We start from the raw sequence: 57,098 nt of genomic DNA on the forward strand, positions 1-57,098 counted from the left end.
AGAATTGCCGCTTAAGTCGAACTCACGTTATTTAGGTTATAGAACTTACGAAACTTGAGTTAATTAGTATCAATGCGAATCAATTAAAAATTAATCATTAATCATTATTGACATTAAACATTAATTTCGTACTTTTGCAGCATTATTTAGAAATGCTATGCAAAAGCCCTTAATTCTTATCACCAATGACGATGGTATCACCGCCCCTGGTATCCGAACCCTTATCCAAGTGATGCTCCCCTTAGGAGAGGTCGTGGTGGTAGCGCCCGATTCGCCCCAAAGTGGGATGGGGCATGCTATTACCACTACGGCTGCTCTATTCTGCGAACAGGTACATACCCAAAGTGGTGCTCCATTAGAATACCGCTGTAGTGGTACCCCGGTGGATTGTGTGAAGATTGCCAAGCATGAACTGCTGAAGCGTACCCCCGACCTATGCGTTAGTGGCATCAACCATGGGGCAAACTCCTCCGTCAATGTTATCTACTCCGGTACGATGAGTGCTGCCATAGAGGCCGGTATAGGAGGTATTCCCGCCATAGGCTTCTCCCTATTGGATATGAATTGGAATGCTGATTTTTCGCAATGCACTGATTTTGTTCGTGATATTACCCTTCATGTTCTAAAACACGGCTTGCCCCGCGGGGTAGTGCTCAATGTGAATATCCCGAAGCTCAAGCGCGAGGAGATCAAAGGCATAAAAGTATGTAGGCAAGCGCGTGCCCACTGGGAAGAGCGCTTCGACCATCGTGTTAGTCCGCATGGGCGCAATTATTATTGGCTTACCGGCCGGTTTGTTTGTGAAGATGAAGGCACTGATACCGATGTATGGGCGCTAGATCATGGCTATATCTCGGTGGTACCTACCCATGCAGACCTTACCCATTACCCAAGTATAGAACCCCTTAACAGTTGGAAACTCGATGAAATATCATAGAAGCCAAAAAGATGTCCTTATCGGTATCGCCGTAGGACTTATTGTCAATGTCTTAGGAATGCTCCTTTGGTGGGTGCTCTTCTCCAAGTCCGACCTGGAGAGCACCTTTGTCTATGCCTACCAAGAAGGCATGTTGGGAGCTATCATAGGCTTAGGAGCTATCCTAAACCTCTTGGCTTTCTTTGCCTTTATCCGCCTAAGATACGATTCGCGTGCTAAAGGTGTGCTCATCGCGACCTTTATCAGCGCCTTTGTGATCCTCTTTTTGAAGTTTTGGTAAGGGAATATAAAAAAATAGAAAATGGAAAATTTTAAACTCCCTCTCCTACCACCTCCTCCTGAAATAGAAACAACAGAGGTTTTACGACAGTTAAGCAAATCACATAGACACTTAGCGGAACTCAAAGGAATTGTAAAAACTATCCCGAACGAAGAAATCCTCATCAATACCCTTTCACTGCAAGAGGCAAAAAGTAGTAGTGAAATTGAGAATATAGTAACCACACATGATGATTTGTACAAGCAAAACATCATGATAGAAACCCAAAACCCCGCCAGTAAGGAGGTTGTCAATTATGCTCAAGGGCTTAAATTAGGCTTCTATATTGTTCGAAATGAAAAACTTTTGCTCAATAGGGATATTATCAAGATACAAGAACAATTAGAGCAAAACAAAGCTGGATTCCGAACCCAAGCGGGCACCAAATTGGTAAACGCTCAAAAGGAAGTAGTCTATACCCCTCCACAAGATAAGGACGAAATACTGAATCTTATGGCCAATTTAGAGAAATTTATCAATGATCCTGATTTTTCTCCACTTGACCCTCTTACCAAAATGGCTATTATTCATTACCAATTTGAAAGTATTCACCCTTTCTATGACGGTAATGGTCGTACGGGACGTATTATCAATATTTTGTATTTGGTATTGCAAAAACTATTAGACCTACCTGTGCTCTATCTCAGTCACTATATTATCCAAAACAAAACAGATTACTATAAGGCACTGCAAGGAGTAAGAACGGATAATGATTGGCAAACACTCATACTCTATCTCCTCAAAGGAATAGAAGTTACTGCTATAGAAACGATTGAACTTGTAGAAGATATCAAAGCTCTCATGCAACAGACCAAACAGCGCTTACGCAATGAGTTGCCCAAAATATATAGTCAGGACTTACTCAATAACCTCTTCAAAAATCCATATACCAAAATAGAATTTTTGGAAAGAGATTTGAATATTAGCAAGCGTACCGCACAGAATTATTTAGACTTGATTTCTTCAATAGGCCTCTTAGACAAAATTAAAGTAGGAAAAAGCAACTATTACACTAATGAAAATCTAATAAAGGTACTAAAGAGAGAAAAAAACTAACGTGGAAAAAAAACGCGTTTTTTTTCCACGTCCATCCTAACGTGGAAAAAAATGGCGTTTTTTTTCCACGTTAAAAATGAGTCGTCAGTGGTTAATACTCACTGACGACTCATCTATATAAAGGCGAATTGTCTCTTCTACTCCGCTTTCGCGGATTTTACTAATTCACAGTCTTATCCTTAGGATATTTTAGCTTGTAGCTGATACGGAAGGTCTTGGTCTCATTGGGCTTGAGGGTGAGTTCCCAGGTGAGGATATGAGTTTGCTCGTCCTGGGAGGCACGGGTGCTCTCTAAGAGCTCGACCTCTATGTCTTTTTCAGTAGAGACAGGGTATTGGTCTTTGAGTACTAAGGATATTGGTTCCTTCTTATTATTGCGCAATAGGATGTCGTAAGTGAAGGTCTGTTCCTTATAGCTTGAGATAAACTTGGTTTGGGATTTATCAGCTATTTTTTCGCGTTTGACACTCACTTTTTTATCATTACCCATGGTAATGGTTAGCTTATCATCGGTTTGGTTGGGGTCTATATAGGTTTTTCCTACATATAAGCCTTCAAAAACGATATTGGCTTCACCTGGAAGGAGGTTATACTTGGAGTAATCCTCAATTGCAGCTACTAAATAGACTTGCTTGTCCACTCGTGGTGCGGCATAGTACCTATACTCAGCCTTGAGGTTGAGCTCTTGTAGGGAGATGCTATGTGCTTTTCCATTGGAAAGAATATCATAAGGGATGTCTATATCAAAGGATAATGAGAGTTGGTTTTCAGAGAGTTCTGTATAGTTGCCCATGGTTACTTCCTCCAAGGATTCATCCTTAGCTATTTTCTTTCGGGATAAATCGCCCATAGGCGCTACGTTGGAACGTAGTGCCATTTTAGCATTCTCAAAGTTGTAAGGGGTTCCAAGGCGGACAAACCAGGTTTTCAGCACAGGATATTGGTTGCTTTGGTTAGGGTTCCCACTGGAGAGTGAGAGACGTATTCCTTTCCAGTCCACCCCGGTATTTTGGGTAATCTGCGCTTTATATAGCAGGTGAATAGGATCGGAGAGCTTATCGGCACGCAGCTCATAGAAAGGATACCAAGTAGCTCGCTTAGTGAGGTAGCTTAGCTGGAAATCAGCCTTTTGTGCTATGGGAGACATCAGCTGTAGGATGATCTTCCCATTGGATAGGTTTTCGTGCTTGGAGGCAGAGACATCCAGCTTGGCATTGAGCTTGGTGATAGCCGAGGTGAGCTGCTCCTCTTTTTCCTTAAGCCCATCTATACTATTGAGCAGTTCTATACGCTTGGCGGTATAGTAGTCCATGACTTTGGGGATGTCGGCCAAGACCAAACCATCTTGATTCCCCTGAAGGGTATTATTACCGTCCAGAAAAGCAACCGTCTTTTCCTTGGAATAGCGTTCGTTGCGGTATTTTTTGAGTTGGCTATCCAAGAGAGCGAGGCTATCTTGTACACGCTTGAGGGCAGGAGTATGTCTTTCGGCTTCGTATTCCTCCATATACTGGTTGGTAAATTGTGCCGAAAGTACCGTCACATTGGAGGGAGCCAGCACCCGGATAGTCTCTTCGGAGAGGATATTAGCCACATTTTTGATCACCAACTCGCTCGTACCCTTAGGAATATTTGCCGAAGCGGTATGGGTAAGCTCGGCACCGGTAAAGTACACGGTGGCCTGCTTGATCTTAGCTTGGGTAAAAATAGGCTTCTCCTGAGCTATTATAGGCAAAGAAAGGGCTATTACAGCCATGAATAATCTTTTCATCTGTTATTTTGTTTCGTTATCTGCTGTTTAACGGCATTTATCTTTATTGTTTTTTAATCATCTTTACGACTTCCTCGCCTTGTTTGTTGAGCAACGATAGGGAGTTTTCCTGTATTTTATAGGTAGCTACTTCTTGTAATGCGTAGTCAGTGGTCAGGAACTGACCATTGACTGCTATTATTGTCTTATTCCTTTGCTAAAGGACATTATCTTTTCACCTTTTTTGTCAAACAAATGCAGTTGCTTCTTATCCAATTGGTAAGAAGCCACTTCTCGGAGGGCCGTTTGGAACGCCTGTTGGTACTCAATCTCAGGGCAGTACCTAAGGGTAGAGGCCATCTCACCAAAGACGATTTCCTTATTGGTAAGGGTAAGTATAGGAGCTGTAATACTATTACAGCTATCATTTCCGGAGAGGGATTGTTTTTCCAAGTCAATATCAATATAGACACTCTGGGTATCCTTTATAAGATTCACGCCTTTGATATAGTCCGCTTTCCAGTTTCCGTCAAGCTCTGGGGAAGGGGTAGGTTGCTGAGAGGCAGGAGCCTGCTCGGCTGGTGTTTCTTGATTGTTTTGATTGTTGGGGTTACCTCCACAGGCAGTCATTATGGCAGCCATCATGAGTAATACTAATCTTTTTTTATTCATATGTTTAAATTTATTTCTTCCATTTTTTAGCATCAATCGTCTCAATGAGCTGCTTATAACCATCGGCTATATCAAATTCTGTGCCAATTGCATCGAAGATAGCGTCTTGAGTGAGTACCCATTGGGGTACCTCATCAGGGATTTTACCATCATTGCTATCGAAGTAGTCGTCTCGCCACTGGGGACTATCATAGTAGGCCACCAAGGTATTGAAATCGTCCTGTAGCCCCTTCCATTCCTCTAAGAGCGCTTCGGCCTTGGTAAGGGTTTGCTCCACACGGCTGAGTATCTCTCCCATACGGCGAATATTTTCGTATCGCTCCTCTGGGTGTTGCTTATAATAAGTTGCTAAATCCATGTTGTCATTTGTTAATTGTTAGTTTTCTCTAACAATCCAATTTTCAGTAATTAGTCCTTCTATAAATCTGAAATCTTTAAGATTATCTGTAACTAAGGTCATTCTATTTTGTAAGGCTGTTACTCCAATCATTAGATCAAACTCATCATGCATTGGAGTTCCATTTTTTCTAAGTTTTACCTTTATCTCTGCATATTTGTCTGCTATTTCTGATATAGGGATAATAGAAAATCTCTTGATAAATTCATTGACAACCCAATGAGATTTTATAGGATCAGAACTGTTCTCTGCTCCAAATTTTAGTTCAAATACTGTAAGTTCCGATATAGAACAATTTTCTATACCTTTTTCTCTAAATATAGTGTATAGATTATATTTCCCTCTAATAAAAAATACACAGATATTGGTATCGAGCAAATACTTCATTGTCAAATTGTTAAATCCTTTTCTCTAAATTGCCTACTACTTTTTATCTCTGTAACTATTTCTTCTGCAGTTTTATCATCAGGAAAAGCACCAAAGAGATTAAAGAAATCCGTGTCTTCTTTTACCTTTTTATCTTCTTTATGTGCTCTATCTTCCTCTTTAAGAGATAAGGTAATTCGCTCAATAAGTTCTAATCGGGCAAACTTACTGAGATTCTCAAACAAACGAGCATAGGTATTTACTATATTTTGTTCTACAGCTGTCATTTTTCAATAGTGATTATTATTCGTATCTTAGTGCGGTAATTGGTTCCAAATCAGAGGCTTTGCGGGCTGGATACCAACCAAAGAATACTCCTGTAATAGTACAAACCAAAAAGGAGAGCACTATGGAGTAAAAGGTGATGCTTACCGGCCAGCCGATAAAGGCTTTCACTACATAGGTAGCCAAAAGGCCTAATACGACCCCTACCACGCCTCCTGTGATACTGATTAAAACAGATTCTATCAAGAATTGCGCTAAGATATCCTTACCCTTGGCGCCTATGGCCATACGCAAACCTATTTCCTTGGTGCGTTCCTTGACCGATACATACATGATATTCATGATTCCTATCCCTCCTACTATCAGGGAGATACTCGCTATGGCTACCAAAAGTATGGTGAGCATCTCGGAAGTAGAGGAAAAAGTAGAAATCAGCTCCTGTTGGGAGAATACATTGAAGTTGTTCTCCTGGTCTGGGGCAATATTATGGGTGTGCTCCAAGATTGTTTTTACTTGATTGACAGCATTCTCTGCTTCTTCTTCGGTAATGGCTGAGGCTACAATGGATTGCAAATAGGTCTGTGCCAAGACACGTTTCTGCACGGTGGTATAGGGGGCGATGATGATATCGTCTTGGTCTTGCCCAAAGTTACTTTCCCCTTTGGCCGCCAATATCCCTATGATCTTAAAGGGAATATTCTTAAAACGGATTGTCTGTCCGATGGGCGAATCTCCATCGGGGAAGAGGTTTTTCTGAATCGTGCGGCCTATGACAGCTACTTTGGAGAGCTTGTCTATCTCATCTTGGCCAAACATAGCCCCCTGCTCCACCGCCCATTCGCGGATAGGGAGGTATTCGGTATTGACCCCATAGATGGAGGTAGGCCAGTTATTCGCCCCTACGATGGCTTGGCCATTGCCACTGACCACCGGAGTGATATACTTGAGTAGTGTGGCTTCGTTCTTGAGGGCTAAGTAGTCGGTCATCTTGAGCGACTGCATGTCGGTATTGTTGCGCACCCCTCCAAACATACTGGCGCCGGGGCGGATGTTGAGCATATTGGTACCCATCTTGGAGATATTCTCCTTGATGCTCTTCTTTGACCCCTCTCCTATGGCCAACATGGTAATGACCGAGCCTACCCCGATGATGATCCCCAACATGGTCAGTAGGGTACGGGTCTTGTTCAGCAAGATAGCTCGCCAAGCAATACGGAATAAATTGTTCAGATTCATGCTAAAAATTCTTTGAGGGTTTCGATCACATAATCCACTTCCTTCTTCGTATTATAGATGGAGAAGGAGAAGCGTATATGCGCCTCCGGCCACTGCGCATCGGGGAGTATCGCCCTTAGGACATGAGAGCCTTTGGCACTTCCACTCTGGCAAGCACTGCCTTGGCTACAAGCGATGCCACGCATATCCAAGAAGAGCATCAGCACTTCTGTCTTCTTCAGCTCTATAGGAAGGGATATATTTACTATCGTATAAGAACTTTCTTGAAAATTGGCACAAAGACCATTGAAATGCACTTGGGGAATCTCTTGGGTGATTTTCTGAATAAAATACTTTTTAATTCCCTCTATATGCGCACGTTCTTTGTCCATATTTTGGTAAGCCATCAGGAAGGCCTCCTCCATTCCCACTATATTATGGACGGACTCGGTACCGGCACGCCGGCCACGCTCTTGCTCGCCCCCGAAGAGTAAAGAATTCACATTCACTCCCTTGCGGATAAAAGCGAAGCCCACCCCCTTCGGCCCGTAGAACTTATGTGCAGAAGCCGAAATAAAGTCAATCGGAAGGCTGGAGAGGTCTACAGGAAAATGCCCTACTGCCTGTACCGTGTCACAATGTAGGTAAGCCTTGTACTTCTTGCATATCTCAGCCACCTTGGCCACGGGGAGTATATTGCCGATCTCATTATTGACAAGCATAAGCGAGACTAAGACCTTTTCATCGGAAAGGAACTGCGAAAGGAGCTTGTTCAGGTCTTCTATATCGGGGGTACCATTGGGTTCGAGCTTGACCATGGTCGCCTGGATACCGTATTCATTTTCGATGGCTTGTATGGTATGCAATACGGCATGGTGTTCGGTAGGAGAGGTAATAATTTGGGTAATGCCCAAGTCCCTCACTGCCCCCTTGAGTACCATATTGATAGCCTCTGTTCCTCCTGAAGTAAAGAAGATCTCCGAGGCTGATACGCCCAATTCCTTAGCTATATTTTTACGTGCTTTTTCGATAAGAACCTTACTGGCACGGCCAAAACTATGAATAGAGGATGGATTTCCGAAAGTATCAAGCGCCTCTATCATAGCCTTTTTGACCTCTGCTCGCAAAGGAGTAGTCGCTGCATTGTCAAAATAGACTTTTTTTTCCCCACTCATACTACTATATTTTTAAGTGCAAATGTACGAATTAATTTTTTATTAGACCGAAAATATTCGGATTTGATGAGAAAAAAATCATTATTTATTTGTACCTTTGCCGCATATTTAGTGAAGCTATGCGTAGTTATTTGTTATTTATAAGTCTCTGTATGAGCTTGTTAATGGCTTGCAATGATGGAGATTTTACAGTGGAGCGTATCACCTTCAGTGGTACGGAAGCCTACTCCTGCACTCGGGATACCACCACCACCTTTCTCTACAAGACACAAGGCAAAGAAGCCCTCATTCTACAATTCAGAGCAGGAATTCTCAAGAATAGGACGGATTCGATTGTAGGAAATATAGGCAATGGCTATACCCTACTGTATCGCACCTTCGATAGTGCTCCTACCTCCAGCTACTTCTGTACCTCTCCCCCCCAAACGACCCCGAAGGTAACCTCCGAGATACAAGCCCAAGGGGGCAAGGTGATCATCACCACGCGTGAGATCCGAGATACCATCGCAGGGACTGTCAAATACAATCACCTGATCCGTATCCGCGACCTGCTGCTTACCAATGCAGATGGAGAACGTTTGGTGGATCAGAACTTTAACTTCGGTACTTACCAAACCACTCGCTAAGGATGCAGCGCCTGGGGAGCTGCTTGCTGTAGCTCCAAGGTTACCTTCCATTTTCCACCTATTTGGCGCACCTTGAGCTGCTTGTAAGTCTCTGTAGCGGAGATGCTATAGGTAACAATGGCCGTATGCTCGTCAAGCGGTGTTACTTCTCTCACCTTGAAGTCTATTTTAGGGTTTTGCGGTACTTCCCCCTTGTACTGCTTGAGCATCTGCTCTATTTGGGTCATTCGGACAACAACTGTGCTATCACCATAGTGCTTAGCCTTGGCAAAGTCATTCTGATTAACCGCTGTGATAAAGCCTTCTACCGCCGCCTCTGGCGTATTTTGGTTCTTGGATGTACAGCCTATAAGGAAGCAAACAAGTCCTACGGCTGTATACAGATGATATTTCATAGTGTTAATTTGTTAATTTGTCAATTAGTTAATTAGCTGATTAATTTTGCAAAAATACGACATTTTTAAAGCAATGTCAAGGATCATTCATTAAAAGATAAAAAAAATCTCTTCTCCCTTTTTTACTCTTCTCTTTTTTATATCTTTGCACCCTTAATATAACTATTTACTTAATGAAAAAACATCTCCTATTGCTCCTATGTATGTTATCCCTATCTTCATTGTGGGCGCAACGCAAATACACCCTCAGCGGTACGGTCACCGATCGCGCCAGTGGAGAGAAACTCCTCGGGGTAGACCTGATTATAAAGGGTACCCATATGGGAGCTACTACCAACGCCTATGGCTTCTACTCGCTGACCCTTCCCGAAGGAGCCTATACGCTACAGATAGTCTCCTTAGGCTACCAAACGATAGAGGAACCCCTACAGCTGAGGAAAAATGAGCACCGCAACTACCAACTCTCCCAAGAAGATATTGCCTTGGAAGGCATAGAGGTTACCGCTCAAAGTGCCCCAAAAGTAGATGTACGCACCCCACAGATGAGTGTGGCCAGTATCCCGATCCAAACCATCAAGAAGCTGCCTGTGCTGATGGGCGAGGTGGATATCATCAAGTCCCTACAACAACTCCCTGGAGTGAGCAATGCAGGGGAAGCCTCCTCAGGCTTCAATGTACGTGGAGGAGCTGCCGACCAAAACCTCATCCTGCTGGATCAGGCTACCATCTTCAACGCCTCTCACCTATTTGGCTTTCTAAGCATCTACAATGCCGATGCCATTCGCGACATGAAGCTCTACAAGGGCGGAATGCCTGCTCGCTATGGAGGGCGTATTTCCTCCGTTTTGGACGTCTATCAAAAAGATGGGAACAATACCCAATACCATGGCACAGGGGGCATAGGCTCGCTCTCTTCTCGCTTTCTGTTGGAGGGGCCTATCGTGAAGGACAAGTCCTCCTTTCTCATTGGTGGGCGTGCCTCCTATGCCCATCTGTTCCTAAAACTAACCGATAATGACAATTCTGCTTATTTCTATGATCTGAACATGAAGCTCCATACCCAAGTCGATGAGCAAAACAGCCTTTACCTTTCAGGCTATTTTGGCCGCGATGTCTTCGATCTATCACAAGCCTTCAGCAATAGTTATGGCAATACCTTGGTAAATCTTAGGTGGAACCATCTCTTTTCGGATCAACTCTTCTCAAACCTATCCTTAGTCTATAGTGATTATTATTATGGCATGAAGATAGACCTCTCTGGCTTCAAGTGGGATTCGTGGATCAGAAATGCGAATCTGTTATATGATTTCAAGCACTATCTCTCTGACAACTTCAAACTTGGTTATGGACTACAAGGCACCTACTATGACTTCGCCCCAGGGGTGATCACTCCCTTTGGCACATCTACCATTAATTACAAGGCACTGCCTCACAAATATGCCTTGGAATTAGGCCTATATGCGGAGGCAGAACACAAGCTCAGTGAGTCCCTGACTCTCTCCTACGGGCTTCGCTGGAGCAGCTTCTATCACTTAGGCAAGCGCAGCATGCCGCAATACCTAAGAGATCAAGCCGTACTCTTCCACCCCTTACAACGCATCTATCAGCGCGGCATCCCCATAGGGGAGCGCCACTACAAGGCAGGAGAACTCATTGATGTATATGCCCACTGGGAGCCACGGCTAAGCCTCTCCTATGCCTTCGATGACCATCGCTCCCTTAAGGCCAGCTATGCTCGTATGGCTCAGTACCTCCACCTGATTTCGAACACCTCCTCCCCTACCCCCTTGGATGTATGGACACCCAGCGACCGCTACCTCAAGCCCCAATATTCCGACCAAGTCGCTTTGGGCTATGCTACCAATCTCAAGGAAGGAGCCTACAGCCTCGAGACTGAAGTATTCTACAAGACGGTACAAAACCGCTTGGATTATATAGATGGTGCCAACCTCACCGCCAATGAGTTCATAGAGCGAGAAGTACTCCCAGGACATACCCGTGCCTATGGCTGGGAGGTACTACTAAGAAAAAATACCGGAACACTTACTGGCTGGCTCTCCTATACCTATTCCAAATCCCAGCAACAGACCCCAGGGAGAACCTCCTACGAGAGTGGTATCAATAATGGGGAGTGGTATGCTTCCGCCTATGACAAGCCCCATAACCTATCGCTTACCGGCACCTATACCTTTAGCAAAAAGTGGAATGCCAGCGCTGTATTCACCCTCCAATCCGGAATTCCTGGCAACTTCCCTGTAGGCAAATATCGCTATTTTGGCGTGTCCATTGCCAACTATAGTGCTCGTAATGCCTATCGCCTGCCCCTATACCATCGGTTGGATGTATCCCTCTCCTATACGCCCCATCCGGAAAGAAAATGGAAATCCGAATGGGTATTCGGGGTCTATAACCTATATAACCGCTACAATGCCGCCTCTATCTACTTCAGGAGCAACCGCGAAACCCAACAAAGTGAAGCCGTTAAGCTCTCTATCTTCGGCATTGTTCCAAGTATCACCTATAATTTCTCTTTTTGATCATGAAAACAACAAATATACCCTACCCCATAGGATTTCTTATGATGCTACTCCCCCTTTTCTCTGCTTGTGAGAAGGTGATAGAACTGGACTTGGATACCCAAGCGAAGGAATTGGTCATAGATGCTGCTATTGATTGGGAAAAAGGCACCTCTGGAGCCGTACAGACAATACAACTAAGCTATACCCAACCCTATTATAGCCAAGAAGCCCCCGAAGGAGCTTCGGGAGCTACTATACTGGTCGGCGATGACCAAGGAAATCTTTTTCCCTTTACAGAGACCCAACCTGGCAGCTACCAAAACAGCGATTTTACGCCTGCTTTAGGTAGGCGATACGGCCTTATCATTGGGCATGAAGGCAAGGAATATGTTGCTACCGATATACTCAAGGAAGTACCTGAGCTTACCCAGGCCAATATCACGCAAACTAATGACGGAGGCTTCACCCGAGATCAGATCATGCTCACCCTACGCTTCGATGTCCCCGCTGGGGAAGATAACAACTTTGTACTACGTATCAAAGCCTCCTCTGATGGGGTGACCCGACTCTATGGATTCAATGATCGCTATTTCCCTGATGGTCATTTCACCACTCAAATCCTCAGTCGCAGCAACAAAAAAGAAGAGCAATTCAAAGCAGGTGATACAGTAGAACTCACCCTTTTTAGGGTTTCGGAGACCTATATGAATTATATTCGGGTACTCTCGAACAATGCTACCAACAATGCAGGTTTGCTTAGTATCCCCAATAGGGCAAAGGGCAATATCTTTTATCGAGCCAATCCGAAAGAAAATCCCTTAGGCGCCTTTCGGGTAGCCCAATACTCCAAGGTCATCTATGTAATTCAATAATCAGACCACGGGAAGCCCAAGGGCTTCCCAAGCCTTGATGCCCCCATCCAAATTAGACAGGTCATCGTAGCCCTTCGCCTGAAGGAAAGCGATGGCCTTTTGGCTACGCCCTCCCGAGAGGCAAGCTATGATAAGAGGCTGGTCTGTGGGAAGTTGCTTATAAGTTTCAGCCAATTGGGAAAGCGGCAAATGCAGGTAGTTGGCCACCTGATAACGCTTTTGAGCGACCTCATCTGCCTCACGTACATCGACCAATAGGACACCTTGCTCACTGAGGGCGAAAGCCTCTTGGGGGGAAAGCTGTTTTATTACTGCCATACTCATATCAATTAATAGGTTACCGCTTCTTTAATACGTCGTAGTGCCTCCCTGAGATCTGCCTCGCTGGTGGCATAGGAAAGGCGCAAGCAGTTCGAGTTGCCAAAAGCCTCTCCGGTAACGGTAGCCACATGAGCCTCTTCCAAGAGGTAGAGTGCCAAGTCACCGGCAGTTTGTATCTTCCTACCACGGAGTGTTTTACCGAAGTAGTAAGAGACATCGGGGAAGAAGTAGAAAGCCCCATCGGGAAGATTGGTCTTGAAGCCTTCTATTTGAGAGAGCTGTTCATAGACCAAGTCACGGCGCTTGCGATAGGCATCGAACATATATTGCACCTGGCTCAAGGGCGTTCTTAGGGCAGTGATACTGGCACGCTGTGCGATGGTATTAGCCCCACTGGTGATCTGTCCTTGCATCTTGGCACAAGCCTTGGTAATCCATTCTGGTGCTCCCATATAGCCCATACGCCAGCCCGGCATGGCAAAAGCCTTGGACAAGCCATTGACGGTAATGGTACGCTCGTACATTCCCTCTATAGAAGCCATAGAAGTAGGCATACCGTTATAGCTAATGTGTTCATAAATCTCATCGGCTAAGAAATAGATGTTAGGATACTTTCTTAGCACAGCTGCCAAGCCCTCCAATTCTTCCTTGGAATAGATCGCTCCACTGGGGTTGCCTGGGTTGCTTAGCCACAACATCTTGGTACGAGGAGTGATGGCCGCCTCTAACTGTTCAGGTGTAATCTTAAAATTAGTTTCCAGCGAAGTAGGAATCTCCACCGGCACCCCTCCGGCAATCTTGGTGATATCGGAATAGCTTACCCAATAGGGAGTGGGGAGGATCACCTCATCCCCAGGATTGAGCATCACCAAGGCCACATTGGAAAGGCATTGCTTGGCTCCATTGGAGACAATTACCTGAGAGGGGGTATAAGTCAGCCCGTTGTCCTTCTTGAACTTCTCACAGATGGCCTCCTTTAGTTCCAAATAACCATCCACTGGAGAATATTTATTATAGTTCTGTTCTATGGCCTCTATAGCCGCCTTCTTTACAAAGTCAGGCACCGCAAAATCGGGTTCGCCTAAGCTCAAACTAATGATATTCTTGCCCTGTGCCTTCAGCTCGCGTGCCTTGGCAGCCATGGCCAAGGTAGCGGAAAGTGCCATGTTATTGACACGGTCGGATAATATTGTATTCATAATTGTTACAATTTTTCAATGCAAATATAGTGCTACAAAATTACGACTTTTCTTTGAGAAAAGGAAAGAGAAAAAGAAAAAAAGTTTGCATATCTACCTATTAAAACCTATTTTTGCACTTCTGAAATCACCTACTTTTATGAAAGCTATTGTTCTAATCACAGGCGCCACCTCCGGAATAGGGCGCGCTACAGCGGAGCTACTCAGCGAAAAGGGCTATCAGGTATATGGTACCGCTCGCACTATAGAAGAGCAGCCCAAGGGCTATACTCTACTGGCGATGGATGTAAGGGATACCTCCTCGGTAAGGCAAGCGGTGGAGGCCATCCTCTCTCGTGAAGGACATATCGATATACTAATCAACAATGCAGGGGTGGGCATCACCGGTGCCATAGAGGAAACCCCAGTGGAGGCCTTGGAGAATGCCTTCCAGACGAATGTATTCGGAGCAGTGCGGGTCATCCAGGCCGTACTTCCCTCCATGCGTGCCCAGAGGAAAGGCAAGATCATCAATATCACCTCCGTAGCGGCCTATATGGGCTTACCCTTCAGAGGCGGGTATTCGGCCAGTAAGGGAGCACTGATGCTCCTTACCGAAAGCCTACGAATGGAGACCGAGCAGTTCGGCATCTCCTTTTGCAGCTTGGCTCCGGGAGATGTAGCCACCGATATTGCCTCCCGTCGCTTCCATACCCCAGCGATAGAAGGCTCTCCCTATGAGCAATATGCAAAAGCCCTCCCTCATATGAACGAAGATATTGCTAAGGGACTCCCTGCGGAAGCCTTAGCCCACAGTATCTATCATCTGATCGAAAAGAAAGCCCCAAAGGTACATTATGTAAAAGGAAAAACACTCGAACGCCTCTCCATCCTACTGAAAAAGATACTCCCCAGTAAGTGTTTTGAGCGACTACTCAAAGGACATTACCAACTGTAATACAGGAGCTAAGCAGTTAGAAAAATTGTTAATAACTTATTGAGCCAACCTCTTTCATATTTCAGAGAAAAGCCTTATTTTTGCCCTTGTGAAAATCATAGGAACTTCAAAATATTATCGTATCTATCAAAAGCCAGGAGATCGCCGGTTTTATGTAGAGATGCCCGAACAGACCTTAGAGCTTCGCTTCTGCGAACTCTTGGAGTTTCGAGGCAAAGTACAAGCCATTGATCTTTCTTCGCATTTTGACTACTCCGAGCCAGGTATCGAAATTCTTACCTTCTGTGGAGGGAAGTACTTATGTGTCTTCACTACGGTGCAAATCGTAGATCTTCAAAAACTCCTCTTTGAGATTTTCGAAGGAGTAAGCGAGAAAGAAATCTTTACCAAATACGTACTACTATGATTGTGGTTACCGGAGGGACAGGCTTGGTAGGAGCACACCTGCTCTACGAGCTGCTCTGTCATACCCATGCTCCCATCCGCGCCCTTTGTCGCCGAAAGGATACCTCCCTTTTAGAACGCCTTTTCCAAACCTATGCACCCTCTTTGGCCGACCTACTCTCTCGCATAGAGTGGGTAGAGGCTGATATTTTGGACATTCCCGCCCTGGAAGCAGCCCTACAAGGAGCTACCCTGGTATATCACTGTGCCGCCAAGGTTTCCTTTGCTACTGAGGATGCCTCTCTGCTTTTGAAAACCAATATAGAGGGTACGGCCAATGTGGTGAATGTTGCCCTACACCATGGAGTGAAGAAGCTCTGCTATGTCAGCAGTATAGCTACTTTTGCCCTCCCCAAAGCAGGGGAAGCAATCAGTGAAGAGACCCCACAGGAGCCCAACCGCGAGCGAGGTAATGAGTATGCCCTAAGCAAGTACAGTGCCGAGATGGAAGTATGGCGAGGCGTACAAGAAGGCCTTCCGGCAGTGGTCGTGTATCCCTCTGTCATTATAGGAGTAGGTGTAGAGACCCATCCGGCTATGAAGGTGCAAAAGCTATGCCACAGTCCTTATGTAACAGGAGGCGGTACCGGATTTGTCGCTGCCTTGGATGTGGCCAAGGCCATGCGCCTTTTGATGGAATCCCCTATTGAAAACCAAGGGTTTATCCTGAATGGGACTGACCTTAGCTATGCCCAATTCTTTGAACTGCTCCGCCAAAGTCACCCCTTGCTTCCCAAAAAGAAATGCCTCTCCCCCACTACCCTACGCCTGCTCTACTATGCAGAAGCCTTCCTTTGGCTTTTTGGAAGGAAAAGAATGCTTACCAACAAACTGCTACACACCCTACAACACCAAAGCCGCTATGATGGCGCCAAAATCACCCAGGTGCTCCCCTTTAGCTATACACCTATAGAAAAAACGCTTGAAAAATTATCTTTATAGTCAGGATTTTATCAAAAAAATGTTTATCTTTGCCCCTTAGAAATATACTAACTAATGAAGTCATTCAAATGGTTCTGCATGCTTGCTCTCTTGCTATGCTTAGGAGGAAGCTATGCGCAGACACGTGTATCGGGACAAGTAGTCGATGAACAAGGGGAGCCTGTTCCCTTTGCCAGTGTTATTTTCAAAAACACCAAAGTAGGTACTGCCTGTGATGAGAATGGGAAATTCTCCCTCTATACCCCAAAGAATTACAACACCTTAGAGGTTTCCTCTGTAGGCTTTACCTCCCGAGAGATTATCCTCAAGAAGCGAGAAAGCCTCTCCCTTAAGATTGTTCTTACCGAAGGGGAGATGCTCGAAGAAGTGGTTATTGTACAGAAACCCACCAAAAATCTTTCCAAAAAAGAAAATCCTGCTTACCCTATTCTACAGAAAATATGGGCGCATAAGTACAAAAACAGCTTGACGACCTCCAAGGCCTATGAGTACAAGCGATACGAATCGGTGGAAATGGGACTGAACAACCTGGATACCGTCTTTCTGAAAAAATCCATGAAAAAAGAATATGGGAATATGAAGGACTTGCTCTCCTCCAGAGAGGCCAATGACCATTATTCGCTTCCTATGTTCCTAAGAGAAGAAGTCTCCAAAGTATATGGGGATAATACCCGCTCGCTCACCCGTACCGATATAGAGGCCGAGCGTACCCAAGGGGTGATGCAAACCGGCTTTGGTATGGAACGCTTCACCCGTAACTTCAGGGACTTCGATGTCTATGACAATTCCTTCTATTTCTTAGACAAGGCCTTCATAAGCCCTATTTCCGAATATGGCTATGGGGTATATGCCTATGTGCTCAATGATTCTATAGAGCGAGACGGTCGCAAGCTCTACTCTATTTATTTCTTTCCTAAGGAAGACCAAGACCTTCTCTTCAAAGGCCACTTCACGGTAGATAGTAAGACCTATGCCATTGCCTCTATTCAGATGTTCACCCTCAAGGAAGCCTCCCTGAACTTTGTCCGCAACCTCTCCATCGAAAAGACTTTCCATGTCAATGACAGCCTTATCCTTCCCCAAACCGATTACTACGAAGGGGACTTCACGGTGCTTACCAAAAGTGACAAAGAAAAAGGTCTCTATGTAAAAAAACGCATTACCTATTCCGACTTTATCCTCGACGCCCCGAAGGAGGAATCCTTCTACCTAACAAAAATTGAAAAATACAAGTCCAACCAATTCGCTCAAGAGAAAACCTATTGGGACAACCTCTCTCAAACGCAAACTTCACTGAACGAGACTCAAGAGCTCATCGAAAAAGTCAGTGACAACAGCCGTATCAAGGGAATTTCCAATACGATCAATATCCTTTCCTCGGGCTATATTCCTATCGGGAAATATTTGCAATTCGGCTCCATATGGGAGTCCTTCTCCAACAATGATGTAGAGGGCAACCGCTTCCGCCGTGTAGGTCTTCGCTCCTTTATGAGCAATGACGACCGCTTCCGCACCTACCTCTATGGGGCTTATGGAATCAAGGATAAGAAGTTCAAAGGAGGTATCAGCGCCCAGTACTTGCTTATCCCTAAGATACGCCTTAGCGTGGGAGGACTTTACCAAGATGATTATGTACAATTGGGCACCTACCTGCAGAGCAATGATGCTGAGATGGATCTGAAGAATGCCTCCAACTTCCTCTTCTCCAGGGGAGAAAATTATTTTGTAACCCGCAACAAACGCGTATTGGGGATGGTGGATGTTGGCCTTATGAAGAGCAACCTACACCTGACCCTTTCGGGAAGCTATCAGCAGATGAAGTCCGCTGATCCGGAACGCTTCTCCATAGGCTATCAGGATCCCTCCTTGGGAGAACTCCATCGATATTCTGATGCCTATGCGTCCTTCTCCCTTACCTATACCCCCAACCGAAATGTATATGGCTATGGAGTAGAACAATTCTATGGAAAAAACATCTTTGCCACCTATCGCCTGAAATATACCCAATCTTTTTCCGGTATTCGCAACAGTAATTTCAACTATGCTCGCTTGGAAGCCTTCGTTCATCGGCCTATTCCGTTGTGGAATATCGGTATCTTCCATCCTATGGTAGAGGTAGGAAAGGTTTTCGGCACCGTTCCCCTACCCTTCCTAACTCCCACCCCTGCCAATCAGGCTTATGGTACCTCCCGATTTGCCCTTAATAGGACTTTCCAACTGCTGAACTACTACGACTTCGTTACGGATGCCTATGTGAATGTATATCTGGAACACCACTTCAACGGATTGATAATCAACCGATTGCCTCTTATCAAAAAGACCAAATGGCGTAGCCTTATCTTGGCTCGTATGGCCTATGGTACCCTTCGGGAAGAAAACAAGGCGGTCAGCACCTCCAATATTGTCTACCATGCCCCTGAAAAAGTCTATTGGGAATATGGCTTCGGTATAGAAAATATCGGTATCAAGAACCTTCGCCCTATCCGTGTGGATTTCATTTGGCGCAATGCCTTCTCTTCTCTCAACGGACAGGATAATCCCTACTTTGGAGTGCGATTTGCGATAAGACCAGAGTTCTAATGCCAAAGACCAATGACCAATGACTAATGACAAGTGACCAACAAGTAGTGACTAACGACAAGTGACTAGTGACGAATAAGTTAGTGTTAAAGAAATATTATTATTTAGAAGCATTCTAATTATTTTTATTATCTTTGCATATTGATTTGTCACTTGTCACTTGTCACTTGTCACTTGTCACTATTAATTAGCTATTTATGAAAAAGTTTCTCTCTACTATAGCACTTTTCGCGAGTGTGGCGGCTATGAGCCAGCAGAATGTATTCCATGACCGCAATTTTTGGAATGAAAACACGAGTGTTAGCCAAGTAAAAGCAGCTATAGAGGCTGGTAACAGCCCTTCTGAGCGCAATGAAGCGGCTTTCGATGCGACTGCCTTGGCTATTTTGGCCAAAGTACCTACCCCTACTGCTATCTATCTGATAGAACAGCCAGGAAATGGAATCAGTAAGACCACTCATGATGGACGTACCTATCTTTTTTGGGCGGCCAGCAGTGGAAACGTAGAACTTGTCCAGTACTTGCTCTCCCAAGGGAGCGATATTCACGCCAAAGACACCAAGGGCTACACTCCGGTTGTCTTTGCAGCCCTCTTTGGCAATACCAACCCCAAGCTATATGAGGCCTTCTTCCGGGCAGGTATCGACCCCAAGGCTACCTATGACCAAGGAGAAACACTGCTGCTAAAAGCCATCGCCTTTGACAGCGAGCAACTCCCGCTTACCCAATACTTTATCAGCAAGGGACTTCGCCTTAAGCAAACAAGCCTCAGTGGAGCTACCACCTTTGACTATGCCACCCGAAAGGGCAATCTGAACTTACTCAAAGTGCTCCGCAAAAAAGTAAGGCCTACCCACCAAGCCCTTCCTATGGCTGCCGAAGGGATAGTGCGCCAGCCTAATAACCCTATCGAAGTCTACCAATACCTGATAGAAAACCAAAAAATACCTACCAATGCAACAGACTATAAGGGGGCTACAGCACTGCACTACTTAGCTCGCCGCCAAGACCTGACTGCTGCCCAGTACCTTATAGAGAAAGGAGCTAACATAGAAGCTACAGACAAGGAAGGAAATACCTGCCTGATGAATGCTTGCTATGGCAATAATTTTGAATTGGTAAAGCTTTTGGATAAGGATAAGGCGCATATCAATAAGGCTAATCAAAAAGGAGAAACTGCCCTACTGATAGCCCTACAGCGCAGCAGTAGTGAGATTGTTGCACTACTTTTGGCTCAAGGTGCCGATACGCGTGCCGTTAGTAAGAAAGGAACGAATGTCATAGGCTCCCTTTTGGCAAGCTATAACCCTCGCAAAAAAGGAAATGACGAAGATTTCGAGCAGAAAACAGCCCTACTGAAGAAATATTTGGTCGCCCTACAAGCCGCTAATGCCCATGGAGATACCGCCCTACATATAGCAGTGGTAAAAGGAAACCAAAAGCTCGTGGAAAAGGTACTCTCCTGGCCTGATATAGATATCAATGCTCAAAATGAAGAAGGACAAACCCCACTTATAAAAGCCGCTCTTACGGCAAAGGATACCAAGCTGCTAAAATATCTTATAGAAAAAGGAGCCAACAAGTCCCTTACTACCGAACTGGGAGAAACGGCTTATGAGCTGGCGAAGGAAAATGAAAACCTACAAAAAAGTGAGGCAGACCTTAGCTTCCTTAGATAGCAGCTATCCAAGATTACATTGAGATTCTCTCAAAGAAGGCAGAGGCTACTACCTGATAGAACTCCACCACATAATCCATAGGAATCAGTTCGGTCTCATAAGGAGGGTTATTATGCTCTGGCAGTGGGTCAGGAATGAGTTCCAAGAAGCCTTTTTGCTTGCTTCGCTTGACGATTTTCACTGTACGAAGTTGGTTTTTGGTAATCACCCCATAGAGTTCGTTCGTCGGAAAATAGGTCTGCCAATCGTCTATACGTTTTAGGCCTATGATGGAGCCGCTTCGGATACGATTGGAAATAGAGTTCCCGATGAGGTTACAAGCGAAATCGGAACGATCGAAATCGGGAGAACTGATGATAAACGAAGGTTTTGTCTGTGAAAAGAGCTCTTCAGAAGACCATCCTCCTGCGAAATCTATATCATAGTAAGGCACTTTGACAAGAGAGGAGACCACCTCAGTCTTGAGAATTGGGATATTCATATCCTCATCGTCCTGGCTTTCGTATTCGTAAGCCACTTGGTCGAAATAGAGTTCTAAGAGGGCACGCGTTCTATCGGGCATTTCCTCCTCATGCATCTCATAAGCCTTGAGCTTTTTGACTGGGATGTGAGTATGTTCGTATACATCGGTAAGAGTCAGGTTGTATTTTTCACGTTCCTTTTTCAGGTATTCTCCTCCGTCATATTCCTCTTCTACAAGCATCTCGCCACGTCCGGAGAGCATCCATTCCTTATCTATTTCAGGAAAGGCAGCCACTACTTTTTTGACCAAGCCCTCGGTCATATACTTCTCATTACCGTTAAGTGCTGCCGAGAAATTACTTCTGGGTTCCTTGATCTTTTGGGCAAAGAGCGTCTGAGTTACGTATTCTGTATTCTTTCGTATGTACCAAAATACTTCTTTGAGCCTTTGGGACATAGCCGCCTTGCTGGTATCAAATTGAGCTTCCATGTCTTACAAATATTAAACATATGATTTGTGGCAAAAATACAACAAATAAATGGGCTATACAAACAAAAACAAAGATTTTTTATAAAAAAGTATGTTAGCCCAAAATAATTGTGTATTTTTGTACCATCTTTAAGAACTAAAAAAATGACAGATTTATTTGAACACATAAAGACCAATAAGGGCAATATAGGTCGTTGGGCCTCGCATGCGGAGGGTTATTATGTATTCCCAAAATTAGAAGGAGCCTTGGGGCCACACATGAAATTTCAAGGAAAAGAAGTACTTAACTGGAGCCTAAATGACTACTTAGGACTGGCCAATCATCCAGAGGTGCGCAAGGCCGATGCCGAAGCAGCTGCCGAATATGGAGCGGCCTATCCTATGGGCGCACGTATGATGAGCGGACACACGACCCTTCATGAAGAGTTAGAACAGCGATTGGCTAAGTTTGTTCAAAAAGAAGCGGCCTACTTGCTCAACTTTGGCTACCAAGGGATGGTTTCTATCATCGATGCCTTGGTGACCAAAAATGATGTGATCGTATATGATGCGGACTGCCATGCTTGTATTATAGATGGGGTACGCCTACACTTTGGAAAGCGTTTTACTTACCAACATAATGATGTAGAGAGCTTTGCTAAAAATATAGAACGTGCCAAACGCTTGGCGGAAACCACTGGAGGAGGAATCTTAGTGATTACCGAAGGGGTATTCGGGATGCGTGGCCAACAAGGAAAAATCAAGGAAATACTTGCTTATAAAGAAAAATATGGCTTCCGCCTTTTGGTGGATGATGCCCATGGCTTCGGGATGCTCGGAAAGACAGGAGCCGGAACCGGAGAAGAACAAGGAGTACAAGACCAAATAGACCTATACTTCTCCACCTTTGCCAAGTCCATGGCAGGTATCGGAGCCTTTGTAGCTGGTGATAAGGAGATTATAGAATACCTCAAGTACAACCTCCGCTCCCAGATGTTTGCCAAGTCCCTTCCTATGATCTTTGTCAAAGGAGGTCTTAAGCGCTTGGAGATGCTACAGAACATGCCAGAGCTAAGAAAGAAACTATGGGACAATGTACATACTCTACAGAACGGACTTCGCTCCAGAGGGTTCAACATAGGTAGCACCAACACCTGTGTAACCCCAGTATTCTTAGAAGGTAGCATTCCCGAGGCAATGGCCATGGTCAATGACCTACGCGAAAATTATGGCATATTCCTCTCTATAGTGGTATATCCTGTCATTCCTAAGGGGATGATTCTCTTGCGCATTATTCCTACTGCCTCCCACTCAATGGAGGATATAGAGCGCACCTTGGATGCCTTCTCGGCAATCCGAAGCAAGCTCGAAGGTGGGGTATATCGCGCTCAAAATGCTGCCCTTGAGGCAGAGATGGGTGATGAAAAATAACCATAATCATGAAAGTATACATAGTACACGGACTCAATTCCGCTTTGGATAAGCACTGGTTTGCTTATCTTGTGGGAGAATTAGCCAAGAGAGGTATCTCTTGTTTCTGCTTGCCAATGCCCAACCCTACAGAGCCTAAGGCTGAAGAGTGGTTGGAGTTCCTCAAGAAGGAGATCCATATGGATGACCAAACGGTACTGATCGGTCACAGTGTAGGATGCGTAGCGGTACTCACCTACTTGGCCAACACAGGAGCTAAAGCCTTGGGTACTATATTGGTATCTGGCTTCGACGAGCCACTAAAGCGCTTGCCTCAGCTGGATCCTTTTATCACCCTATATAAGGCACAGCCCTCCATCGCACCCTTGGAAAACTCCTATGTGTTCGCCGCCTTGGACGACCAAAGTGTCCCTTACCAAATGATCGATGACCTAGCCCGGCACCTCGATAGCGTACTGATACGCTACCCACACGGGGGTCACTTCAAGGAAGAGGACGGATACACTACCTTCCCTGCCCTACTGCACAAGGTAGAGGATATTTTCAGAAAATAATGAGGTAAAAGGTAAAAGATTATCAGTTCTAAAATCTTTTACCTTTTATTTTTCTCTAATAATGAAGCGCTAATTACCATCACCATTCACTACTATGTTCGATTCTCGTCCACTTGCCGAGCGCATGCGCCCTGTACGCCTTGCCGACTACATTAGCCAGTCTCACCTTGTCGGGGAGCGAGGAGCCCTGCGCATGCAAATAGAAAAAGGAATTACCCCTTCGCTGATCTTCTGGGGGCCACCTGGTACCGGGAAGACCACCTTGGCCTATATCATTGCCAAGGAGAGCCAGCGTGCTTTTTTCTCCCTCAGTGCGATCAGCAGTGGGATTAAGGAAGTAAGAGATATTATCGAGAAATCCAAACGAGAACAAGGCCTCTTCACCGCTCGCAACCCTATCATTTTCATTGACGAAATTCATCGGTTCAACAAGACCCAACAGGATTCCCTCTTGGAAGCCGTCGAGCGTGGCTGGGTAACCCTCATAGGGGCTACTACGGAAAACCCCAGCTTTGAGGTAATCCCTGCGCTGCTCTCCCGCTGTCAGGTATATACCCTCAAGCCTTTTGAAAAGGAAGACCTCTTAGCCCTGCTTGACCGCGCTATAAAGCAGGATGTAGCACTAAAGCAGAAGCACATCACCCTTAAGGAAACCGAAGCCCTTTTGAGGCTCTCCGATGGCGATGGCCGCAAGCTGCTCAATACCTTTGAGTTGATTGTCAATACCTTTGCCCCTGGAGAGGAAATTGTCATTACCAACGATAAGGTCTTGGAAATTGTACAACAAAATACGGTGCTCTACGACAAGACCGGTGAGCAGCATTATGATATTATCTCCGCCTTTATCAAGTCCATCCGAGGGAGTGACCCCAATGCTGCGGTGTATTGGCTTGCTCGTATGATCGAAGGAGGGGAAGATGTGAAGTTTATCGCAAGGCGTATGCTGATTTTGGCCAGTGAAGACATAGGCAATGCCAACCCTATGGCCTTGGTTTTGGCCAATAATACCTTCCAAGCGGTGACAGTCATTGGCTATCCAGAATCGCGTATTATCCTAAGCCAATGCGCGATCTACTTGGCCTCATCGCCCAAGAGCAATGCCTCCTATAAGGCTATCGGTAAGGCACAACAATTGGTCAAGCAACAAGGCAACCTACCCGTCCCCTTACATCTGCGCAATGCGCCTACTACTCTGATGAAAGAGCTCTCCTATGGAAAGGACTATAAGTACGCCCATGACTACCCTCACAACTTTGTCTTCCAAGACTTTATGCCCGATGCTCTCCAAGGAACCTGCCTATATGAGCCTTGTGACAATCCAAAAGAAAACGCCCTAAAGGCTTATTTGAAAACCTTATGGGGCGATCTTTATGGTTATTGATTTTCTAAATCCTGAAAAAGGGCTTGTAGCTCACTGGCTTCATGGGGCTTGATACGTCCTGCCAGTACGAGGCTCAGTTGCTTACGCCTAAGTGCTCCCTCATAGCGTTCTTTTTCCAAGGGTGTTTCGGGAATCACCTCCGGCACTGATACGGGGCGCCCCACCTCATTGAGGGCGACAAAGGTATAGATTGCCTCATTGGACTTGGTACGCTCCCCACTGACAGAGTCCTCAACCCAGACATCTATATACACCTCCATAGAAGAGGTAAAAGCACGGGAGAGGGAGGCCTCCACCGTTACGATACTTCCCTGAGGAATAATTTTATTGAAGGAAACAGAGTTCACCGCGGCGGTAACTACCAGACAACCCGAATGACGAACGGCAGCTATTGTACCTACCCTATCCATACGGGCTAAGAGTTCGCCACCGAACATATTTCCATAATGGTTAGTCTCATTAGGCAATACCAAGTCGGTAGCCACTGAACGAGACGCTGAAACAGTCTTTGCTTGCATATTCTTATAGTTGTTAGTAATCAATGATAATGGTTAATGATCAATGGTTAATGGTCAATGATTAATGATTAATTACTACTGGCATTAATCATTAGTAGCATTAATCATTAGTGACATTAATCATTAGTGACATTAATCATTAGTGACATTAATCATTAATTACAGTTTTCTACTAATGACGAGCTTGAGAATTTCGGAAGTACCCTCGCCTATGGTACAGAGCTTGGCATCACGATAGAATTTCTCCACAGGATAATCGGTCGTATAGCCATAGCCTCCGTGTATTTGTATGGCCTCATTCGCAGCTTTTACGCAGAGTTCAGAAGCATAGAGCTTAGCCATGGCAGCCTGTTGGGTCACCGGCTGGTGGGTTTGTTTCAGATGAGCGGCCTTGTGCAGCATCAGTTCGGCGGCTTCTATCTCAGTGGAGAGTTCTGCTAACTTAAATCCAATCGCCTGGAAGGCAATAATAGGCTTGCCAAACTGATGACGTTCCTTTGCATATTGGATAGCAGCCTTCACCGCTCCCTTAGCAGTACCCAAAGACAAAGCACCGATAGAGATACGTCCTCCATCTAAGATTTTCATGGCTTGGATAAAGCCCTCTCCTACTTCCCCGATACGATTTTCGTCAGGGATACGACAGTTTTGGAAGACAAGCTCCGCTGTTTCGCTCGCACGCATTCCCATTTTGTCTATTTTCTTTCCATTGGAGAAGCCCGGTGTACCACGTTCCACTACAAAGGCAGTCATGCCGTGTTTGTCGCCTTTCTCTCCTGTTCGGGCAATAACCACGACCACATCAGCAGAAATCGCATGAGTGATAAAGTTCTTGGTACCGTTGAGCACCCACTCAGCTCCGTCTTTTACAGCTATGGTGAGCATTCCCCCCGCATCGGAACCAGTATTGTGCTCGGTAATTCCCCAAGCACCTATATGTGCTCCGGTGGCGAGCTTAGGAAGCCAACGCTTCTTCTGCTGTTCATTTGCAAAAGAAAGTATATGATTGACACACAAGGAATTATGTGCCGCTATAGAAAGCCCAATAGCAGGATCCACTTGGGAGATTTCATCTACTATAGTGATATATTCGTGGTAGCCCAAGCCTGAACCGCCGTATTCTTCAGGGACGAGAATCCCCATGAAGCCCAACTCGCCTGCCTTACGGAAAACCTCTATAGGGAACTGCTGGGTCTTGTCCCACTCACTACGATGAGGCAAGATATATTGTTTGGCAAAGGCCTGCGCCGTTTGCGCAATCATTTCTAATTCCTTAGCATAAGAAAAATTCATCATGGTCATAATATAAGAATTTATCCATTAATATTTAGCTTTTCTTTGAGCCACTGATCACTATAGATTTTGTTCATATAGCGAGAGCCATGGTCAGGGAATACAACGACCACTATGCTATTCGGGGCAAAAGGAGTCTTTTGGTTGTATTTTTGAGTAGCCACCCAAGCGGCTCCGGAGGTATAGCCACAGAAGATTCCAGTCTCTCGGCTGATTTGGCGTGCTGCCAAGGCACTTTCTCGGTCATTGACCTTGACAAATTCATCTATTACGCTGGTATCCAAGGCTCCTGGAATAAGGTTCTTACCCAAGCCTTCTATATAATAAGGATGTAGCTCACTTTTGTCTACCTCACCAGTATCAAAGTATTTTTTGATAAGTGAGCCATCGGCATCTACTCCGATAACCTTCACCTGAGGGTTTTGCTCCTTGAGATAGCGTGCAATTCCGGAGATTGTACCACCGGTACCACTACAGGCCACCAAGTGGGTAATCTGCCCGGCGGTCTGTTCCCAAATCTCTCTTCCGGTACTTAGGTAATGCGCCTGCGTATTGAGTGGATTGAAGTATTGATTGATATAGATAGAGTTAGGCGTTTCTCTATGGATACGCTTGGCTACTTCGTAATAAGATCGAGGGTCGTCGGCCGCTACAGAGGCAGGGCATACATGTACTTCGGCACCGAGGGCGCGTAGCATATCTATCTTATCCTGAGAAGACTTATCGGTTACGGCCAAGATACAGCGGTAGCCACGGATAGCGGCAATCATAGCCAGGCTGTAGCCCGTATTACCGGAGGTGGTCTCCACGATCACCCCTCCTGGGGTAAGCAGGCCTTTGGCTTCTGCATCTTTGATAATATGTAAGGCGGTGCGGTCTTTAGCCGAATGACCAGGGTTAAAGGCTTCTACCTTAGCGAAGAAACGCCCTTGCATGGCAGAGACTATTTTCTCCAAAGAAACCAAGGGGGTACTTCCCACCAGGTCGAGTATATTTTCAAAATATTGTATTTTATCCATGACTATCTTTATCGATGAATGACTATACGTTGCCCAGCCTTTACACTATTGCCCTTGATTTTATTCCACTTCTTCAGCTGATTGACAGTCACCCCATAGCGGGAGGCGATACGCCCGAGGGTCTCCCCTTTCTTCACCTTATGGGTGATCTTATTGTTAGCCTTCGCTTGAGCGGCTGAAACTACCTCAGGAAGGGGTCTTTCTCTTTTGGAAGCCTCTTGATCAAGGTAAGCATAGATCACATCTTCGTTATTGACAAACTTTCCTATAGCCTCCACTGGAAGGCGTAATCCATAGTTTTTGCCCTCTATATAAGGGACGATATTAAGCGAATAAGCAGGATTGAAGAATTCTATTTCTTGTTCGGTCATCCCTACAACATCACCTATATCCTTAAAGGAGATGTGTCGCTTAACTTGTACTGTATCGGTTTCGAAGAATACATTTTCCCTTTTTTCTACCTGAAAACCATGTTCCTTCGCATATTCGAAGATATAGAGCGTAGCCAAGAAGGCAGGCACATAACCCGCTGTTTCATTAGGAAGATAGGGGCGGAGGTTCCAGTAATTCGTCTTTCCACCGGAGCGGCGCATGGCCTTGGTCACATTCCCCGGACCGGAGTTATAAGCGGCCAGCACCAAGTCCCAGTCGTTGAATATAGTATAGAGTTTCTTAAGATATTGCGCTGCCGCTTGGGTAGAGCGCTCAGGGTCGGAACGCTCATCTACATAGTTATTCACCTCAAGGTCATACATCTTACCTGTATAGTACATGAATTGCCAAAGTCCCTTAGCCCCCATACGAGAAGTTGCCTTGGCATTGAGGGCGGATTCTACAATGGCTAAGTACTTAATCTCCTTAGGTACTTGGTTCTTGATGAGTTCTCTTTCGAATAAGGGGAAATAATACTGACTGATATTCATCAATCGCTGTAGGGAAGAGCGACGGTTCTTGAGAAAATTCTTAATGACATTCTCTAAGATAGGGTTATATTCTATATGGAAAGGTGTTTTTTGATCCAGGCGTGCCAAGCGCTCTTTGAGTACCTCGGTGGTGAGCTCGTCATAGGCTACTTGGCCAGAGGGTGTATTCTCTATATCACTTTGCATCAGTGGGAAAAGAGAACGGTTGGAAAGCTCTTCAAGCCATTTTTTATCATATTTCAGCGCCTTGTTATCATCCTTGAGTTGCAAAAGTCCCTCACGAAGATTCGTATTGTTAATCGAAAGGCTATCAGGCGGGGTGATGCGCTGAGATGTATTTCTTTGCGGTTTTAGGGAATCTATGGTATGTTTGGCTTGTACATTGCCCACATAAGTGGAGAAACACAATAGGGCAAATAGTTGTATTTTTTTCATGGAAGTTATTTAGTCTAGTGTTACAAGGGGCAAAGATACAAAAAAATAATTAGCAAAAAAAATTAATGAGATAATTTGTCAATGAGATAATTTGTCAATGAGATAATTTATCAATGAGACAATTTATCAATGAGACAATTGACAAATTGGCAAATTGACAAATTTACTAATTAATTTACTTGCTAATTATTTTTTTTCGTATCTTTGCCCTCTGAAAGCTGTATTTTTAACTCAATGAATTCAACCCTCTTCTATTCGAAAATACTCCTTTTTGGAGAATACGGCATTATCAAGGATTCCAAGGGATTGGCTATTCCTTACAATTCCTATAATGGCACCCTAAAGAAGGCTTCGCCTGCCACTTTAGGCCAAGCGGAGCAGCAATCCAACGCCTCCTTAGCCCAATACTACTTATACCTAAAAAATATTTCCCAACAAGCCCAAAGCCCTGTCCGCTTTGACTTAGAACGTATGGAACAAGATATAGCTGAAGGGATGTACTTTGACAGCAGTATTCCGCAAGGATATGGGGTGGGGAGCAGTGGCGCCTTGGTTGCGGCACTCTATGATACCTATGCCATAGACAAGATTGAGACTTCCTGCGAGCTTAACCGAGATAAATTACTAAAACTCAAAGAAATATTTGCTCTCATGGAATCCTTTTTCCATGGGAAATCCTCAGGCTTAGACCCCTTGAACAGCTACCTAAGCATCCCTATTTTGATTAACTCCCCTTCCCTTATTGAAACCACCGGCATCCCCTCTTCCCAGGAAGAAGGCAAGGGAGCTGTATTCCTTTTGGATAGTGGTATGATCGGGGAAACCGCCCCTATGGTAGAGATTTTTATGGAGAAGATGAAAAATGAAGGCTTTCGCCAAATGCTCAAGACACAGTTTGCCAAATATACGGACGACTGTATAGAGAATTTCCTACAAGGCAACTTCAAGAACCTGATTGTCAATGTAAAAAAGCTCTCCCGTGTTGTGCTTAACCACTTCAAGCCCATGATTCCCTCTCAGTTCCATAGCCTTTGGCAACAAGGTATTGATTCAGGGGACTATTATCTGAAGCTATGTGGCTCCGGAGGAGGCGGCTATATCTTAGGCTTTACTCCTGATTATGAGCGCGCTAAGAAAGCCCTGAACGATCATAAGTTAGAATTGGTATACCGCTTTTAGAAGGATTCAGATGAGGAAATTAGCCAACGAAGAATTGCACCGGCTGAGTGTAGCGGCCTATAAGGATAGTGAGAAAATCCCTGTGATTGTTATTTTGGATAACGTTCGCAGTCTCAACAATATAGGTTCTGTATTCCGCACCGCCGATGCTTTTGCTATTGAAAAAATCTATCTTTGTGGCATCACAGCTTGTCCTCCTCACAAAGACATACACAAGACCGCCTTGGGAGCTACCGAGAGTGTCGCTTGGGAATATGCTCCCGATATTTGTGCCTTACTAGCTGAGCTACAAGAGCAACAGGTCAAAACCATTGCTATAGAACAGGTAGAGGGCGCCACCCCTTTGGATTGTTTTGTCGCAGAACCCCATACACGATACGCCCTTATCTTCGGCAATGAAGTAGAGGGCGTACAGCAAGAGGCCGTCAGCTTATGCAAGCATGCCATTGAGATTCCCCAGTACGGCACCAAGCATTCACTAAATATAGCTGTGAGTACCGGTATCGTCCTTTGGGAAGTGGGGCATAAAATACGAGCGTTAGGCTAAGGCTATTTCAAGCGCTTGATAACCTTTACAGTTGCTTTTTCAGTACAACTTTCCACGGTAAGCTCCAAAGGAGTATGCTGGGTATCTTCTCCTATAATAATATAGGTACGACAAGCAGAATGCGTGTCGCTGCGAGAGAAATCAACATCTCCCTGCTGAAAGATAGGAGCGAGCTGTTCCACTGAGTAATCTCTCAAGGAATCGGCAAGAGCTAAAGGCTTAGAACGCAAGTCCTTCAGCACCCTACAATTGGGCAGATAACAGAACTCTGTTCCCTTGCGCTGAAAGAAAAACATGACAAAAACACTGCCTATAGCAAGGCCAAAGAAGAAAAAAAGAAATCTTTTAAACAAATTCATAAATACGCTAAAATACGGAAGGTTCATTCATTATGTTGTACGATGGTCAGCCTACGAGTGTGCTCGTCCAAAGCAGTGATAAGCACCTCTGTATAGGAGGCAGGAAGTAGCGAAGGTATACGCTCCGCCCACTCCACAAAGCACCAAGCCCCAGAGTCCCAGTACTCTTCTATCCCGAAGTCAAGTGCCTCCTGTTGCTGCTCTATCCGATAGAGATCAAAATGATAGATTGTCCCCGAAGGAGATTGGTATTCATTGACTAAGGAAAAAGTAGGACTGCTGACCCGATCCCCTACGCCTAACTGCTCACATAAGGCCTTGATGAGGGTCGTCTTGCCTGCTCCCATCGCCCCTTGAAAGAGCAACACCTTATGGGAGTGAGGAAGCTCCTCCCTTACGAGGGTCTCGGCTATACTATCTATTTGAGAGAGTGTGTATTGCATATAGGTTATTTATGAAGGCAAAAATACAAAAATAATGACAAATGACAAATAATTTCAGCAGTTAGTTATTAGTCATTAGTCACGAATTATTGATTATCAAATTAAGTAGTATGGAATATAATTCTTTAGAATACAACACCGAGCGCAATGAGCTCATCATTCCCGAATACGGAAGGCATATCCAAAAAATGGTAGAGAAAGCTGTAAAAATAGCCGATCGTACCCAGCGCAACAATACCGCTAAAGCTATTATTGCCATTATGGGGAATATGAACCCCCACCTGAGGGATGTGCCTGACTTCCAACATAAGCTATGGGATCAACTCTTCAAAATGTCCGATTTCCAGATAGATGTAGATTCTCCTTTTGAACGACCTACTCGTGAATCTACCACTCCCAAGCCCGAAAGACTTGCCTCGCCACAACACAACCTCAAATATCGCTTCTATGGGAATAACATCCTGAAAATGATACAGATATGCAATAGCTGGGAAGAAGGAGACCTGAAAACCGCCCTGAAGTTCTCCATCGCCAACCATATGAAAAAGTGCTTCCTTACTTGGAACAAAGAAGATGTGGAGGATAATATCATCTTTGTCCATCTCTACGAACTCAGTCAAGGAAAGATAGACCTAAGAAGTATGTCAGAGAACCTCAATTCCAAGCCCACTCATTATCAGAAGAAAAATAATAACAACCCAACTATCTCTAAGAAAAACAATAACTATTCTAAGGGAAAGAAAAAATAAGCTATGGAAAGTTTCAAAATAGAAGGCGGACACCCCCTTAAGGGAAGTATCGCTCCTCAAGGCGCTAAGAATGAAGCCCTACAAGTACTCTGCTTGGTACTGCTCACCGACGAGAAAGTAACCATCCACAACCTACCCGATATCTTAGATGTCAATAAGCTCATCGAACTACTAGGGAACTTAGGGGTGAAGATTCAGAAAATAGCCAAAGGCTCCTACACCTTCCAGGCCGATGATATCAATATGGATTACCTCTCAAGCGAAGCCTTCACCAAGCAAAGCCAAAGCCTTAGAGGTTCTATCCTAATCTTAGGCCCCCTATTGGCACGTTTCGGCTACGGAAGTATCCCCAAGCCAGGAGGAGATAAGATAGGCCGTCGCCGCTTGGATACACACTTCGATGGTTTTGTGAAGCTCGGCGCTACCTTCTCCTACTCTCATGAGCACCATCACTATTCCATCACCGCCCCCCAAGGACTCAAAGGAAACTATATTCTCCTTGATGAAGCCTCCGTTACCGGTACGGCCAATATCCTAATGGCAGCCTGCCTGGCGGAAGGTACCACTACCCTATACAATGCCGCTTGTGAACCCTACCTACAACAGGTATGCCGTATGCTGGTAAGTATGGGAGCTCAAATAGAAGGAATCGGATCCAACCTACTCACCATCCGAGGCGTCAAGAAGCTCGGTGGCTGTACCCACCATATCCTACCCGACATGATTGAGATCGGCAGCTGGATAGGGATGGCCGCTATGACCCAAAGTGAACTGACTATCAAGAACGTCGGTTGGGAACATTTGGGGCTGATTCCTACCATCTTCGAGCGATTGGGAATCAGCTTAGAACATCGGGGTGATGACATCTATATCCCTGCCCATACGGATGGCTACCAGATTCAGAGCTTCATCGACGGCTCTATCCTTACCGTATCCGATGCCCCTTGGCCAGGCTTTACCCCCGACCTGCTAAGTATCATCTTAGTGACGGCGATCCAAGCCCGAGGGGAAGTGCTTATTCACCAAAAAATGTTCGAGAGCCGCCTCTTCTTTGTAGATAAGCTCATCGATATGGGAGCCAAGATCATCCTCTGTGACCCCCACCGTGCGGTAGTCATAGGAAATGATTTCAAATCCAAGCTACGTGCCACGACCATGACCTCGCCCGATATTCGTGCAGGGATAGCCCTACTCATCGCTGCTCTTTCGGCCAAAGGCACCTCCACCATCCACAATATAGAGCAAATTGATCGCGGTTATGAGTGCATAGAAGCACGCCTTGAGGCCATAGGAGCCAAAGTAACAAGAGTATAACCACCACACTATCAATTAATTATAAAAAATAGAAAAATATTTTGAGAAAACACTTGCTAATTCAAAAAAAAGTAGTACCTTTGCACTCGAAATAACAATAGGCCTCGTGGCGCAACTGAATAGCGCATCTGATTACGGCTCAGAAGGTTACAGGTTTGAATCCTGTCGAGGTCACAGCAAATAACGCTCTGAATACCAGAGCGTTATTTTATTTTCTAAGACAAATATCATTTGTACTTTCGCTATATCTTTCTTAACCTCATTCATTACTATTTAATTTCCTATTACCATATTTGTACCCACAAAAATATTTTTAGTATATTCTTTTCCTACTAATGAAATAAACATAAAAACAATTATATCATGCAAACATTATTATTACAAGCTAAGATACAAGAAATAAACCTCCCTATCGTGGAAGAATTTCTCAAAAAAATAAAGGGCAAGAAAGTAAAAATCGGAAGTATTGAAACCCTTAAAGAAGTTGTAGAGAAAGGGAGAAAGGATTACAAAGAAGGTAAAACCACTAAAATAAATCCTCTTGACATATGGGAGAACATTTAGATTTATTGCTGGCAAGCTAAAAAAAATCATTTAGAGGTGGAATTGGCGAAGCAATAAAAATTGCTTTTCTCTTTGTCATTCCAAAATAAATTCGTAACTTTGCAAAATCTTTCGAGCTTCACCAAGGAAAAGATAATTTTATAAGAATAAATGTATCACTAAAACTATGTATGGGAGCTCCTTGACCTTGACCTATTACATAGCTAATCCTTATCTATCAGCAATGGCTGAAATTACTAAAGAACAACAAGAACAGTTGGACAACTTCAACTGGACTAAGTACGAACAAGGTATTGACCAAGTAGACCAAAACAAATTGGACGAATTCGAACGCCTTGTTAAAGAAAACTTCGTGGATACTCAGGCTGACGAGCTTGTTATCGGTACGGTAACACACCTTACTGACCGTGAAGCCATTATCGACATCAATGCTAAAAGTGAAGGAGTCATCTCCCTCAACGAGTTCCGCTACAACCCTAACCTAAAGGTAGGCGACAAGGTGGAAGTATTGGTAGACATCCGTGAGGACAAAACAGGACAGCTGGTGCTCTCCCACAAAAAAGCCCGCACTATCAAGGCTTGGGACAGAGTCAATGCGGCTTTCGAAAGTGGCGAAATCGTAAATGGTTTCGTAAAGTGCAGAACCAAAGGAGGTATGATCGTAGATGTATTCGGTATCGAAGCCTTCCTTCCTGGCTCTCAAATCGATGTAAAACCTATCCGCGATTACGATCAATTTGTCAATAAAACCATGGAATTCAAGGTAGTGAAAATCAACCATGAGTTCAAAAATGTGGTCGTATCTCACAAAGCCCTTATTGAGGCCGATATCGAAGAGCAAAAACGCGAAATCATCGGACAACTCGAAAAAGGACAAGTACTCGAAGGGGTTGTGAAGAATATCACTTCTTACGGAGTATTCGTTGACCTCGGCGGTGTAGACGGACTTATCCACATCACTGACCTTTCTTGGTCTCGTATCAACCACCCAACTGAAGTATTAGAACTTGATCAAAAGATCAATGTGGTAATCCTTGACTTCGATGACAACAAGTCTCGTATCCAATTAGGATTGAAACAACTTCAAAAACACCCATGGGAAGCCCTTTCTGAAAACCTTAAAGTGGGTGACAAAGTAAAAGGTAAAGTAGTGGTAATCGCTGACTACGGTGCTTTCGTAGAAGTAGCCGACGGTGTAGAAGGCCTTATCCACGTTTCCGAAATGTCTTGGAGCACTCACTTGCGTTCTGCTCAGGACTTCGTAAACATAGGAGATGAGGTAGAAGCCGTTATCCTTACCCTTGATAGAGACGAAAGAAAAATGTCCTTGGGTATCAAACAACTTACTACTGACCCATGGACTGATATTACCACCAAATATCCTGTAGGTTCTAAGCATACAGGTACCGTTCGTAACTTCACCAACTTCGGCGTATTCGTAGAATTAGAAGAAGGTATCGACGGATTGGTATATATCTCCGACCTTTCTTGGACTAAGAAAATCAAACATCCATCTGAGTTCTGCTCTGTAGGTGATAAAATGGACGTGGTTGTCCTTGAATTGGATGTCAATACCCGTAAACTCGCCCTTGGACACAAGCAATTGGAAGCCAATCCTTGGGACAAATATGAAAATGAGTTTGCTGTAGGCACCATCCACCAAGGTACTATCTCCAAAATCACTGATAAGAGAGCAACCGTTCCTTTCAATGAGGACATCCTTGCCTTTGTTCCTTCTCGCCACTTAGAAACTGAGACAGGTAAGAAATTAGGCAAAGGAGAAACTGCTGATTTCAAGATTATTGAGTTCAGCAAAGAGTTCAAGCGTGTAGTAGCCTCTCACACTGCGATCTTCAAAGAAGAAGAAGAAAAAATAGCAAAAGAAGCTACCGCTCAGCCTACTCAACAAGTAGAAAAATCTACTTTAGGAGACTTGGATGTACTCCAAGAACTCAAAGACAAGATGGAGAAAGAACAATAGTGGTTTAGTTTTTTTCATAATTTTTGTTTTAGGGTACTACTTTGTTCTAAAGTAGTACCTTTTTTTACTTTTTAAATTCTTTTTCTCATGAAATATATTCGAATCAATGAATATTTGGTATTCTTATACCGTATTGCTCTCGTTTATTTCTTCTATGCTATTGCACGTGGTTCGTTTATCTACTTCAACCAAAGTGCGATGGGTGATTATCATAGTGCTGACCTTTTCTATTATGGTTTAGCCTTTGATAATTGTGCTATTATGTATATCAATTTGCTTTTTATACTACTGAGTTTACTCCCTTTGTGGTATAATGTGCAACCTAAATTTCAAAAAACAGTCTTTTGGGCTTATTTTATTCCCAATACGATTGCTTATGCTACCAATTTTATTGACATGGCATATTATCCATTCAGTAAATCACGACTAACCACGGCTTCTTTTGCCGTTATAGAACACGAACAGAACAAAACAATACTCTTTTTTACTTTCTTGGGAGAATATTGGTATCTTTTCCTTACTTTTTTTGCGCTAATTGCTCTTTGGGTATTCTTGTACAAGCGTGTAAAAGTACAACAAGTAGCCATTCCAAGTAAGAAAGCCTACTATATCAGCTCCGTTTTCTTATTCATTGGCTTTGGTACCCTCATTATGATGGCTATCCGAGGAGGAGGATTTACAACTGACACCCGCCCTATCAATATGCTCGATGCCAGCCGACATGTGAATATCTCTGCCCAAGCCGATGCCATCCTCAATACCCCTTTCTGCCTGATTCGCAGCTTAGGAAAGAACAAGGGCTTTAAGGAATACCATTTTGTCACAGAGGATTACATCAATGAAAATCTCAAGCCCATCAAGCAGTATCACCGTCAGGTAAATGGCAAACCCAATATCATGCTCTTTATCTTAGAGAGTTTCGGTAAGGAGTATTGGGGTTGCATGAATACCCGAGAGAATATCCCAGGTTTCAAGTCCTATACCCCTTTCTTAGACTCACTCTCTCAGCACTCTTTTGTCTTGGACAATGCCTATTGTACTGGGCGCCAGTCTATTCATGGGATGTCCTCCATGCTGGCCGGTATTCCCTCTTTTCAGGTAGCTTATACTTCCTCCCCTTATGTGAAACAGCCTACCCAGTCGTTGGTCTCTATCGCCAAAGAGATGGGCTATGACACTTCCTTTTTCCACTCAGCCCCCAATGGCTCCATGGGCTTCCTGGGCTTCTCCAATATCTTAGGCTTCGATCACTATTATGGAAAAACGGAGTACAATAATGATGCAGATTATGACGGACAATGGGGCATCTGGGACGAACCCTTTTTCCTATATATGTGCCGCAAACTCTCAGAGAAAAAGCAACCTTTCTTAGGCAATATCTTCACTCTATCCTCCCATCACCCCTTCCGTATTCCTAAGCAATATGAAGGAAAATTCGATGTAGGTACCTTAGATATTCACAAGGTCATCGGCTATACCGATCATGCTCTTAAGCTATTCTTTGATTGTGCCAAGAAGGAGCCTTGGTTCCAGAATACCATCTTTGCCTTTGTCAACGATCACCCCAATCAAGTATATTACGATCGTTATCAAGAGCCTATCACGGGGATGGGAGCTGCTATTATGTTCTACAGCCCTAATGCGGAACTGGTACCTACCAAGCTATATAGCGAGATTAGCCAACAGATAGACATCTACCCATCTTTAGTTGACCTTATGGGCTATCAGAAGCCCTTCCGCTCTTGGGGACGTAGTGTCTTTGCCGATAAGCCTGGTGAGACCCCTCGCGCCTTCATCTCCAATTCCGTCATGTACCAAATGATGCAGGGTAACTACATCTATATCATTGATGAAAATGGTCAGGTCAATGGAATCTACCGAAAGGACGATGGCGCTCTCAAGCAAAACCTGCTCCACCATGAGAATAACCCCGAAATACAAAAAGGTATACAAGACCTCAAGGCCTTCATGCAGGACTATATGGATCGGATTATCAATCACAAATTGGATCCTAACAAACATTAATAATCAATGTATTACAAAATAAAGTGTGTTTATTTTGTACTTATGTAATTTATTTTGTAAATTTGTCGCCTAATAACTATTTTATATGGGAACCAGCGCCGAGAACCAAGAAATTGTAAAAAAGGTCTTTACCAAATATTTAGAAGAACACGCGCACCGAAAAACTCCGGAGCGCTATGCCGTTTTGCAAGAAATCTATGACAGTAATGAACACTTCGATATAGAATCGCTCTATATCAAAATGAAAAACAAAAACTATAGAGTAAGCCGTGCCACCCTCTACAATACCATAGAAATCCTACTGGATTGTGGGCTGGTACGTCGTCACCAATTCGGGCAAAACCAAGCCCACTACGAAAAGTCTTATTTTGATCGCCAGCACGACCATGTCATCCTAACTGATACTGGTGAGGTGGTGGAGTTCTGTGACCCTCGTATCCAAGCCATCAAGCAGACTATAGAAGAGGTTTTCGATATCACCATTGACAATCATTCCCTCTATTTCTATGGTAGGCGCAATAAAAAAGAAAATACTAACGAAGCTTAAAACCAATTTGTAATGGCAGTAGATTTACTACTCGGTCTCCAATGGGGAGACGAAGGGAAAGGAAAAATAGTGGATGTCCTTACCCCAAAATATGATATTATCGCTCGCTTTCAGGGTGGCCCCAATGCGGGACATACCCTTGAGTTTGAAGGTATTAAGCATGTATTACACACCATCCCTTCGGGTATCTTCCGCCCCAATGTAGTCAATGTCATTGGCAACGGGGTAGTGATAGACCCTATCATCCTGAAAAAAGAAATCGATGCGCTCACTCCCTTTGGTGTTGACATCAAGGAGCGCTTGCTCATCTCTCGCAAGGCTCATATCATCCTTCCTACCCACCGCCTACTCGACCAGGCTTCAGAACTCTCCAAAGGAAAGGCCAAAATAGGCTCTACCCTGAAGGGTATCGGGCCTTGCTATATGGACAAAACAGGGCGCAATGGCCTTAGAATTGGTGATATAGAGAACAAGGATTTCCTTACCCTATACCGTACCTTGGCCGACAAGCACCTTTCTATGATTGGGTTCTATGGTGTTACCCTTGAGTATGACCTCCCTACCCTTGAAAAGGAATTCTTCGAGGCCATTGACCTGATTAAGTCCCTTACCTTTATCGATAGCGAGGACTTCTTCTACCATGCTCAAAAGCAAGGCAAAAAGATCTTGGCCGAAGGAGCTCAAGGCTCCATGCTGGATATCGATTTCGGTACTTATCCTTTCGTGACCTCATCCAATACCACCGCTGCTGGGGCTTGTACGGGCTTGGGTATTGCTCCTAACCAGATTAAGAATGTAATGGGGATCTTCAAGGCCTACACAACCCGTGTGGGTAGTGGCTCCTTCCCTACCGAACTTTTCGATGAAGTAGGCGAAAAAATAGGCCAAATAGGTCGCGAAGTAGGGGCTACCACTGGGCGCAAACGCCGTTGCGGATGGCTCGATTTAGTAGCGTTGCGCTATGCCATTCACCTTAGCGGTGTTACCCAACTGATGATGATGAAGGCCGATGTGCTAAGTGGATTCGACACCTTAAAGGTATGTACTGCCTACCGCTACAAAGGCGAAGTAATCCACCACTTCCCTTATGGCACTGAAACCGAGGAAATCACCCCTATCTATACCGAACTCAAGGGATGGCATACCGACCTCTCTACCTTGAAAAATTCTCATGAGTTTCCTCAAGAACTCATGGACTATATCCGCTTTATCGAAAAAGAAGTGGAAGTACCTATCTCCCTCGTATCGGTAGGAGCCGACCGTACTCAGACGATCATTTTTTAATCTAACTAACGAAGAATGAAGTATATACACCTATCTATTCTATCCCTTACCACTCTTGCGCTAACCTCTTCCTGCAATACAGACGGAGAGATACGCCCCGTGGAGGGAAATATCTTAGGAAAACCACTTTTTACACCCAAGAAGGATTCTATTGCTTTGGAGTTCGACAATATAAAGCTCAATGCAATCCAAACCAATATGCAAAGTAGTCCCCTTTTAGGACAACTCACCCAAGGGGAGTTAGGCACTACCCAGGCGGCTATCACCACCCAAGTCCTACTACCGAGAATCAATCCTACCTTTGGAGAAAAGACCCAAGAGCAGGAGGCTACCTCCTACAATGAGAATGAAACCGTAGAAAAGGTCTACCTCTACCTACCCTTCTTCTCTACCGAGAAGAATGTCAGAGATCCCAGAGATGAGAAAAAAACCATCAAGGTATATACGCTCGACTCTATTTGGGGGAACAAGCAGGCTACCTTCAAGATGAAAGTGGAGCAGCTCAACCACCATCTAAGGGATGTCAATAGCCAATTGGACGCACAAGTATATTACTCCAATGAGACCTTCCCTACGACCACCACCTTAGCCGAGGTAAGTGTAGGGCCTATCAGTAGCGATGCCATCATACGCCACCAGTTCGACGATCCTACGACCGAAGCCGATGAGTCCACCAAGGAAAGAGACCGCCTTGCCCCTGGTTTTCGCATAGAACTAGACCCTACCCTATTTCAAAATATCCTCTTGAACAAGGAAGGGGACAGCTCCCTTAGCAGTAATAACACCTTCCTACAAGCACTCAATGGCTTGGTCATCTCTGGAAGTAACTTTTCCAAAGACTTACTTCCCCTTATCAATCTAAGAAATGCGAAAATAGAGGTAGTATATAACTATCAGTTCCAAAAAGAGGGAAGAACCTACACCAAGAAAAAGTCCTTTGAGCTTGTCTTAGGAAATGGTGTAAGCTTTAACCAATACACTGTTAGCGGGGATAGAGCCACCCCTTCCTCTGATGCCCTCTATCTCAAAGGTGGACAAGGATATGTAGCGGAGCTAACCATTCCGGAAAGTGATGCTACCTTCCAAAAACTTAAAGCAAAAAAGGCTATTATCAACCAGGCTGATTTGTTCCTCTATGTAGACAAAGATAAGGTTAATATTGCCCAACAACCTGCTTATATCTTGGTGTATAACGCTACCAAAGGGACTGCACTACCCGATTATGCAGCCGAACTTAGCATCTATGCTTCTTCGAAGGATATTGTTTCGATAGGGCGCTTGCAGAAAGACAGCCGTGGGGATTACTTCTATCATCTCTATATGACGGATCACCTTACACAGCTTATCAAAAATGGAGCTGAAAATGTAAAAATAGGCTTGGCTACCTCCTCTCATCTGCTATATGATACGCGAAGTTCTTTCTCTGCAATGAGAAGTATCTATTACAAAAATGCAGCCAATGAGGTAAAGAAAACTGTCTTAGGAACAGCTGAGAATATCCTCTATACCGTTATTCATGGAAATAGTCCTCAGGTTCCTCAAGCAAAGAAACTCAAGCTAATGGTCTATTATACGCCTACTACTGAATAAATCATAAAAAAGGTTGCCGCAGGGGCAACCTTTTTTTAATGGCTTTATTAGGCAGCTAATCACCTGAAAAATAGCTCGCAAACCTATTGAGTAATTGTTGTTTGTCAAAGGCTACAAAGAAATCCAAGAAAGCATTTCCCTCTTCATCATCGCTCAAATACACGACATAGGTAAAGTCCTTACCCGAAGCAATATCATATTGATATCCCCAATCCTCATCCACTTTGTGGACAAACTTCAACCCATAATTCCGCTCTATCCAGCTCTTTATAGCTGAGGCTACTTCTTGTTGCTTACCTTCGGCCTTACCAGTGAGATCGAACTCATAGGCAATCATAGCGATACGTTCATTATAGTTGTATTGTTGTGCCCCTTGTCCAAAATAAGAATAGCTTCGGTAGCTGATTCTATTGTTAAAGTGGAAAAGCGTTCTATTGATAGAAACATCCTCGGTGATTTGCTGTGGCTTTGCGAAAATCACGGTGGAGTTGGCCAAATAGTTCTGGTTATCCGCTCCACTTTCATAGTTGGTTTCTGTACCATCCCCTACAACGGTCAGCTCCTTGCCATACAAGCGGCTCTTGGCAATATCGTTCAGGGTGCTATTTCTGTGAAATCCGTCGAAGGTTTTCCCTTTTGCCTTTTCGAAGAACTTAGCTATGGCATTATTAGGGTTGAAGGTCTCACTCTCTATCCAGAAAAAAGGCTCCGGCTCTATAATATGCTCTATTTTATCAAACTGCGGTTGGGCTAAGTATTTTCCTTCCTTATCAATGATTCCCCACTTGCTGCCCTTACGTACAAAGGCCACCCCATCGTAGAAGGAAGAGGCCGCTTCATATTGGGGATTGATCACTATTTTTCCTTCTGAATCTATATAAGCATATTGCTTACCCATCTTCACCAAAGCTAAGCCATTGCGAAAGTTGGCCACCGAGTCGAACTGTGGGTTAATGGCTATCTTTCCCTCTAAGTCGATATAGCCATAGGTCTTACCCAGGCGTACGGCTGCCTTTTCTTCAGCAAACTTCTCCGCTTTATCGAATTGGGCAGTGATGACCTCCCTTCCTTGGGTATCTATATATCCTGCTTGTTTTCCTCGATAGAAGGTTGCTTTTCCATTCTTGAAATCTCGAATCTCATCATACTGGGGATTGACCACGATCTTTCCTGTTTTATCAATAAAGCCCCATTTTTCATTGATTCTGATGGCGGAAAAGCCTTCGGAGAAGGCACGAGCCTTTTCGAATTGCGGAGGGATTACTACCTTTCCTGCTTTGTCTATATAGCCCCTTCGGATATTCCACTGCTCATCCAATTGACCAAAGACCGCCAAGCCTTCTGAAAAAGGACATACAAAACGCGCATAATCCATCACAAACTTCACCCGTCCCGTCTTATCAATACAAGTGGGCGACCCTCCCTTGGAAACCACAAAGGTCAAGCCTTCAGAAAAAGGAAGTCCCTTAAGATATTGAGGCGTAATTTCATAAGTGCCTTTGGCATTGATAAAACCTACCTTCCCTTGCAAATCCCTAACTAAGGCCAAGCCATCTCTAAAGAAATCTGCTTGAGAGAACTGTGGATTGATCACATTGATTCCTTGCTTATCCACATAGCCCCATTGTTCTGCTCTTTTGACCGGAATCAGCTCCATTTTCAGGGGATCCGCCTTATCCGAACAAGCGCTTCCCATCATTAATAAGGCCACCAGCCCGAGGGTACTTAATAGTTTCTTCATCTTAAATAGGTTTGAGTTTTTACATTAATAACAATCAGAGAATAATTGTTGGTTTGCTTTGTAATAGTCTACAGAGAAAGGTGTTAGCTGGCTAAGGAAAGTGGAAACATCTTTATACATATCCAAAGATCCACAAATCATCACCACCCCATCGGAAGTAAGTACTTCTGTAAGTAGTGCTGTATCCTTCTTGAGCAAATCGGTTACATAGCCTGCTCCTGTCTCTCTTGAGTAGATCAGAGAAAACTGCTTTATTTTTCCTTTTTGTTGTTGTTCCTGGAAGAAACGACGATAGCTCTCTGCTGTAGCATCATTATAGCGCAAGCCCAAATATACATACACCTCTGCATGTCTGTTCTGGTTAGCCATTCCTAAGAATGGTGCCACACCTGTCCCGTTGGCAATGAGTACCACCTTCTTAGCCTTTTTAGGGAAGTGGAAGGATGGATTAGGAACAATTCTTGCCTGGAAGTGCGCCCCTTGCTTGAGCTGATAGAGGTAGCCAGAGCCTAATCCTTGCTCATGCCGCTTGACGGTCAATTGTAGCTTTCCTCCTACCTTCCCTATAGAATAGAGGCGTTCCTGCTTTCCATCGGGATAGATGGCCAAAAGGTCTCCAGAGGTAAAGGGTTTCTTGGCCTGTAATACCAAAGAGAAGGTCTCCCCAACGGCTGTTTCCTTGGCCGCTTCTATGACCTTTACTTTTGTTAAGGAGGTGCGTTTTCCCTCATAGTGGGAAGGAGTCGTTTCCAAGGCAAGTTCACTCTGCCCGTTCCATGCCGCCACCCATTCGAGAAACTCATCTACCGACTGGTCATTGACTGTATGGAGCGGCAAGAGTGGTTTTGCCCAAGATTGACCTTTGAGTGCTTGCTCAATAGCGATGGCAAAGGCACAGTAATCAGGATATAGCTTGGAGCCAAAGCCTACCACCGTATAGGACATATTCGCTTGGGGAGTCGTATCCAACAAAGAGAAGAATCGATCCGCATTGCTGGGCGGATTACCTACCCCATAGGTAGAGGTAAAAACCAGCAGATGACTTCCCTTAGGATAGTGCTGGTAGCTATTGAGCGGCGCCAAATAAGCCTTCTTGCCCAAGGCTTGTAGCTGTGCAAAGACTTTTTGTGCTATCTGAAGGGTATTTCCTCCTTCCGAACCATAGAGTAGGATATATGCTGCCTCGGCAGGGCTGCAAGTATTGCGTACCTTTACCGACTTGCGAGAGAAGGTAATGGCAAAGCCCGTATAGATAAAGAAGAGCATCCCCACACAGGCAAGCACCAAGACCGCAGCCCACCAAGCACTGGTACGCCCGGTATGTAAGTCCTTGAAGAAGCGCGCCACTACCTGGTTCTTAGGATAAACAATCTCACTCAATATATTTCCGGTAAACTGGCTTACCATCCATTCCCTATCCTTGAGCTTGACCAAATAGGTGTCTTCAGGGATGGTGGTATCGAAAGGAAATTCTACACTCACTACCCTGTCCAAGGTCACTTGGTTGAATGAGGCTATCTGATTTACCTCTATAGGGTCTGCTCCATAGTAGGAATCCTCAACGGAGTAATCTACCTGGTGTTTTTCCTCCGCTTTGGCACCCCAAAAGCGGTTGTATACCAAATAGGCTCCCGTAATTCCCAAAATAAGCAAGGGAATAAGCAACCATTTTCCAAAAACCGTATGGTAATAGCGAGAAAAACCATCTTTAATAGTCTTTTTAAAGAAGTTTTTCGCCCCATTTTGTTTCTTAAAGATAAGTATAAGCCCTGAAATAGCACTCAGAACTAAGAAAAGGGCAATAATTCCCATAGTGATACGCCCTACATTCTTCAGTTCTAAGGAGCGGTGTAGGGAAATCATAAATTTGACAAAGGCTGAACGCTCCTCTACCTTACCCAAGATCTTTCCGGTAAGTGGATCCACATGGGCATTGACTTCCTTCCCCTCTGAGTTTGTAGCCTTGATGATGGCAAAGCCTCGAGGGTCTATGGTAAGTGAAGTAATCTCCGGATAGGCCGCCTTTAGTCCGGTAATGGACTGTGCCAAGGTAATTTGGTCAAGATGGTCAGCCCTATAGGAGGGATACTGCCGGTCTATATTGTTCACACCTATGACAATCCCCGTCACCGAGGCTAAGGCAAAAAATAAGGAGGCGATAATCGCCAAGATTAAGTGAAGATAACGTATCATTTTAGTAATTAGTGATTAGTGGTTAGTGGTTAGTGGTTAGTGGTTAGTGAATAATATTTTTTCATTTTTCATTTATATCATTCCCCTTGCCTTGATTTCCAAGTATTTATTGATACTTTGAATTGTCAGCTGCTGGGGTGGGGTGAGTATACATTGGATCCCATGGCGGGTAAGTTCTTGGACAATAAGCCGTTTCTCGAAGGAGAATTTCTCGGCGATGACCTTATCATACACCTCTTGGATATGCTCGGAGGGCTTGTGTAGTAGTGCTTCCAATTCTGTATTTTGAAAGAAAATCACCACTAAGAGGTGTTTTCTTGCGATCGCCTTGAGAAAAGGCAACTGCCTGTATAGGCTATTGGGGGTCTCAAAATTTGTATAGAGCATCAGCAAACTGCGTTGCTTGATTGTACTGTTAATATCCGAATAGAGGCGACTGAAATCCGTTTCCTTAAAATCTGTCTCTATCCGATAGAGGGTTTCCATAATCCGCTCCATTTGGTTTGTTTTGCGATCGGCCACTACCCTATCTTCTACCTTTCGAGAGAAGGTAAAGATCCCAGCCTTGTCCTGCTTCTTGAGGATGATATTGGTCAGTGCCAAGGAAGTATTGATCGCATAGTCCAGCAAGGAAAGCCCCTCGAAGGGCATATACATACTACGCCCCTTATCAATAAGTGTATATACATGCTGTGCTTTTTCATCCTGATACTGATTGACCATCAGTTGTCCCCGTTTGGAAGAGGCTTTCCAGTTAATCGTACGCATATCATCACCCTGTACATAATCGCGTATATGCTCGAACTCCATGGTATGGCCTATCTTGCGTATCTTCTTGATGCCATAGTCGAAGAGGCGTTGGGAGAAGGCAATCAACTCAAACTTCCTCATCTGGATAAACGAAGGATAGGTGGCCACCATCGCTTGTTCGCAAGAAATATAACGCTTCATCAAAAGGCGCAAAGGACTGTATACGAAGGCATTGAGCTTCCCGAAGCTATACTCCCCACGTTCGGTAGGGCGCAGGGTATATCTTAATGCCTTTTCTTCTGTTTGCTTGAAATAAAGGGTATATTCGAAATTGCGCTTTTGGAACTGAAAGGGAATCTCATCAATCAATTGTATATATATAGGAAAGGAATAGAAACTCTTGATCTGTACCTCTATAGGGTTTTCATCGCTATTGGAGAGCCTTGAAGGCAATATCCTTTGTGCAGTAATCCCCTTTTTGAGGGTAAATAGAAATAAAAAATCCAGAAAACACAGCAAAGCAAATACATACAAAGCAGCTTCTGCCCAAGAGAAGAGACTTTCCCAAAAGAAGGAAAGTATAAAAAAGCCCATCAGGCACAGTAGGTAGATAAAGAAGTTTGTATGTAAATATATTTTTCTCATCGGGGTATGGCTACGCTTTCTATAATTTGTTGGATAATCTGTTCCATTTTAACGCCTTCCATTTCCTTTTCAGGAGCAAGAATCACTCGGTGGCCTAATACTGGGTAAGCAGCCTGCTTGATATCCTCTGGGGTAACAAAGTCTCTTCCGGCCAAGGCTGCAAAACCTTTGGCCGCATTGAGCATCGCCAAGGAGGCACGTGGAGAAGCCCCTAAGTAGAGGAAGCTATTCTCACGGGTATTTTGGGTAATCTTAGCGATATATGTTATCAATTGTGGCTCTACCAATATCTGCTTGACCAAGGCCTGATAGGCCACCAAGCGCTCGGCAGAAAGTACCTTGGTTACCGAAGCGGTTTTGTCCTGTGCTTTGGCTTCATGTTCACGGGTAATAATCTGGATTTCATCCTCCAGAGTCGGATAGTCAATCACAATCTTAAAGAGAAAGCGGTCGAGCTGTGCTTCTGGCAAGCGATAAGTACCTTCCTGTTCCACAGGGTTTTGGGTCGCTATCACAAGGAAAGGGGGCTGCATGGTAAAGCGCAAACCATCGATGGTGATTTGTCGCTCTTCCATTACCTCGAAGAGGGCTGCTTGGGTCTTGGCTGGAGCACGGTTGATCTCATCGATAAGTACTAAGTTGGAGAAAATAGGCCCTTTCTTGAACTCAAACTCCGATTTTTTAAGATCGAATATGGAAGTACCCAGCACATCCGAGGGCATCAGGTCAGGGGTAAATTGTATACGGCTGAAGCCTATATCCAAGGCCTTGGAAAGGAGCTTTACCGTAATGGTCTTGGCGATCCCTGGTACTCCTTCCAAAAGGACATGTCCGTTGCTCAGAAGGGCTACCAGCAGGTAGTCGATCATCTGTTGTTGTCCTACGATCACCTTCTGTAGCTCAGTACGTACCTGATTCAATTGTTGTTGCAACTGCCCCAAGTCCAGGCGAGAGGCAAATTCTAATTTATGATTTTCATCCATAAGGTATATTCTTTAATGTATGTTCCAAAATTCGTCTATCCACTTGTCCAATTGGATAAGGGTTTCCTCCTTTGCTTGTTGGTGCTGCTCGAATTGCATTATTGCCGCTACGATAGTGCCAACCAGCTGCCTATCCCTACCCGATTTGTTGGCAAGCCTTTGGGCAAACACCTCATCTATCTGTTGGGTATCCAAGTAATAGCGTTGGCGTACCTGATCGAGGAAGTAAGCAATCTTCTTGCGTACCATATCGGTAGCATCCCGCTCCTGATAGTAGAGCGAACTGATACTTTGGGCAAACTCTATAGTGGTGTTCTTAGGCTTTTCTATCACAGGAATAATACGCTGCTGTCGCTTCCCTTTGAAAATCAGGAAGAGCAGAAAGCCCAAGAGCAACAGCCGCCAAGTTATCCGTAAGGATGGTTCTTGGTTGATAAAGTCCAAGGTATTGTTGGCCGTGAAACGGTCGCTCCCATAGGTATCGGCGAACCATACTGTTTTCCTATCCCGAGGCAGGTAAGAGAGTATCATAGCGGCATACCTCCCTAAATGGAAATTACTCTTAAGGTAATAATTGGTAAAAGCCACCGGTGCCCCTGCATAGATATAGAGTTTCCCCTTACCATAGGGTACTTCTATAAAGTTGATCTCCTTCTTTTTTATCGCTTCTTCTTTGAAATAGACATAGCCCAAGGCCTTATCACGCGCCTTGTCCAAGGAGGTAAAGAAAGCCGTCTCCAAGTAGTCATAAGCTCCATCCTTCTCTACAGGAACCATCTTATTATAGGAGGAAGTGGCCAATTGTAGTTTCATTTCCTCTATATAATATCGGGAATCCATCTCTATCTTAAGGGTATCGTTCAGCGAATAGTAGTGGGTTAGGAATAGGGCTTGGCTACCGGCTTGTATATCTGAAAAGAGCGCCTTGAGGGAAATAGGATCCAATGCTCCTAAGGTAAAAATATAGTTGTTCTGTCCCTTTTTGCCATGGCGCCTGAAGTATTCGTAAGGGGTATAGGAGACCTGCTCTACCTCCTTACTGAAGAAATGCTTCATCTCTTCCCCTAAGATATAAAGTCCATAAGGTTGCTTGCTATCTGCCTGGTAGTTTCTCGACCAATCCACCCCATCCCCATTGGAGGAAAAGACCGTTAGCATCATCAAAAGCACCACTAAGCCCAATAGCAGTAAGTAATTTCGTATTGCTTTTCCCATTTACTTCGTTTTTTGAGCATTGATATACCTTTGATAATCCGCCTTAGCCTCTTGGTATTGCGAATCGGTGATAGCAAACTCGCCATACCATATATAGTTATATATCTTAGAGAGGTAGACGAAAGACTCCCTACGTGCAGGATCCTTGAGCTCTCGCACATAGTCCGCATTGGTCTTACGGAGCTCCCATACAATCTGTCCCCGATCGGAAAGAACCTTCAAAAGCCAAAGATAATACAGACGGATACTCTGTCGGGTATCATTCTGTGCCTCCGCTTTTTGGATTAAGGAAGGAAAATCCACCTGATGGAGATGCTTCTCTACCGCTTCCATAGAGATTTCGGTCAGCTTCTCCTTTGTTCTTGCCAGTAGCCAACCTCCTCGGCTATTCATAGCCCAGCGTACCACAAGAAAGATAACCACCAAAAGAAGAAATGCCCCGGCTAGCTGTAGGTAATACTTCACCCCTCTATCATCCAAATGCTCTCCATAGAGGAACTTGATTATTTTCTCCAACAAACGATTGAAAGCCTTCCAGAAACCTTCCCAAAAGGCATCGCGCTTTCCGCTAACCTCCTTATAATCAAAATCTTCTGTATCGTATCTATTTTCTATATTCGAAAAATAGCGCACTTCCTTAACAGGCGCTTCTTGGGCAGGTATTTGATAGGCGAGGCTATCCGAAGACCTATAGCTATAGTTTGGCAACTGCCCATAGAGCGGTACTCCTATACTTAGAAAGCATAAGAGTAAGGTGTATAGTGCTATTTTCCGCTTATTCTTCCACATGTTTTCCTATAAGATCAATATCATCGGTATGTTCTCCCTCTTTTTCACCTAAGTGAATGAGTATTTGTAAAAATATCTGAAAATTGGAAACTATAAAAACAACTGTAGCTCCTATAAGTACTAATGTGAAAATCAATAAAGAGAGTCCTATAAGCGAGTCTATACCGATAAGGAGCATAATAGTAAAATAAAGAACCAAAGGCACGACAATCCCCGCAGCACTAAAGGCAGTTATGATCAAATTCATCACAAAGGTAGCCCCCAGCTTATCCCAAAACCTTTCCTTTAGCTCCTGGATGACCTTTCCTAAAGCAGGGAAATAATCCAACCCATCTTTTACATAGACCAACATAAACTGTTGCATAAATAGTATCATGAGAATACCTACAAAATAAGAGGCTATTTGCATCAAGATTATCTGATGTCCAAAAATACGTACCAACACTAATATCAGAATAAAATAGGGAATAAGAATAATAAAAAAAGAAATAATCCCAAACAAAATAGCACGAGGGAGCATCTTTCTAATCACTACAAAAAGTTCCTTAGCCTTGATAGACGATCTGTCGGCATTCTTCTCTAACAATTGCGTATATGCTATAGGAAAACAGATAATAAACAATACTAAAAAGGCCGATAAAACCCCAAGCACTGCCAATATCAACAATAAAAGAGGCCAATTGCTGGAATAAACGCCATAAAAAATAAACATAAAAGCAGCTATAACCCCTATCAATATGAATAGAGCTCCATTGATCAGCAAGTAATTAGAGAAGAAATCCTTAGCATACTTCCTAAAAAAAACGAAAGTATCGCTGATCAACATGCCAAAATTTCTTTTTTTGTAAAAAACAAAATCATTCATGAGCTAATTTATTTGATTCAAAATGTTTTACGAAAGGATAAATAAGAAAATAATACGAAATGAGGGACAAACTCCCCAATATAATAACCAAATTCAGCCACAGAGGCATCTGATAGTAATAACGGGTAATAAAGCTCTCGATAAAGCCTGCCATCACAAAGAAAGGTAAGGTTGCTAAAAAGAGCGAAAGCCCTTCTCTAAAGGCGACCTTGAAGGACAAGACCCTAGAATAGGTTTTGGGAAAAAGAATACCCCCTGTCAGCACAAAACCTGCTGCTATAGCAATCATAATACTGAAGATTTCCATAGCTCCATGGAGCCATATAGCCCTAAGACTAGCCGAGACCACCCCCATTTGATAACAAAAATACTGAAAAGCGCCCAAAAGCGCCCCATTCTGAAGAGCTAATATGAAGGTATACACCCCCGCTGTAACTCCTGAGATGAATGAGATAAAGGCCACCCTAATATTGTTAGTGGTGATGGATATGGCCATAGTCCAGTTCGTCCCATTCTTATATATGGCCATAGGATCTCCATTGGCTATATTCTCCAAAGTCTGATTGACATAAGTATCACTCATCATCCCTCTGACGTAGTGAGAATGATAATGAGCTGAAAGTCCCCCTATTAGCGCAAAGAAGAAAAATAAGATAAAACTAAAATAAATAAGCCGTCGATGCTTGTAAGCTACAGAGGGTACATAATCGGTGAAAAAAAATTTCAATCTATTTTTGTCAATACGCTTGGTTTTGTAAATTTTTTGGTATATTTGCGTGACCAAAAAGTTGAGATAGATAGTGGTATTACTCTTGGGGTAATAGGTTTGAGCAAAAGACAAGTCATCCAATAGCTGAACGTAATAGTCCGCCATCTGGTCTGGGGTTACTGCCTTATGTGCTCCAAGAGCGGCTTCCACCTCTAACCACTTGTCTTTGTTTTGCTTGATAAAGGCTACTTCTCTCATACAAGGTGCTAAATTAGAAAAAAAATGTCAAAGATACAAATAAAAACGACACAAAATATTTTATTAGCTTTTGAGCCAGCTTCCCTTGGGGATCGTATGGCTGCTTTTGCTATTGATTTTGTACTTATCTTAGGATATGGATTTGTTGCCAAACAACTGCTCGGGGATTTTACGTACCATATGAGCGGTGAAACGAAATTTGCTCTGTACACTTTGGTCATGGCACCAGGGTTTTTCTACCCCTTGATAGCTGAAACCCTTATGCAAGGACAGACCATTGGTAAGCGCTTTCTAAAGATTCGAGTGCTGAAAATCGATGGTTATCAAGCCAGCTTTTCCGATTTTCTAATGCGTTGGCTCTTTGGCCTATTAGAGTTAGAGCTTTTTCTCGGCTCCATAGCCTTTACCAGTGTCATCGCCACCAAGTACTCCCAGCGCTTGGGCGACTTGGTCGCCGGAACAGCTGTCATTACCGAGCGCAACAAGCTCAATATCTCCCATACCATCTTGGAGGAACTTTCCCTTTCCTATCAGCCACTGTTCTCCCAAGCCGAAGTGCTGCTCTTCTCGGATCAAGATGCACAGACAATCAAAAACTATCTTGCCCAAGCCCTAAAGACCAGAAATGAGAAGACACTCATCCGCTTGGCGGACAAGATTACCGAAGTATCCCAGCGCGCCCATACCTCCTATCCCACTGTTGATTTCATCCAGCAATTCCTCAAGGATTACAGCTTCTATACGATGAAATAGTTTTGAGTCGTGCAAAAGCCATTTGCTTAACCGTTGCTTAACCAGAAAGCCCTTTTTGGCAGGAAATTTAAGGCTTTATTTATTTAAATATTTGAAAATCAAATATTTGTGAAAAATAATTTGCTTAACCGTTGCTTAACCATGAGGAATAATAACGTAGGAACCTACATTTCAAAATTTTAAAATGAACGAAAAAGATATAAAACAACTACATAACCTATTACTTGAATTAACACATTTACCTCAAGAAAATGAATGGGTTGAATTTAAGACTAATAACAAGGATCCCCAAGTAATTGGCGAAAACATATCGGCTATGGCTAATAGTGCTATTATAGCAGATAGAATAAGTGCTTATATCGTTTGGGGAGTAGAAGATGGTACACATCAGATTGTTGGCACCCATTTTCATCCTTCTTCCATTAGGCACAATCAGCAAGAATTAGAAAGTTGGCTGTTACAAAAGCTTGATCCCAAAATTGATTTCAAATTCTATGAGTTTGATTATCAGGAAAAATCCATGGTGATTTTAGAGATACGCCCCATTAAAATCAAACCTGTAAAATTTGATGGGACTGAATATATTCGAATAGGTTCCTATACCAAAAAACTGCAAGTGTATCCTGAGAAAGAAAGAGAACTTTGGAGAAGTCTAGATCGTGTCCCTTTTGAAAAACAAATAGCTATGAAACAAGTAGAAGGTGAACGAGTATTGCAGTTATTAGACTTTAGTAAGTATTTTGAGCTGACCCATCAACCTTTTCCTCAAGATCAGGGAGGCATTTTACAAAAACTATCTGATGAACGACTCATTATTCAGAATGATAGTAGATGGGACATCACCAATCTAGGAGCTATTCTGTTTGCCAAGCGCTTATCAAACTTTGATTTTTTGGGTAGGAAGGGCATAAGGATTATTCGTTACGATGGGAATAACAAATTTACAACCTTAAAGGAGATAGAAAGTGTCGGAGGATATGCCGTAGACTTTGAGTTTATGATAAGTAGTATCAAGGCGTTGCTTCCTTCTTATGAGGAAATAGGACAAGTTTTTCGTAGAGAAAGGAATACTTATCCTGATATCGCACTACGAGAATTGGTGGCTAATGCTCTGATACATCAGGATTTCAATATAACAGGTACTTCTCCTATGGTAGAGATATTCTCCCACCGTATTGAAATTACCAATGCAGGTTCTCCCCTTGTAGAAGTGAGTCGTTTTATGGACAAACCCCCTCGTAGTCGAAATGAAATCTTAGCAAAACTGATGCGTAGGATAGATATTTGTGAGGAACGTGGTACAGGAATTGATAAAGTTATTTCACAAATAGAACAGAACCAGATGCCAGCTCCTTTATTTGAAGATTTAGGGGACTATACTAAGGTCACCTTGTTCACCTACAAAGAATTTAGCACTATAAGCAAAGAAGAACGCCTAAGAGCTTGTTATTGGCATTGTGTATTCAAATATACTATACATGAGCAAATGAATAATACTTCCTTACGAGAGCGTTTTGGTAATAGTGTTAGCACGCCTATGATCAGTAAGATTATAAAAGAAGCACAAGAGAGAAAGTTAATTAAAATATTTGATGAAGAAGTTGGCCTCAAAGCTATGAAATATATTCCCTCCTGGGCTTAATTTGCTTAACCGTTGCTTAACCAGAAAGCCCTTTTTGGCAGGAAATTTAAGGCTTTATTTATTTAAATATTTGAAAATCAAATATTTACAAAAAAATAATTTGCTTAACCGTTGCTTAACCACTTTTATTATTTCTTTTTTGTTTACGCAAATTCTCCACGAATTCACTTACTAATTTAAAAATATTCTAAATAATTTGTGGCTTTGGATTTTTATTTGTACTTTTGCGGCACGTTTATATCTAAATCATTTCGATATGAAGAAAACATTATTCCTTATGGCTACTGTAGCCCTTATGGTAGCTTCTTGTGGAGACAACAAAAAATCTGAAGAGTCCTCACAAACTGCTGAACAAGCTGCTGCTGAAGCTGCTGCTCCTGCCCAGAGCCAAGAGACAGAAGCCATCACTGTAAACTTAGAAGGTACTGACCAAATGACTTTCAATATTCAGGAAATCAAAGCCAAAGCTGGGCAGACTATCAATCTTACTCTAAAACACGTAGGCCAAATGGCCAAAAACCAAATGGGACACAACTTCGTCTTACTTAAAAAAGGAACCGATATTCCTGCCTTTGGTATGGCGGCTATGGAGGCTGGTCTCGAAAAAGAATATATCCCTAACGATGGAAAAGATGTTATCGTTCATACTAAGCTTCTTGGGGGTGGAGAATCTGATACAATCTCCTTCAAAGCTCCTTCCGAACCTGGTTCTTACGATTATATCTGCTCCTATCCTGGACACTTCTCCCTAATGAAAGGAGTGCTTATCGTAGAATAAACTGGTTCCAAAATTATTCTTTTCTGTAAAATAAGAGGCTACCCCAAAAGGATAGCCTTTTTTATTTTACCTCCACTGAGAAATTCAGCCTTGCCTCTATCCTTCCTTCCCAAGTAGTACCTGCCTCTATAGGATAAAGGTCGGCAGCCAAGGGGAGCGCTATGAGATCACCCGTACGAAGGGTCACATATTCAGATGCCTGATGTAGTGCCAAGGGTAGGGACTGTATAGCATTTCTCAAGGAAAATTCCTGCACCAGCACCTCGTTTTGAGTAAAGACAGCCTTGGCATCGTCCGCACTTAAATCCTTTATAGCCATAAAATTACCCACTATCATACTATCATCAAAGGCGGTAGCCAGCTCCCAAGGCTTTCCTTGCGCTTGTAGCTGTTGTTGTCTATCATAAGCCGTCAAGGCCAGTGCTAAGCCAACTTGTTCGTAGTACTTGAAGGCGAACTTCTCTACTATACACTTGCCCTGCTTGCTGATTTTTGCCAATAGCACCGCTTGCCCCCTTAGGTCAGTGGTAAAATCTGGAAGATAGAGCGGTAGCTCTCTATTATGTATAGCTGTATCTGGCTTTGTATAGAGAAGTGGAAGCGCTGCCTCCGCTGTAGCAGGTTGTATATATACTATTTTCACTAAAAAACTTTTTTAATCGTTATAAAATCCGTAATTTTGCCTTTTATTTAGCCTTATGCGTATTATTTCCGGAAGCCATCGCGGCAAACAGCTTATTGCTCCCAAGACCCTCCCTGTCCGCCCTACAACGGACTTTGCCAAGGAGTCGCTTTTTAATATTTTGAACAATTATTTTTTCTTCGATAGTATCAAAGTACTCGACCTTTTTGCCGGTACGGGCAATATCAGCTATGAGTTTGGCAGTCGAGCTTGTCTCGATATCACGGCGGTGGATAGCCATGCGGGCTGTGTACAATACATCCGTAAAACAGCCGAAGCCCTCGCCTACCCTATTGAGGTGGTCAAATCGGATGTCTTCACTTACTTGGAGCGCTGCCTAAGTCAGTACGATGTCATCTTCGCCGATCCCCCTTATGATATGGAGCCCGAGCGCTTAGAGCGCCTCATCGGGATGGTCTTCGAGCGCAACCTCCTTAGTGAGGAGGGACTGCTGATTGTCGAACACTCCTCCAAAGTCTATTTAGAAGAAGTCCCTCATTTCCAGGAAGAAAGACGATATGGAGGGACGACCTTTAGTCTCTTTAATAATGAATGACAAATGACTAATAATCAGCATGATATTAGTCACTTGTCACTTATCACTTGTCGTTAAACCAAGTATTTTATTCCAATGACCAGCCCTAAGTGCATTCCCTCATGGGTATTATTGAAATAAATGGCATCTTCCACACAGCCAAGAGGATAGTCTAGCCCTGTGAGGTAGTCGGTATAGGTGGTGAAAATACCCTTTTGGTAGTCTTCTTCCAACTGCTGTTGGGTAGAAAGGAGCCATCCCTTGAGGGTATCTACCTCAGCTTGAGTAGGAATATGTCCATCGGGTACAGTTCCTTTGCGGTAAGCAGCGATGAAGTCCTGCGGAACATACATAGGCAGTCCGCTGTTGTGATAGCAATAAAGCTGCTGAGTGACAATCGCATGGGAGATATTCCACAACAAATTATTGCGAAATCCCTGTGGAATTACAGCCAATTGTTCCAAGGTAAAACCTTCTAAATACTGTAGATAACGTTCTCGGATACATCTGTGAAGTACGAAAACGGATTTGTCTAATTTCATATTTTATAGATTAGAGATTAACTTTGTAATAACTGCTTGATAATAAGTGGAAAAGCACGATATTCCAATTCATGTACCTTCTCGGCCAAGTGCTCCGGAGTATCCCCAGTAGTAATGACGACTCGCTCTTGGTAGATGATGGCTCCCTCATCATAGTGCTCATTGATATAATGAATGGTGATACCACTCTCTTGCTCGCCAGCGGCTATAACGGCCTCATGTACGTGCATACCATACATCCCTTTGCCTCCGTACTTAGGCAATA

Annotated in this window: 56 protein-coding genes and 1 tRNA gene (1 of these 57 running past the window's edge); 29 read left to right on the top strand and 28 right to left on the bottom strand. The window is 43.9% G+C overall.

Translation table 11 applies throughout. The annotated features are described in order from the left end of the window. The first annotated feature begins 157 nt into the window (after positions 1 to 157). Genes surE through HMPREF1551_RS03875 form a run of 3 tightly spaced genes read left to right on the top strand, consistent with a single transcriptional unit; the run spans position 158 to position 2,312 of the window. Positions 158 to 937, top strand: coding sequence for a 5'/3'-nucleotidase SurE (gene surE / locus HMPREF1551_RS03865; RefSeq protein ID WP_021627736.1), 780 nt, complete (start codon positions 158 to 160; stop codon positions 935 to 937). Next, positions 924 to 1,217 (top strand): hypothetical protein, encoded by a 294-nt coding sequence (locus HMPREF1551_RS03870; protein WP_021627737.1) that lies wholly within the window; start codon positions 924 to 926, stop codon positions 1,215 to 1,217. The genes surE and HMPREF1551_RS03870 overlap by 14 nt, the downstream gene beginning before the upstream one ends. Positions 1,218 to 1,238: 21 nt before the next feature. Next, on the top strand, positions 1,239 to 2,312 hold the full coding sequence (locus tag HMPREF1551_RS03875; RefSeq protein ID WP_021627738.1) for a Fic family protein: 1,074 nt from the start codon (positions 1,239 to 1,241) through the stop codon (positions 2,310 to 2,312). A 160-nt stretch (positions 2,313 to 2,472) separates the two neighbouring features. On the opposite strand, the gene HMPREF1551_RS03880 is transcribed toward HMPREF1551_RS03875, so the two are convergent. From HMPREF1551_RS03880 to HMPREF1551_RS03910, 7 genes are all read right to left on the bottom strand, one after another. Next, positions 2,473 to 4,083 (bottom strand): DUF4139 domain-containing protein, encoded by a 1,611-nt coding sequence (locus HMPREF1551_RS03880; RefSeq protein WP_021627739.1) that lies wholly within the window; start codon positions 4,081 to 4,083, stop codon positions 2,473 to 2,475. A gap of 177 nt (positions 4,084 to 4,260) precedes the next feature. Then, positions 4,261 to 4,734 (bottom strand): META domain-containing protein, encoded by a 474-nt coding sequence (locus HMPREF1551_RS03885; protein WP_034544284.1) that lies wholly within the window; start codon positions 4,732 to 4,734, stop codon positions 4,261 to 4,263. A 10-nt stretch (positions 4,735 to 4,744) separates the two neighbouring features. Continuing rightward, positions 4,745 to 5,092, bottom strand: coding sequence for a DUF4298 domain-containing protein (locus HMPREF1551_RS03890; protein WP_021627741.1), 348 nt, complete (start codon positions 5,090 to 5,092; stop codon positions 4,745 to 4,747). An 18-nt stretch (positions 5,093 to 5,110) separates the two neighbouring features. Beyond that, entirely contained in the window at positions 5,111 to 5,518 is a 408-nt protein-coding gene (locus HMPREF1551_RS03895; protein ID WP_021627742.1) for a PIN domain-containing protein, read from the bottom strand. Positions 5,519 to 5,520: 2 nt separating this feature from the next. Next, the gene (locus HMPREF1551_RS03900; protein WP_021627743.1) at positions 5,521 to 5,784 is read right to left on the bottom strand and encodes a hypothetical protein; all 264 of its coding nucleotides are present in this window, start codon (positions 5,782 to 5,784) and stop codon (positions 5,521 to 5,523) included. A gap of 16 nt (positions 5,785 to 5,800) precedes the next feature. After that, positions 5,801 to 7,018 (bottom strand): ABC transporter permease, encoded by a 1,218-nt coding sequence (locus tag HMPREF1551_RS03905; RefSeq protein ID WP_021627744.1) that lies wholly within the window; start codon positions 7,016 to 7,018, stop codon positions 5,801 to 5,803. Next, positions 7,015 to 8,172, bottom strand: coding sequence for a cysteine desulfurase family protein (locus HMPREF1551_RS03910; RefSeq protein ID WP_021627745.1), 1,158 nt, complete (start codon positions 8,170 to 8,172; stop codon positions 7,015 to 7,017). The genes HMPREF1551_RS03905 and HMPREF1551_RS03910 overlap by 4 nt, the downstream gene beginning before the upstream one ends. A gap of 152 nt (positions 8,173 to 8,324) precedes the next feature. Here HMPREF1551_RS03910 and HMPREF1551_RS03915 point away from each other — a divergent pair, with 152 nt between their 5' ends. Further along, positions 8,325 to 8,798, top strand: coding sequence for a hypothetical protein (locus HMPREF1551_RS03915; RefSeq protein ID WP_231374953.1), 474 nt, complete (start codon positions 8,325 to 8,327; stop codon positions 8,796 to 8,798). On the opposite strand, the gene HMPREF1551_RS03920 is transcribed toward HMPREF1551_RS03915, so the two are convergent. After that, positions 8,795 to 9,193 carry a DUF4878 domain-containing protein gene (locus HMPREF1551_RS03920; RefSeq protein WP_021627747.1) on the bottom strand — a complete coding sequence of 133 codons (399 nt, stop codon included), beginning with the start codon at positions 9,191 to 9,193 and terminating at the stop codon, positions 8,795 to 8,797. The genes HMPREF1551_RS03915 and HMPREF1551_RS03920 overlap by 4 nt on opposite strands. Before the next feature lie 173 nt (positions 9,194 to 9,366). Here HMPREF1551_RS03920 and HMPREF1551_RS03925 point away from each other — a divergent pair, with 173 nt between their 5' ends. Both HMPREF1551_RS03925 and HMPREF1551_RS03930 read left to right on the top strand, forming a co-directional pair. Beyond that, a complete protein-coding gene (locus HMPREF1551_RS03925) occupies positions 9,367 to 11,730 on the top strand; it encodes a TonB-dependent receptor (protein ID WP_021627748.1) in 2,364 nt (787 codons plus the stop codon). 2 nt (positions 11,731 to 11,732) lie between these two features. Further along, positions 11,733 to 12,584 (top strand): DUF4249 family protein, encoded by an 852-nt coding sequence (locus tag HMPREF1551_RS03930; protein ID WP_021627749.1) that lies wholly within the window; start codon positions 11,733 to 11,735, stop codon positions 12,582 to 12,584. On the opposite strand, the gene HMPREF1551_RS03935 is transcribed toward HMPREF1551_RS03930, so the two are convergent. Both HMPREF1551_RS03935 and HMPREF1551_RS03940 read right to left on the bottom strand, forming a co-directional pair. Then, a complete protein-coding gene (locus HMPREF1551_RS03935) occupies positions 12,585 to 12,902 on the bottom strand; it encodes a rhodanese-like domain-containing protein (protein ID WP_034544285.1) in 318 nt (105 codons plus the stop codon). It abuts the gene before it with no gap. An 11-nt stretch (positions 12,903 to 12,913) separates the two neighbouring features. Beyond that, positions 12,914 to 14,104 (bottom strand): pyridoxal phosphate-dependent aminotransferase, encoded by a 1,191-nt coding sequence (locus tag HMPREF1551_RS03940; protein ID WP_034544275.1) that lies wholly within the window; start codon positions 14,102 to 14,104, stop codon positions 12,914 to 12,916. A gap of 139 nt (positions 14,105 to 14,243) precedes the next feature. Here HMPREF1551_RS03940 and HMPREF1551_RS03945 point away from each other — a divergent pair, with 139 nt between their 5' ends. The 5 genes from HMPREF1551_RS03945 (at position 14,244) to HMPREF1551_RS03965 (ending at position 20,686) form a co-directional block, all read left to right on the top strand. Then, entirely contained in the window at positions 14,244 to 15,041 is a 798-nt protein-coding gene (locus HMPREF1551_RS03945) for an SDR family oxidoreductase (protein WP_034544276.1), read from the top strand. 88 nt (positions 15,042 to 15,129) lie between these two features. Continuing rightward, positions 15,130 to 15,447 carry a hypothetical protein gene (locus HMPREF1551_RS03950; protein ID WP_021627753.1) on the top strand — a complete coding sequence of 106 codons (318 nt, stop codon included), beginning with the start codon at positions 15,130 to 15,132 and terminating at the stop codon, positions 15,445 to 15,447. Further along, positions 15,444 to 16,427 carry an NAD-dependent epimerase/dehydratase family protein gene (locus tag HMPREF1551_RS03955; protein WP_021627754.1) on the top strand — a complete coding sequence of 328 codons (984 nt, stop codon included), beginning with the start codon at positions 15,444 to 15,446 and terminating at the stop codon, positions 16,425 to 16,427. Before HMPREF1551_RS03950 ends, HMPREF1551_RS03955 begins: the two co-directional genes overlap by 4 nt. A gap of 54 nt (positions 16,428 to 16,481) precedes the next feature. Further along, positions 16,482 to 19,007: a DUF5686 and carboxypeptidase-like regulatory domain-containing protein gene (locus tag HMPREF1551_RS03960; RefSeq protein ID WP_034544277.1), complete on the top strand. Its 2,526-nt coding sequence runs from the start codon at positions 16,482 to 16,484 to the stop codon at positions 19,005 to 19,007. 197 nt (positions 19,008 to 19,204) lie between these two features. Then, positions 19,205 to 20,686: an ankyrin repeat domain-containing protein gene (locus tag HMPREF1551_RS03965; protein ID WP_021627756.1), complete on the top strand. Its 1,482-nt coding sequence runs from the start codon at positions 19,205 to 19,207 to the stop codon at positions 20,684 to 20,686. A 13-nt stretch (positions 20,687 to 20,699) separates the two neighbouring features. Here the strand turns inward: HMPREF1551_RS03965 and HMPREF1551_RS03970 are convergent, their stop codons facing one another. Continuing rightward, positions 20,700 to 21,638, bottom strand: coding sequence for a hypothetical protein (locus tag HMPREF1551_RS03970; protein WP_021627757.1), 939 nt, complete (start codon positions 21,636 to 21,638; stop codon positions 20,700 to 20,702). 144 nt (positions 21,639 to 21,782) lie between these two features. Between HMPREF1551_RS03970 and HMPREF1551_RS03975 the strand changes: the two genes are divergently transcribed. From HMPREF1551_RS03975 to HMPREF1551_RS03985, 3 genes are all read left to right on the top strand, one after another. Further along, positions 21,783 to 23,048, top strand: a complete 1,266-nt coding sequence (locus tag HMPREF1551_RS03975) for an aminotransferase class I/II-fold pyridoxal phosphate-dependent enzyme (protein WP_021627758.1) — start codon at positions 21,783 to 21,785, stop codon at positions 23,046 to 23,048. Between the two features lie 8 nt (positions 23,049 to 23,056). Next, on the top strand, positions 23,057 to 23,602 hold the full coding sequence (locus HMPREF1551_RS03980; protein ID WP_021627759.1) for an RBBP9/YdeN family alpha/beta hydrolase: 546 nt from the start codon (positions 23,057 to 23,059) through the stop codon (positions 23,600 to 23,602). Between the two features lie 94 nt (positions 23,603 to 23,696). Next, entirely contained in the window at positions 23,697 to 24,983 is a 1,287-nt protein-coding gene (locus HMPREF1551_RS03985) for a replication-associated recombination protein A (RefSeq protein ID WP_021627760.1), read from the top strand. Here the strand turns inward: HMPREF1551_RS03985 and HMPREF1551_RS03990 are convergent. The 4 genes from HMPREF1551_RS03990 to HMPREF1551_RS04005 form a co-directional block, all read right to left on the bottom strand. After that, positions 24,977 to 25,501, bottom strand: a complete 525-nt coding sequence (locus tag HMPREF1551_RS03990; RefSeq protein ID WP_021627761.1) for an acyl-CoA thioesterase — start codon at positions 25,499 to 25,501, stop codon at positions 24,977 to 24,979. The genes HMPREF1551_RS03985 and HMPREF1551_RS03990 overlap by 7 nt on opposite strands. Before the next feature lie 159 nt (positions 25,502 to 25,660). Then, on the bottom strand, positions 25,661 to 26,794 hold the full coding sequence (locus HMPREF1551_RS03995; protein WP_196800708.1) for an acyl-CoA dehydrogenase family protein: 1,134 nt from the start codon (positions 26,792 to 26,794) through the stop codon (positions 25,661 to 25,663). Positions 26,795 to 26,814: 20 nt separating this feature from the next. Next, the gene (locus HMPREF1551_RS04000; RefSeq protein ID WP_021627763.1) at positions 26,815 to 27,813 is read right to left on the bottom strand and encodes a PLP-dependent cysteine synthase family protein; all 999 of its coding nucleotides are present in this window, start codon (positions 27,811 to 27,813) and stop codon (positions 26,815 to 26,817) included. Positions 27,814 to 27,821: 8 nt separating this feature from the next. After that, complete coding sequence (locus HMPREF1551_RS04005; protein WP_021627764.1) at positions 27,822 to 29,171, bottom strand: lytic transglycosylase domain-containing protein; 1,350 nt, start codon at positions 29,169 to 29,171, stop codon at positions 27,822 to 27,824. A 234-nt stretch (positions 29,172 to 29,405) separates the two neighbouring features. Between HMPREF1551_RS04005 and HMPREF1551_RS04010 the strand changes: the two genes are divergently transcribed. Next, positions 29,406 to 30,350, top strand: a complete 945-nt coding sequence (locus HMPREF1551_RS04010; protein WP_021627765.1) for a mevalonate kinase — start codon at positions 29,406 to 29,408, stop codon at positions 30,348 to 30,350. Between the two features lie 10 nt (positions 30,351 to 30,360). Further along, a complete protein-coding gene (locus HMPREF1551_RS04015) occupies positions 30,361 to 30,897 on the top strand; it encodes an RNA methyltransferase (RefSeq protein ID WP_021627766.1) in 537 nt (178 codons plus the stop codon). Between the two features lie 2 nt (positions 30,898 to 30,899). On the opposite strand, the gene HMPREF1551_RS04020 is transcribed toward HMPREF1551_RS04015, so the two are convergent. Together HMPREF1551_RS04020 and tsaE are read right to left on the bottom strand one after the other, a co-directional pair. After that, positions 30,900 to 31,256 carry a hypothetical protein gene (locus tag HMPREF1551_RS04020; protein ID WP_034544279.1) on the bottom strand — a complete coding sequence of 119 codons (357 nt, stop codon included), beginning with the start codon at positions 31,254 to 31,256 and terminating at the stop codon, positions 30,900 to 30,902. A gap of 23 nt (positions 31,257 to 31,279) precedes the next feature. After that, a complete protein-coding gene (gene tsaE / locus HMPREF1551_RS04025; protein ID WP_021627768.1) occupies positions 31,280 to 31,699 on the bottom strand; it encodes a tRNA (adenosine(37)-N6)-threonylcarbamoyltransferase complex ATPase subunit type 1 TsaE in 420 nt (139 codons plus the stop codon). Between the two features lie 110 nt (positions 31,700 to 31,809). Here tsaE and HMPREF1551_RS04030 point away from each other — a divergent pair, with 110 nt between their 5' ends. The 9 genes from HMPREF1551_RS04030 (at position 31,810) to HMPREF1551_RS04070 (ending at position 41,753) form a co-directional block, all read left to right on the top strand. Further along, the gene (locus tag HMPREF1551_RS04030; RefSeq protein ID WP_021627769.1) at positions 31,810 to 32,448 is read left to right on the top strand and encodes a DUF4290 domain-containing protein; all 639 of its coding nucleotides are present in this window, start codon (positions 31,810 to 31,812) and stop codon (positions 32,446 to 32,448) included. Between the two features lie 3 nt (positions 32,449 to 32,451). Continuing rightward, positions 32,452 to 33,762, top strand: a complete 1,311-nt coding sequence (murA, locus tag HMPREF1551_RS04035) for a UDP-N-acetylglucosamine 1-carboxyvinyltransferase (RefSeq protein WP_021627770.1) — start codon at positions 32,452 to 32,454, stop codon at positions 33,760 to 33,762. 100 nt (positions 33,763 to 33,862) lie between these two features. Then, positions 33,863 to 33,936 (top strand) — tRNA-Arg (locus HMPREF1551_RS04040). Between the two features lie 189 nt (positions 33,937 to 34,125). Beyond that, entirely contained in the window at positions 34,126 to 34,326 is a 201-nt protein-coding gene (locus tag HMPREF1551_RS04045; RefSeq protein ID WP_021627771.1) for a hypothetical protein, read from the top strand. Positions 34,327 to 34,549: 223 nt separating this feature from the next. After that, positions 34,550 to 36,307 carry a 30S ribosomal protein S1 gene (gene rpsA, locus HMPREF1551_RS04050; RefSeq protein WP_021627772.1) on the top strand — a complete coding sequence of 586 codons (1,758 nt, stop codon included), beginning with the start codon at positions 34,550 to 34,552 and terminating at the stop codon, positions 36,305 to 36,307. 87 nt (positions 36,308 to 36,394) lie between these two features. Beyond that, entirely contained in the window at positions 36,395 to 38,332 is a 1,938-nt protein-coding gene (locus tag HMPREF1551_RS04055; protein ID WP_021627773.1) for an LTA synthase family protein, read from the top strand. A gap of 85 nt (positions 38,333 to 38,417) precedes the next feature. After that, positions 38,418 to 38,879 carry a Fur family transcriptional regulator gene (locus HMPREF1551_RS04060; protein WP_009642261.1) on the top strand — a complete coding sequence of 154 codons (462 nt, stop codon included), beginning with the start codon at positions 38,418 to 38,420 and terminating at the stop codon, positions 38,877 to 38,879. 12 nt (positions 38,880 to 38,891) lie between these two features. Continuing rightward, positions 38,892 to 40,163, top strand: a complete 1,272-nt coding sequence (locus HMPREF1551_RS04065; RefSeq protein ID WP_021627774.1) for an adenylosuccinate synthase — start codon at positions 38,892 to 38,894, stop codon at positions 40,161 to 40,163. Positions 40,164 to 40,178: 15 nt separating this feature from the next. Next, positions 40,179 to 41,753, top strand: coding sequence for a DUF4270 domain-containing protein (locus HMPREF1551_RS04070; RefSeq protein ID WP_021627775.1), 1,575 nt, complete (start codon positions 40,179 to 40,181; stop codon positions 41,751 to 41,753). Positions 41,754 to 41,808: 55 nt separating this feature from the next. On the opposite strand, the gene HMPREF1551_RS13115 is transcribed toward HMPREF1551_RS04070, so the two are convergent. The 8 genes from HMPREF1551_RS13115 to HMPREF1551_RS04110 form a co-directional block, all read right to left on the bottom strand. Then, entirely contained in the window at positions 41,809 to 43,494 is a 1,686-nt protein-coding gene (locus HMPREF1551_RS13115) for a WG repeat-containing protein (RefSeq protein ID WP_021627776.1), read from the bottom strand. 24 nt (positions 43,495 to 43,518) lie between these two features. Then, positions 43,519 to 45,687: a PepSY domain-containing protein gene (locus HMPREF1551_RS04080; RefSeq protein WP_021627777.1), complete on the bottom strand. Its 2,169-nt coding sequence runs from the start codon at positions 45,685 to 45,687 to the stop codon at positions 43,519 to 43,521. Positions 45,688 to 45,759: 72 nt separating this feature from the next. Then, a complete protein-coding gene (locus HMPREF1551_RS04085) occupies positions 45,760 to 47,082 on the bottom strand; it encodes a DUF58 domain-containing protein (RefSeq protein WP_021627778.1) in 1,323 nt (440 codons plus the stop codon). After that, the gene (locus tag HMPREF1551_RS04090; protein WP_021627779.1) at positions 47,079 to 48,065 is read right to left on the bottom strand and encodes an AAA family ATPase; all 987 of its coding nucleotides are present in this window, start codon (positions 48,063 to 48,065) and stop codon (positions 47,079 to 47,081) included. Before HMPREF1551_RS04090 ends, HMPREF1551_RS04085 begins: the two co-directional genes overlap by 4 nt. A gap of 12 nt (positions 48,066 to 48,077) precedes the next feature. Continuing rightward, complete coding sequence (locus HMPREF1551_RS04095) at positions 48,078 to 49,280, bottom strand: hypothetical protein (RefSeq protein ID WP_021627780.1); 1,203 nt, start codon at positions 49,278 to 49,280, stop codon at positions 48,078 to 48,080. Continuing rightward, positions 49,281 to 50,069 carry a DUF4129 domain-containing protein gene (locus tag HMPREF1551_RS04100; protein WP_021627781.1) on the bottom strand — a complete coding sequence of 263 codons (789 nt, stop codon included), beginning with the start codon at positions 50,067 to 50,069 and terminating at the stop codon, positions 49,281 to 49,283. Further along, positions 50,056 to 50,655, bottom strand: a complete 600-nt coding sequence (locus HMPREF1551_RS04105) for a hypothetical protein (protein WP_231374954.1) — start codon at positions 50,653 to 50,655, stop codon at positions 50,056 to 50,058. Before HMPREF1551_RS04105 ends, HMPREF1551_RS04100 begins: the two co-directional genes overlap by 14 nt. Positions 50,656 to 50,926: 271 nt before the next feature. Continuing rightward, positions 50,927 to 51,901 carry a stage II sporulation protein M gene (locus HMPREF1551_RS04110; RefSeq protein WP_021627783.1) on the bottom strand — a complete coding sequence of 325 codons (975 nt, stop codon included), beginning with the start codon at positions 51,899 to 51,901 and terminating at the stop codon, positions 50,927 to 50,929. Positions 51,902 to 51,925: 24 nt separating this feature from the next. On the opposite strand from HMPREF1551_RS04110, the gene HMPREF1551_RS04115 reads away from it, so the two are divergent. The 3 genes from HMPREF1551_RS04115 to azu all read left to right on the top strand — a co-directional run bounded on the left by HMPREF1551_RS04115 (position 51,926) and on the right by azu (position 55,074). After that, on the top strand, positions 51,926 to 52,654 hold the full coding sequence (locus HMPREF1551_RS04115; RefSeq protein ID WP_021627784.1) for an RDD family protein: 729 nt from the start codon (positions 51,926 to 51,928) through the stop codon (positions 52,652 to 52,654). 184 nt (positions 52,655 to 52,838) lie between these two features. After that, positions 52,839 to 54,296 carry an ATP-binding protein gene (locus HMPREF1551_RS04120; RefSeq protein ID WP_021627785.1) on the top strand — a complete coding sequence of 486 codons (1,458 nt, stop codon included), beginning with the start codon at positions 52,839 to 52,841 and terminating at the stop codon, positions 54,294 to 54,296. Between the two features lie 256 nt (positions 54,297 to 54,552). Beyond that, positions 54,553 to 55,074, top strand: a complete 522-nt coding sequence (gene azu / locus HMPREF1551_RS04125; RefSeq protein ID WP_021627787.1) for an azurin — start codon at positions 54,553 to 54,555, stop codon at positions 55,072 to 55,074. A 61-nt stretch (positions 55,075 to 55,135) separates the two neighbouring features. Here azu and HMPREF1551_RS04130 read toward each other — a convergent pair whose 3' ends face one another. Continuing rightward, positions 55,136 to 55,717, bottom strand: coding sequence for a fumarylacetoacetate hydrolase family protein (locus HMPREF1551_RS04130; RefSeq protein ID WP_021627788.1), 582 nt, complete (start codon positions 55,715 to 55,717; stop codon positions 55,136 to 55,138). Between the two features lie 55 nt (positions 55,718 to 55,772). Between HMPREF1551_RS04130 and HMPREF1551_RS04135 the strand changes: the two genes are divergently transcribed. Further along, entirely contained in the window at positions 55,773 to 56,312 is a 540-nt protein-coding gene (locus tag HMPREF1551_RS04135) for an RsmD family RNA methyltransferase (RefSeq protein WP_021627789.1), read from the top strand. 53 nt (positions 56,313 to 56,365) lie between these two features. On the opposite strand, the gene HMPREF1551_RS04140 is transcribed toward HMPREF1551_RS04135, so the two are convergent. Both HMPREF1551_RS04140 and purN read right to left on the bottom strand, forming a co-directional pair. Continuing rightward, complete coding sequence (locus tag HMPREF1551_RS04140) at positions 56,366 to 56,833, bottom strand: DinB family protein (RefSeq protein WP_021627790.1); 468 nt, start codon at positions 56,831 to 56,833, stop codon at positions 56,366 to 56,368. Between the two features lie 17 nt (positions 56,834 to 56,850). Next, positions 56,851 to 57,098: the end of a phosphoribosylglycinamide formyltransferase gene (purN, locus tag HMPREF1551_RS04145; protein WP_034544280.1), read on the bottom strand. 319 nt of this gene lie beyond the right edge of the window; only the last 248 of its 567 coding nucleotides appear in the window; its start codon lies off the right edge, out of view; it ends in the stop codon at positions 56,851 to 56,853.

Origin of the sequence: Capnocytophaga sp. oral taxon 863 str. F0517, assembly GCF_000466425.1 — a bacterium.
Taxonomy (GTDB): Bacteria; Bacteroidota; Bacteroidia; order Flavobacteriales; family Flavobacteriaceae; genus Capnocytophaga.

Bases quoted from the DNA above. Each gene is read 5' to 3' on its own strand.
- rpsA (WP_021627772.1), top strand. From the start codon at position 34,550: ATGGCTGAAATTACTAAAGAACAACAAGAACAGTTGGACAACTTCAAC.
- HMPREF1551_RS03870 (WP_021627737.1), top strand. From the start codon at position 924: ATGAAATATCATAGAAGCCAAAAAGATGTCCTTATCGGTATCGCCGTA.
- tsaE (WP_021627768.1), bottom strand. From the start codon at position 31,699: ATGCAATACACACTCTCTCAAATAGATAGTATAGCCGAGACCCTCGTA.
- HMPREF1551_RS03935 (WP_034544285.1), bottom strand. From the start codon at position 12,902: ATGGCAGTAATAAAACAGCTTTCCCCCCAAGAGGCTTTCGCCCTCAGT.
- azu (WP_021627787.1), top strand. From the start codon at position 54,553: ATGAAGAAAACATTATTCCTTATGGCTACTGTAGCCCTTATGGTAGCT.
- HMPREF1551_RS03945 (WP_034544276.1), top strand. From the start codon at position 14,244: ATGAAAGCTATTGTTCTAATCACAGGCGCCACCTCCGGAATAGGGCGC.
- HMPREF1551_RS04000 (WP_021627763.1), bottom strand. From the start codon at position 27,813: ATGGATAAAATACAATATTTTGAAAATATACTCGACCTGGTGGGAAGT.
- HMPREF1551_RS04015 (WP_021627766.1), top strand. From the start codon at position 30,361: ATGAGGAAATTAGCCAACGAAGAATTGCACCGGCTGAGTGTAGCGGCC.
- HMPREF1551_RS03920 (WP_021627747.1), bottom strand. From the start codon at position 9,193: ATGAAATATCATCTGTATACAGCCGTAGGACTTGTTTGCTTCCTTATA.
- HMPREF1551_RS04110 (WP_021627783.1), bottom strand. From the start codon at position 51,901: ATGAGAGAAGTAGCCTTTATCAAGCAAAACAAAGACAAGTGGTTAGAG.
- HMPREF1551_RS03875 (WP_021627738.1), top strand. From the start codon at position 1,239: ATGGAAAATTTTAAACTCCCTCTCCTACCACCTCCTCCTGAAATAGAA.
- murA (WP_021627770.1), top strand. From the start codon at position 32,452: ATGGAAAGTTTCAAAATAGAAGGCGGACACCCCCTTAAGGGAAGTATC.
- HMPREF1551_RS04060 (WP_009642261.1), top strand. From the start codon at position 38,418: ATGGGAACCAGCGCCGAGAACCAAGAAATTGTAAAAAAGGTCTTTACC.
- HMPREF1551_RS03955 (WP_021627754.1), top strand. From the start codon at position 15,444: ATGATTGTGGTTACCGGAGGGACAGGCTTGGTAGGAGCACACCTGCTC.
- HMPREF1551_RS03975 (WP_021627758.1), top strand. From the start codon at position 21,783: ATGACAGATTTATTTGAACACATAAAGACCAATAAGGGCAATATAGGT.
- HMPREF1551_RS04055 (WP_021627773.1), top strand. From the start codon at position 36,395: ATGAAATATATTCGAATCAATGAATATTTGGTATTCTTATACCGTATT.
- HMPREF1551_RS03930 (WP_021627749.1), top strand. From the start codon at position 11,733: ATGAAAACAACAAATATACCCTACCCCATAGGATTTCTTATGATGCTA.
- HMPREF1551_RS03890 (WP_021627741.1), bottom strand. From the start codon at position 5,092: ATGGATTTAGCAACTTATTATAAGCAACACCCAGAGGAGCGATACGAA.
- HMPREF1551_RS03910 (WP_021627745.1), bottom strand. From the start codon at position 8,172: ATGAGTGGGGAAAAAAAAGTCTATTTTGACAATGCAGCGACTACTCCT.
- HMPREF1551_RS03970 (WP_021627757.1), bottom strand. From the start codon at position 21,638: ATGGAAGCTCAATTTGATACCAGCAAGGCGGCTATGTCCCAAAGGCTC.
- HMPREF1551_RS03995 (WP_196800708.1), bottom strand. From the start codon at position 26,794: ATGAATTTTTCTTATGCTAAGGAATTAGAAATGATTGCGCAAACGGCG.
- HMPREF1551_RS04085 (WP_021627778.1), bottom strand. From the start codon at position 47,082: ATGAGAAAAATATATTTACATACAAACTTCTTTATCTACCTACTGTGC.
- HMPREF1551_RS03895 (WP_021627742.1), bottom strand. From the start codon at position 5,518: ATGAAGTATTTGCTCGATACCAATATCTGTGTATTTTTTATTAGAGGG.
- HMPREF1551_RS04100 (WP_021627781.1), bottom strand. From the start codon at position 50,069: ATGTGGAAGAATAAGCGGAAAATAGCACTATACACCTTACTCTTATGC.
- HMPREF1551_RS04140 (WP_021627790.1), bottom strand. From the start codon at position 56,833: ATGAAATTAGACAAATCCGTTTTCGTACTTCACAGATGTATCCGAGAA.
- HMPREF1551_RS03885 (WP_034544284.1), bottom strand. From the start codon at position 4,734: ATGAATAAAAAAAGATTAGTATTACTCATGATGGCTGCCATAATGACT.
- HMPREF1551_RS04115 (WP_021627784.1), top strand. From the start codon at position 51,926: ATGTCAAAGATACAAATAAAAACGACACAAAATATTTTATTAGCTTTT.
- HMPREF1551_RS03925 (WP_021627748.1), top strand. From the start codon at position 9,367: ATGAAAAAACATCTCCTATTGCTCCTATGTATGTTATCCCTATCTTCA.
- HMPREF1551_RS03990 (WP_021627761.1), bottom strand. From the start codon at position 25,501: ATGCAAGCAAAGACTGTTTCAGCGTCTCGTTCAGTGGCTACCGACTTG.
- surE (WP_021627736.1), top strand. From the start codon at position 158: ATGCAAAAGCCCTTAATTCTTATCACCAATGACGATGGTATCACCGCC.
- HMPREF1551_RS04030 (WP_021627769.1), top strand. From the start codon at position 31,810: ATGGAATATAATTCTTTAGAATACAACACCGAGCGCAATGAGCTCATC.
- HMPREF1551_RS13115 (WP_021627776.1), bottom strand. From the start codon at position 43,494: ATGAAGAAACTATTAAGTACCCTCGGGCTGGTGGCCTTATTAATGATG.
- HMPREF1551_RS04020 (WP_034544279.1), bottom strand. From the start codon at position 31,256: ATGAATTTGTTTAAAAGATTTCTTTTTTTCTTCTTTGGCCTTGCTATA.
- HMPREF1551_RS03965 (WP_021627756.1), top strand. From the start codon at position 19,205: ATGAAAAAGTTTCTCTCTACTATAGCACTTTTCGCGAGTGTGGCGGCT.
- HMPREF1551_RS04090 (WP_021627779.1), bottom strand. From the start codon at position 48,065: ATGGATGAAAATCATAAATTAGAATTTGCCTCTCGCCTGGACTTGGGG.
- HMPREF1551_RS04065 (WP_021627774.1), top strand. From the start codon at position 38,892: ATGGCAGTAGATTTACTACTCGGTCTCCAATGGGGAGACGAAGGGAAA.
- HMPREF1551_RS03960 (WP_034544277.1), top strand. From the start codon at position 16,482: ATGAAGTCATTCAAATGGTTCTGCATGCTTGCTCTCTTGCTATGCTTA.
- HMPREF1551_RS03905 (WP_021627744.1), bottom strand. From the start codon at position 7,018: ATGAATCTGAACAATTTATTCCGTATTGCTTGGCGAGCTATCTTGCTG.
- HMPREF1551_RS03940 (WP_034544275.1), bottom strand. From the start codon at position 14,104: ATGAATACAATATTATCCGACCGTGTCAATAACATGGCACTTTCCGCT.
- HMPREF1551_RS03900 (WP_021627743.1), bottom strand. From the start codon at position 5,784: ATGACAGCTGTAGAACAAAATATAGTAAATACCTATGCTCGTTTGTTT.
- HMPREF1551_RS03985 (WP_021627760.1), top strand. From the start codon at position 23,697: ATGTTCGATTCTCGTCCACTTGCCGAGCGCATGCGCCCTGTACGCCTT.
- HMPREF1551_RS04005 (WP_021627764.1), bottom strand. From the start codon at position 29,171: ATGAAAAAAATACAACTATTTGCCCTATTGTGTTTCTCCACTTATGTG.
- HMPREF1551_RS04080 (WP_021627777.1), bottom strand. From the start codon at position 45,687: ATGATACGTTATCTTCACTTAATCTTGGCGATTATCGCCTCCTTATTT.
- HMPREF1551_RS04045 (WP_021627771.1), top strand. From the start codon at position 34,126: ATGCAAACATTATTATTACAAGCTAAGATACAAGAAATAAACCTCCCT.
- HMPREF1551_RS04135 (WP_021627789.1), top strand. From the start codon at position 55,773: ATGCGTATTATTTCCGGAAGCCATCGCGGCAAACAGCTTATTGCTCCC.
- HMPREF1551_RS03880 (WP_021627739.1), bottom strand. From the start codon at position 4,083: ATGAAAAGATTATTCATGGCTGTAATAGCCCTTTCTTTGCCTATAATA.
- HMPREF1551_RS04095 (WP_021627780.1), bottom strand. From the start codon at position 49,280: ATGGGAAAAGCAATACGAAATTACTTACTGCTATTGGGCTTAGTGGTG.
- HMPREF1551_RS03980 (WP_021627759.1), top strand. From the start codon at position 23,057: ATGAAAGTATACATAGTACACGGACTCAATTCCGCTTTGGATAAGCAC.
- HMPREF1551_RS03915 (WP_231374953.1), top strand. From the start codon at position 8,325: ATGAGCTTGTTAATGGCTTGCAATGATGGAGATTTTACAGTGGAGCGT.
- HMPREF1551_RS04010 (WP_021627765.1), top strand. From the start codon at position 29,406: ATGAATTCAACCCTCTTCTATTCGAAAATACTCCTTTTTGGAGAATAC.
- HMPREF1551_RS04120 (WP_021627785.1), top strand. From the start codon at position 52,839: ATGAACGAAAAAGATATAAAACAACTACATAACCTATTACTTGAATTA.
- HMPREF1551_RS04070 (WP_021627775.1), top strand. From the start codon at position 40,179: ATGAAGTATATACACCTATCTATTCTATCCCTTACCACTCTTGCGCTA.